This window comes from Psychrobacter sp. NPDC078409 (assembly GCF_050268505.1).
Classification (GTDB): Bacteria; Pseudomonadota; Gammaproteobacteria; order Pseudomonadales; family Moraxellaceae; genus Psychrobacter.
Genome location: NZ_JBNNGW010000005.1, coordinates 57,672 through 115,342 on the forward strand (window position 1 = coordinate 57,672; position 57,671 = coordinate 115,342).

Below are 57,671 nucleotides of genomic sequence, written 5' to 3' on the forward strand. Positions count from 1 at the left end.
CTATTTTTTTTGTTCTTATATGACACTATTGATCGTTACTAATTGAGCAAATGCTACTGACTGATAAACGTCATTGATTTCGATATGCCGCTTTTATTAGGCTGAGTGAGTGTGACTTTACTACTCAGAACATCGCCTTTGGCATTGATTTTATAGCATTCTGAGGACGTACCTGCAGTATCAGAAGTCAAAAGCAGATTGCCTGAAGTTTTTATACAGAGCCACGCCGTGTTATTTGTATCTTGTGTGAGCGACCAGTCCTGCTTATAAGTGGCAGTTTTCTGACGCTTACTACTGTCAGCATATACGTTTTCAGTGATGAGCTGATTTGAGTCGCCTACAGTAGCCATTTTAGGGATACTAGTCGTTTGTTTAGCGATTGAATACTCACCCGTACTATCCGTAAAACCATGGAACACCAATGGATTTAGCGTAAAGTAATTGATAGCGACGGACTGATCCGTAATCTGCTGATTCACTGTGTTGATTGTGCTGACTTCTGCGCCTTGTACCATTTTATTATTAAAGCGCATGCTGCCTTTAGGAGTGATTTGAATATCTGCGGCTACGCTTTGTCCGCCGACAGTAGCTACTAGTTTTTCACTACGTTGTTTGGTATAGATATTGAGTAAGGCAGTCTCAACTGGGTATTGAGTGACGACTTTATCAGAGCTGTTATTTTGATTGGTATTACCTGTTGCCATGCCGCCCATGCCAGTAGCACAAGCACTCAATCCGAGTCCTGCTACGATACACATTCCTAGTGTTTTCATTATTGTATCCTTTAGTTTATTTAAATAAATATTCCCAATATCTACTATAATCCAATTTTTGGATAATGGCATCTGCCGAGTATCAGAGACCCTATTGTGATTACATTTTTGTACGGTATAGCAATGATGGTAAATATAGATATAAAGCTAGATTGAGCGCCACAGAAAATCTCAAAGCCTTTTCGTATAAGGATTTAGGAATAAAACAAAGCTGATAATAAAACGAATCGTAATAGAATATCGACTCATTTTATGAATCACTCTCAGCCCATGGTACGAAATTTTTAGCTTGGTCAATTAATGTGTTATTTGACTAGGTATATAGTTATTAGACTCATACAACACCCAGAATTAAGGCTAAACAGAAGTGTTTCAGACAGCAGTAGAGAATGAGTATAGACTGAAAGTCTTACTGCTAAAAAGTATAAAAAATATGTAGAAAAGGGTAAAACAGGATAGAAAAACTGAGGCTTTGCTTACGCAGAATAAGATTGGCGGTGAAGGAGGGATTCGAACCCTCGATACGCTATGAACGTATACACACTTTCCAGGCGTGCGGTTTCAGCCACTCACCCACTTCACCGTTTTTTGAACGCCTAAGTATAGCGGATACCATTTAAAATGTCACGACTTGCGCGCTATCTTTCTTTATTGGCAAGCGCCTGCTAGGATAGCAAGTATGTAACGGCAAGTATAAATGGTTGAAAGTTGAATGATAAGTTTTAGTAGGCTTAAGTACGGATGTAAGAATAGTGCGCTGATGGCAGTCTTGCTTATCGCGACGGGTATTACCCAAGCGCACGCTGATGATCTGACCCAGTGTAGCCAGTCTTTTTATGGTGGTGTTTATCCTGAATTTACCAATACCAAGCTAAAAAAAGACACACAAGCACTATGCATGGATGGCTTTGCGGTGATGTACTCAGGGGTATCGCGTACACCGCTATGGTCAGCAGAATATCTCGATCGCACACGTCTGCAACAAGCTAAACAGATCGATCGTGAAGATAGCTTTCACGAAGAGAGTAAACTGCCAAAGTCAGCACGAGCCTCATTATCTGATTATTCAGGCTCTGGCTATGATCGAGGGCATTTGGCACCCAATGCCAATATGGCCAATCGCAGCCAGCAGTATGATAGCTTTAGTTTAGCCAATATTGCCCCGCAGTCACCACGTAATAATCGCTATATTTGGCGTAATATTGAATCTGCTACTCGGTATTTAACGCAGCAATACGGTGAGGTGTATACCATCACAGGTGTGGCATTTACTGATAAAAAAACCAAGCAGCTCGCTAACCGTGTCCTTGTGCCTAGCCATTTCTTCAAAGCGGTATATATCCCAGCAACCAATCAAGCAGGCGTGTATTACGCCCCAAATGATGAGTCAGAACGCATCGATGTGATTAGTATCGATGAGCTGAACACTGAGATTGGCATCGATGTATTACCCATGCTAGATAGTCAGTCCAAATCTCAAGCATTTGATTTACCATTGAAGGCGGGTGAGAGCTCAGATACCCCCGAGGCACCAGTGGAGGAGCCGGAGTGGATGCTGTTTGTCTGGGCTATTTTAGAATGGTTGATTGCACAATTAAAGGCTTAAACTGAAAGTAAGACCCAAAAATAGCCTCAGTTCGAAAAATATAAAATGTTACTGATAATAAGGATAATCAAATGATTGAGCCATTCGCCAACGACCATCAAAGCATGCAGATTGGTGATCTTGTCATTGAAAATCAAAAAGACAAGATTATTATATATGGTGATATTGATCTCACTTTTGATGAGTTAGGATACGCGCAAGCCCAACAGCTGCATGAGCTGTCGGAGAAAATCGTACAAGCATTTGCAGATAAAAATCTATATAGTAAGAATGATGCTAAGTCAAAGGAAAATGATGACCAATTAGATAAAGATATCGACAATCCTTTCCTATAAGTCTTTGATATGGTTTTATTTTTATAGAAATAAGAAACTGTAAAAAAATTACTAGGCAAAACCTAAAAATTGCTTATAATGAGTTAAGACATCGCTTGTGTCGCTCGAATCTTTAACCAAAAGCTTATAAGTTGTAATGGTAACTATCATTTAAAAAGGTCGAAACCGTAAAGCTCGTAATGAAAGGTTCTAGCAAAGGATAAGCATAGGACAACAGAAACATAACGTTTCGAGTAATCATTGTATGAAGGGAGTCAATCTATGAAATTATTTACAAAGACCACTTTAGCAGTTGCTGGTATTGGTATTGCTAGCATGGCATTCGCCGCTGACCCATTAGCCAACACTACTTGGCAGACATATGATGATGGTGAACCAAAAGGTACGGTAAAAATCACTGAGTCAAATGGTGTTCTGACCGGTACTCTTATTGCTGCCAATACTGCGAAAGGCAAGAAGCACGTTGGTACGACCATTATTAGAGGTCTAAAAGCTGACGGTGGTGGTAAATATAGTGGTGGTACGATTACTGATCCAGCAAAAGGTAAAGACTATCGTATGACTGCAAGCTTAAGCGGCAACACATTAAAGCTAAAAGGCTATATCGGTCCATTCTCTCGTAGCCAAGAGTGGAAAAAGAAATAAACTAAAAAATTAGTTTTAGCGTAATACATAAAAATCCCGCGTTACCGAAAGGTCTCGCGGGATTTTTACGTTTTAGATTTAAGCTTATATTTCATATATTCAATAGGGGAGAACTTTAAACACTAAAATTATAAACGCCGATACTACAGTAGGTAGTATCAGCGTATTTAACAGCAATCTTTAGCTTACTTCAAAGGAACTTATCTTATAAATTCTGGGTAAGCTTCCATACCACATTCTGCAATATCAGCACCTTCGTATTCATCTTCTTCAGAGATACGTAGACCGATAACCAGCTTGATAATAGACCAAACCACTAGGCTGGCAATGAATACCCAAGCAAAGATGGTTGCAGCGCCCACAATCTGACCGATAAAGGTAGATGCTGGGTTAGTGATAGGTACAATTAGCAAACCAAATAGGCCGACCACACCATGAACTGAGATTGCACCAACTGGATCATCAATCTTGATTTTGTCTAAGGCTAAGATTGATAACACTACAATGATACCGGCAATAACACCAAAGATAGTAGCTTGTAATGCAGAAGGCGTTGAAGGCTCAGCAGTAATGGCTACTAGACCAGCTAGTGCACCGTTTAGGAGCATGGTTAGATCCGCTTTACCAAAAATGATACGGGCTAAGATTAAGGCACCGACAGCACCACCAGCAGCAGCAGCATTAGTGTTCAAGAATACCATTGCAACAGCATTAGCACTAGCGATGTCGCCTAATTTAAGCACTGAACCACCGTTGAAGCCGAACCAACCCATCCACAAGATTAGTGTACCGAGTGCTGCCAACGGTAGGTTAGCACCAGGAATAGCGCGTATCTCGCCGTTAGGGCCATATTTACCTTTACGTGAGCCTAATAGTAGTACACCTGCTAGAGCTGCTGCTGCACCTGCCATATGTACAATACCAGAGCCTGCAAAGTCAGAGAAGCCCATGTCGCCTAGGTTAAATAGGCCAAAGACATCGTTGCCGCCCCATGTCCAGCTACCTTCTAGTGGGTAGATAACACCAGTCATGACCACAGCGAATAATAAGAATGACCACAGTTTCATGCGCTCAGCAACAGCACCTGATACGATTGACATACAGGTCGCTACAAAGACCACTTGGAAGAAAAAGTCTGATGCGGCAGAGTAGACAGAGTCGCCACCGAAGCCGTTTTCAGCAGAGGCTGCTAGGGCGTCTTCTACTAATGTATCACCGCCTGCAATTCCGCTTAAGAATAGATCGCCACCATACATAATCGCATAGCCGCATACCATATACATGATGCTAGCCGTTGCAAATAGTGCGACGTTTTTGGTTAAGATTTCGACTGTATTTTTTGATCGGACCAGTCCGGCCTCTAACATAGTGAAGCCTGCTGCCATCCACATGACCAACGCACCACATATCAAAAAGTAAAACGTATCGAGCGCATATTGGAGCTCAAAGATTTGACTTTCCATTTAAATTCCCCCTTGAATTTATAATATAGATATCGGCATTACCGATAGATAAAAATGCTGTAAGAGTCTGTACCTATAAGTTTATGCCCGTAGGTAGGTCTTCAAATTTAGATAGCGTCAGGTCCCGTTTCACCCGTACGGATGCGGATAACTTGCTCAAGTGCAGTGACAAAAATCTTACCATCACCAATCTTACCAGTGCTAGCGATACGAGTGATTGCCTCGATAGCAGGCTCAACCATCTCGTCGATCACAGCGACTTCGACTTTTACTTTAGGTAAAAAGTCCACCACGTATTCTGCGCCGCGATAGAGCTCTGTATGACCTTTTTGACGACCGAAACCTTTGACTTCAGTGACAGTGACACCTTTAACACCGATGTCGGAAAGCGCTTCACGCACGTCGTCGAGCTTAAACGGTTTTAAGATCGCAGTGATTAGCTTCATAAAAAATTCCTTATTTGTGTGATGCCGCAGATTGATAGAAGTACTATGGTGCATCATCATATCTCTGCCTTGCTTACTGTAAGTTATTCAAGAACCGTGCCAACCTACTCAAGGGGGGAGGTAGAATTGGCGTTGTTCATTAAAAAGTAATGACAGTAGTAACATAGAATATGGGCTACGATGCAACGATTAGAGCCATCGCTACAAGCATAATAAAGGTGAATCAATCTTTAGCGTTTGGTTAACGAAAACTTTATTATAACCAACTTTTTGAGTGCTTGGGGAGGCTATCCCTTTATTTCATGTGACGATTTGCTAACTTGAGTTTGGTCGTTAGCTTGGCCTTTTCATGCAAGCGTATCAAAGATGAATGGCGAGAAGGTAGAGATAAGCGGTAGAGCCTAACATAGTAGTTAGACCCTTGCGCTTAGGTAGATAAAGGGTTTGGGCGTGTTTATATATACGTCGTTAGGCTTTAGGAAATAATAGATAAGGGGTTTTTGTACTGACCAATAGTTTTTTTGTATCGCTACCTTGTAGTAATTCGCGGAGACGAGATTGGCCAAAAGCCCCAGTCATAAGTAAACCGATATCATGCTGATTTTGATAGTAGTTCAAAGCCGCTGCAACATCACGGCAGTCAAGCAATGTCTTTTTGGATTTGATACCCGCCTGTTTGAGCTTGGCATAGGCTTCACGCAACGCATCACAGTTATCAGAAGTTTCCTTGCCGACCATCACAATATGAACCGTTAGTGCACGCACCAGTGGCGTTTTACACAGCCAATTTAGTAGTTTATGGCACGTTGGACTGTTATCAAACGCAAATAAAGCGGTAGTAGGGGGCAAAAATGGTGCATGTGTCACCAAAATGGGGCAGTGACTGACTCGAATGAGTTGGCTCAGTGTTGATTTGCAGGTGACATGGTGACCTATAACGATCAATTGTGCTTGGTCATCGACGTAATCAATGCTTTGATTTAGGTTCTCATGACGATGCAGTGTATATGTCTTTAGCTTATGGCGTTGCTGCTCACAATACGAGGTCGCTTGAGATAATAGCAATCGGCCCTGTGCTTTTAGCTCACAGTTGCTCAAATGTTCTTTGGATGTGAATTGTTCGAGCAAAGCATTTTCGTCATCAATATTGAGGCAACCAGAATAATTAATAGCGGCTTTTTGCTGCAAACTTGGCATCGAGTGCAATAAGCCAACAGGCGCACGCAGGCGAATAGAAGCCCACATACTGGCCTCTAGTACCGCTTGAACATGATCAGGACAGTCCAAGCAAGCAATCACACTATCTGGTTTTAAATTACTCATAAAACGACCACATCATTTTAATAATAAAAATCTGCTATCTCAGTTTAGGGTTGGCGTATGAAAAATACATCCAACCCTTTTACCAATATAACTGTCTATTAATATCCGATACATTATCCATAGACTAATAATATAGTCACATGGCAACCGCGTAGATTCGCTTAGCAGTGTCGCTTAGTCCAACAAGCCAATGTCTCGGCGGTCATGAACAGAGAAGCGATCAATCAGTGTTCGACTCGCATTGTTGAGTCCTACCACTTTGACATCAATACCTTCACGTTGCAAGCGCATCACTAGTTTGTCTAATGTATCAACAGCGCTGACATCCCAGAAATGTGCTTGGCTTACATCAATCTGAATACTATCTACAGCTTCTTTGGTATCGAAACTATGCAAGAACTGGGTGGTAGAGGCAAAGAATACCTGCCCTTGAACATAATAGTAACGGGTGTTGCTGCTGTCATCATATTCACTAAAGATAGTTAAGAACTGACCAATTTTATTAGCAAATGCTAAAGCAGATAGCAAGACACCTACGCCGACACCGTAAGCCAAGTTGTGAGTAAAGACGGTAGTCAATACAGTCGCTAGCATAACGATATTGAACGACATTGGATGCGTCTTAAACTCGCGAATAGACTGCCAGTTAAACGTGCCAATCGATACCATAATCATCACTGCAACCAAGGCTGCCATTGGAATTTGACTGACCCATTCACTTAAGAACACGACCATGATCAGAAGAACAACACCAGCCATCAAAGTAGATAGACGTGTACGACCACCCGATTTGACGTTGATCATTGATTGGCCAATCATCGCGCAGCCTGCCATACCACCAAAGAAACCTGATACAACGTTGGCCATACCTTGACCACGACACTCTTTGTTTTTATCACTTGGTGTATCGGTCAATTCATCGACGATCGTCGCTGTCATCATAGACTCTAAAAGACCAACGATGGCAAGCGCGATAGAGTATGGCGCAATAATCAGTAAGGTATTTAGGTTTAATGGAATGTCAGGTAACAAGAATACTGGCAATGAATCTGGCAAATCACCCATGCTGCCAACGTTGCGAATATCGAGATTCATATACATTGCAACAGCGGTCAAACCTACAATACAAATAAGCGGTGAAGGAACGATGCGACCGATTTTAGGGATAAGTGGAAACAGATAAATAATCGCCAAACCAGCTGCCGTCATGATATAAACAGTCATGCCGACACGCTCAGTCATTGGGTTCAGTTCTGGTAATTGCGCAGCAAAAATCAATATTGCTAAAGCGTTGACGAAACCGATAACCACTGAGCGAGAGACAAAGCGCATCAGATTACCAAGCTTTAAAATGCCCATCACGACCTGAATGGCACCACAAAGCAAAGTTGCGGCAAGCAAGTATTGCAGACCATGGTCAGCAACCAAGTCGACCATGACCAGTGCCATCGCGCCAGTCGCTGCCGAAATCATACCTGGACGACCACCGACAAAACTGATCACTACCGCGATACAAAATGAGGCGTATAAGCCAACCTTTGGATCGACACCAGCGATAATAGAAAAGGCAATGGCTTCTGGAATAAGGGCTAGGGCTACAACCAAACCCGATAAAACGTCACCGCGAACATTGGAAAACCACTCGTCACGCAAGTTATCAATAAAAGATGTCATAAGTAAACTACATAGGGTTAGAGGCAAAAAAAGTAATCATTACTCATTTATAAAATGATCGCGTTGCTAATAATAGCTATTCATTTTTCTTTTACTTCAACATGCACTAGGTCATGTTGCTGTGTTGGATTGTGAGAAACTAATAACCAAGATATCTAACTAATAACCGAGGTATCTACTGATTTTTTTGGTATCAAAAATACGCTCATCAATAATCAATACGATGATAGGGGCAGTAAATTACCTAAAAATATTTTTTAAAAGATTGCTTAAAATAGGCAACTAGATAGATGTACCTACAATAATATATAGAGTCAGCAATCACTTGCTGTAGTAGAAGGTGATATATCACTCGTCAAATTATCAAAATTGTCTGATATACCCTTATCACAACAAGAATCGTTGATGAAGAGGCGTGACAATAGCGCGATAAATGTGACAACATGCTAAACTAAAATGCTTGAGCAATGTGCTCAGCAAAATACTGATAAATATTAATCAAGCTAACTATTATAGCATTAGCCACTTAATATAAAAACAGGCGAATAATAGCATAAACTCATAAAAAATCAGTACCGAAATCTGAACGATGGCGTTAAGATGCTGCACATCTTAGCAGCGCCGATTAGAGTCGCTATACAACAAATTTATTTGATACAATTTTTCTCGTTTAATAGAAGGAATAGATATGACCACTAATACAGCAACAGAAGCCTTACTTCATAAGGGTAGTGGTCTACAAGTCGTGGTGGGTTTGGGGCAGTCTGGATTGTCAGTCGCGCATTATCTGGCCAAGCAAGGCTATCAAGTCGCAGTCACTGATGCTCAAGTTACCCCTAAGTTGGCCGATCATTTGCCAGCCGAGATAGAGATTCGTCAGTTTGGTGGGATAGATGCCGATTTATTGCAGCAAGCCGCACGTATTATTATTAGTCCAGGTATTTCTCTTGAGACTGCCGCTGTGGCTGCTGCTCGCCAAGCCAATATTCCAGTAGTTAGCGATATTCAACTATTCTGTGAAGCGTGTACAGCACCCATTGTAGCGATTACAGGCTCCAACGCTAAAAGTACGGTCACTACGTTAGTTGGCCAAATGGCAGCTGATGCTGGCGTTAACGTGGGCGTCGGTGGCAATATCGGTGTACCAGCTTTAACATTGTTAGACAATCCTGATATGGAACTTGCGGTACTTGAGCTGTCTAGCTTTCAGTTAGAAACCGTCACTAACTTGGGCGCAAAAGTAGCGACTGTGCTCAATATGTCGCCTGATCATTTAGATCGTCATGGAGATATGCTTGGCTACCATCAAGCTAAACACCGTATCTTCCAAGGTGCCAAGTCGGTAATGATTAACCGCGAAGATGCACTTACTCGTCCATTGGTCGCAGACAACCTACCGAGAATTAGTACGGGTATTCATGCCCCTGATAAAGGTCAGTATGGTCTGATTACCGATACAGAAGGCCAAACTTATCTTGCTCGTGGTACAGAACGATTACTGTCGGCAGATAAACTGTTGATTAAAGGCCGTCATAATCTACTAAATGCGCAAGCGGCTCTGGCCCTTGGCGAGCTGGCAGGATTACCGTTGGAGAGCATGCTAACCACTTTACAGCAGTTCACAGGTCTTGAACACCGCTGCCAATATGTGGCTAATGCTGCTGGTATTGATTATTTCAATGATTCTAAAGGCACCAATATTGGTTCGACCATGGCCGCTATCGAAGGCTTGGGTGCAGTCTATGCGCCAAAAGACGGTAAGCTATTATTGATCTTAGGTGGGCAAGGCAAAGGGCAACAGTTTGGTGAATTAACGCCTTTTATCAATCAATATGTGAGCCAAGTTTTGTTTATTGGTGAAGATGGTCCGCAGATTGAACAACACCTAAAAGCTGCGAAATTGAGTGATGATGTTGCGCTACATCAGTGTCAGACATTAGAGAATGCCTTTGCGACTATCCAACAAGTCACTACCAGTAGTTTATCGCAAGTACAGGCTGTATTGTTGTCACCTGCCTGTGCTAGTTTTGACCAATATAGTGGTTATGCGGCTCGCGGTGACCACTTTAGCCAACTGGTCAATCAATTGGATACCGCACAATCAGAAGCTTGATAGGTAGTCGAATATATTAAGCAGATATATAGATTGGCATAGCGCATATCGCGTCTTTAGCAGCAGCCAGTATTTTCTGGATAAATGATTGTTTTGCTTACAGATTGCTGCTACTGTCAAGCATATAATCCTGATTGTTGAAATAGGTGCTAGCTAAGGCGTTTGCCGATAGTTACAGGTTTTCTATCACCATCTATTTAGTACGATTTATTTTATGATTTTTTAAACGGTGGCGTTTCATAGACGCCGTGTTTTTCGTTTGTTAGTGTATATAAAATTATGGCGCTCTCTTCTTTTTTTCGTTCCTCGCCCCAAACCAAGCAAACCTCTGGCTCAGACGGTGTTCTGTCTATGCCGTCAGCGCGCGCAATTTTATTATCAAGCGTCGGCTGTATGATGGTGCTTAGTCTGCTGATGGTTGCTTCTGCTTCTATCCCTTTTGCGCTTAGCCGCGGTATGACCGAGCTGTATTTTTTCAAAAACCAGCTGTTGTATATGACGATTGGTTTAATCGTTGCGGTCATTCCTTATTATGGCGTGTCTTTGCGCACACTTTATAAAACTGAGACCCAGTTTGCTTTGTTAGGCATCACAGGGCTACTGCTTGTTGCCACGTTGTTTAGCACACCAATCAATGGTTCCAAACGCTGGCTCACAGTAGGCGGCTTTAACTTTCAGGTAGCCGAGCTAGCCAAATTGGTCATGATTGTGTTTGTATCTGACTTTGTGGTGCGGCGATCTTTTGAAGTTCGTAATGGCCTAGATGGTTTTTTGCGAATTATGCTGGTAGTGGCGCTGATAACGATACTGCTATTGTCGCAGCCAGATTTTGGTTCTTTCGTCGTCATTATTGGTACGCTGTTCGCGATTTTTTATATCGCTGGGGCGCCTTACAAGCATTTCTTAGCATTGGGTGCTGCTGCTGTTGGCGGTGCAGTGTTAATGGTGACTACGGCAGAGTACCGACTAGTGCGTGTGATGTCGTTTATGGATCCATTTGACGATGTACAAGATACTGATTATCAGTTGGCACGTAGTTTGATCGCCTTTGGCCGTGGCCAGTTCACAGGTGTTGGCTATGGCGAAAGTGTACAGAAACTGTCGCATTTGCCTGAGGCGCATACGGATTTCTTATTAGCCATTACGGGTGAAGAATTAGGGTTCGTCGGTGTCAGCATGGTACTGATACTTGAAGCGTTGATCATCGGTAGTGCGATGCGGATCAGTTACAACGCGCTAAAACGCCGTCAAATGCGCATGAGCTATACTGCTTTCGGAATCGGTGTGGTATTTATTGCCCAGACGATTATTAACGCTGCGATGAATATGGGTGCTATTCCAACCAAAGGTCTCACTATGCCGTTCTTTAGTTATGGTGGATCGTCTATGTTGATTAGCTTGGTTATGGTCGCGCTATTATTGAAGATATATAAAGAAAGCCCTGAAATAGAAAAAAGCCAATGCCGTTATTACTAATAGGCTCTATATATAATAGTCGTTGCATAGATTCAGAGTTTCGGTAAATAGTTTTTAGCATTATTGAAATGAAAGTGTCACTCATAGTGGCGCTTTTTTATTGTCTATTTATAGCTTTTGAACTCTCATTAATAAGACAAATTTAATTGCTGCTTACCTTGTAGCGGGGTGTTATCCCATTGCGCAATGGCTTGTTTAAGCATGTTTTCTGGGGTATCGATATCGACCTTTGCTTGCTGTAGTAGCGATAGGGCTTCAGCAATTAGCTGACTCGGATCTGATGTGTCGATTGGTTGAGCAAGATTTTGCTTAGAGAGCTTTTGGCCATCAGCATTATTAATCAATGGCAAATGATACCATCGGTCAATAGTGGGTAGGCGAGCAGCTTGCATGATGCCGATTTGCGCGGTCGTCATAGGTAGAATATCAAGACCACGCATGATATGAGTAACCTGCTGTAGACCATCATCGAGGCTGGCTGCCAGTATATAGTTAATCATGCCATCTTGACGACGAGCGACCATATCGCCTAACGTCTGCTGCGGATTATCCCATTGTAGTCCCTGAATACCATCATTGAACCCAATCCGATAGTCTGGTAGTTGAATACGTAGCTTATGCTGCTGTCTATCAAGGTCAGCTGCCACACAGCGACGCGGATACCGCTGTCTATTTGGTTGTACTTGGTCAATTGATGGAACTTGTTCGTTTAATGATTGGTCGGTCAGCGCAGCTAAGCTAGCACGACTATGGTTTCTACTTATCTCTTCTTGCGCCCAGTACTGTTCTAAGTCCTTACGGGAGCATTGGCAGCCATAGGTCAACGGCCCTAGGTATGATGATAGATAATCGTTGTAGATATCAATGCGCTCAGACTGATAAATGACATCACCATCCCAATGTAGCCCAAGTGCCTCAAGATCCATCAAAATTTGCTCAGTGAACTGTCTATCGCAGCGTTCAGTATCAGTATCTTCCATACGCAGCAGCCACTTACCACCGATTGATTTGATATGGCAGAAGCTGGCAAGCGCAGTCGTTAAAGAGCCGAGATGTAACTCACCCGTTGGTGAAGGCGCAAAGCGGCCAATGGGCTGTGATGGTGGCGTTTGATTTGGCATGGTGGTAGGCATTGTTTTCAAAATAAATGGCTGTCTATAAGAGGTAATAAAGATAGAATAATAAATATAAGTATCAAAAGATATTCATTAAATGAGATTGTTTTGTTAGTCATGTCATTATTCAAGCGATTGTGTTTTTCAGAGCAAAATTAGTAATGCAGCAAAATAGTGACAGTCTAAAATACAAAAAGCGACCCATTATAAGGTCGCTTCTGTTTACATTCATATCTGTAATATCTGATCTAAGCGCCTTGGTTTTGACGTTCTTTGATTTCAGATAAGGTTTTGCAGTCGATACATTGGGTAGCGGTTGGACGTGCTTCAAGGCGACGTAATCCAATCTCTACACCACAAGTCTCACAAAATCCATAGTCATCATTTTCGATTTCTAACATAGATTTGTCGATTTTGCGGATAAGTTTGCGCTCACGGTCGCGAGTACGTAATGCCAATGCAAACTCTTCTTCTTGAGTGGCACGGTCATTGATATCTGGCATGGCGCTTGACTCATCTTGGATGTAGTTTTTGGTACGATCCGCTTCGCCAATCAGTTGGTTTTTCCAATCCAATAAAATAGCCTTAAAGTGCTCTAACTGCGCATCAGACATATACTCTTCGTCTTTGGCCGGCACATAAGGAGTAAATTTAACTTCACTCGGATTCGTGGTCAGGGTGCTCATATGGGTATCCTACTTTTTCAAATTAATTCAATAAAACGACGTATCAAAAGACAAGACGTTATTAATGCTACAAACGCTACAATTTGTCCTTTTATCAAACGTTTCACCACTTGGTAATACAAGTAACACAGCTGATCAAATAATATCGTAGACTTTATATCTTGACAGTTATATACCGATTGTTAGATAGGTTGTTATATAAACTTCGGTTTTAATAATACTGTCTAAAGCATGCCGTAGGTCATTGATTGTGAAAACTGAGCTTGTGGTTAATGGGCCATCCTAGCTATCTTGCAGTGGCTTCATATCAGATATTGGGCCACCCTTGCTTTATTTCATAAGTTGTATCATTGTTTGTAATAATAATGAAGTGATTTTTTATATTGAATGCATATTTTATTTGTTTATCATTGCATTTTTTATTAGGAATTATTGACGAAAGCTATAAGTATAAAGGGCTAAGAGTTATACTATTCCCAATAATTCTGGGCATCAAGTATCCAGTCTTTCAACCCAGCTTGCAACTGTTCCATTGTTGGCTAATTGCAACCAGCGATATCCTGGTAATGCATGCTCATCATAAGAGAAATCATCTTCATAGGGTTTGAACTGATAGCAGGTAGATGGCGTGCTATACACCGTGACGCCTTGGCGCAGTCGAACTTGCTCTTGGTGAGTATGTCCACTGATCACCACTTGTAGCTGTTCAAATGGCGCCATATGCTGCCAAAAACTCTCAGTGTTTTCTGCCATATGGGTATCAATCCAGTCGGAATCAACTGGAACAATATGGTGGTGTAGGGCGATTAATGCGGGCTTATCACAGGTGCTGAGTCTCTCACATAACCAGTTGATATCAGTGGGCGTGATCTCGCCTGCGACCTTACCGGAAATGGATGAGTCTAATAACAACAGCTGCCAGTATTCAGTCTCAATGACATGACGACTTAACAAACGTGAGTCAGCAGGTTGAGCGACAAGCTCTCGCTGAAAAAATGGCAAGTCTTTACCATTTTCATCCGTTACATCATGATTACCAGCAATACAAGCAAACGGAATCTGAGTCGCTTGTAATACAGTAAAAATATGATCGTAAATTGAGGACTTCACTCGATTGACCAAGTCACCGGTCACAATAATCAAATCACAGCGAATATCTTCACTAAGCGCCTGTTGGAGAACTGCTTCAAAGCTACGCTGACAAGCCATGTCATCACTATAGGTGTTACTTTCATCAACAAGGACAGGCGTCGATAAATGCAAATCAGTAATCTGTAAAACATTTATTGTTTGGTCAGAGGTGCTTAACTTATTGGCAGGATAGTTTGGCATTGGTTCAGTCCCTTATCGAATCACAACAATAAGTATTGTTAGCGCGAGTATGGATAAATGAGCTACTATTTTTCACTGGGTATTCATAATTATTATCAATCTACTATAAAAGAGAACGGCGTTTGCCTAGAGCTTACTTTGACTCTAATCAACTATATTTATACTATCAACTAGTAATATCGAAGTTAGAGCCTACTTATAGTATTATCGAGCTAAAGTATTCATTATATTAATAAAATAAAGTCGAACAAAAAGATAGCGAAAAACAGTCATGTTTTATTTATTATAACGTATTTACAGCGACGCTAACTAAAGTTTTATCTTTATTAGCTTTGAAAAAATGAGTGCAGCAAAAAATAAAGCAGCTAATATCAAGACGATAGAAAGACCTGTTTGAATATCTAGCCAAATACTCCCCCACACACCGAGTGTCACACCCAGTTGAGCGATTATCAACGCTATAATCACCATTTGTTTTGGCGATGCTGACCATAGACGTGCGGTCAGTGCAGGTAGCACTAATAATCCGCTGATTAATAGACTGCCAACCGCCTGTAGAGCAATCGCACAAAACCCTGCCAGTACACCCATAAAAAACAGCCGTTGCCGTGTTGGATTGATACCTTGAATACGTGCCAATGCTTCATGCGTTGCCAGCTTGATTTGCGCGGGCCAAATATAAGTAAGCAGTCCCAAGCCAACTAATACGCTACCAGCAAGCAAAGGCAAATCTGCCCAATCAAGATCCAACAAGTTACCGAATAAAAACCCGAGCACATTGGCCTGTTGGTCAGTCAATTGGGTCAAAGCCAGTAAGCCTAGGCACAAGAGCGACACTGACACGACTGCCAATACAGCATCCACTGGCAGACGCTCATCATCAATCAAGACCAGTCCCAGTACGACCATGACACTGACTAATGCAATGCCGATACCCATTGGTAATTGCCACCACACAGCCAAAGCCACACCTAGCAACGTGCCATGAGCTAAGGCATCGGCGAAAAACGCCATACGCCGCCACAATACCAAGCAACCTAACGGCGCTGATAATAACGCTAATATACTGCCAGCGATCCAAGCAGGCGCAATGATGGCTAACCAAGCAGTCATAATGAATGTCCGTAAAATTTTTTATAAAAGAGTAAAGCCGTATTATTTATATGTTTAATAGTTTTGGCTTTAATGAGCTGGATTTTGGCGATTTTGAGCCTTGATTACTAACGCTATAACTCGCTTGGCGCATGGTGTTCACAGGCATGGGGCTGATGTACGTATGGCTGCTCATAATGATGACCAAATAGCTTTTGAAACTCAGTACTAATGGCCAGCTCGCTTGGTTGTCCTTCACAGCAAATATGCTTATTCAAACAAATGACGCGGCGGCTGCCTTTCATGACCCAGTGCAAATCATGAGACACCACTAGCATGGCGCAACGTAAGAAATCAGGCAGCTCATCAATAAACTGATATAGCCAAACTTCTGTATCGGGATCGAGACCCTGCATCGGCTCGTCTAAAATAAGCAAATTGGGTTTGTCTAGTAGCGCTCTTGCTAATAGGACGCGCTGCGTCTCACCACCTGATAAATGCAACATCTGCCGTGACAGTAAATGCGTTAATGATAAGTTATCAAAGATAAACTGCCGCTGCTCAGAGGTTAAACGTTTCTTATCTGCTTGCCCCAACAAATCGCAAACGCGCAATGGCAATATCGGTGGCACAGCAAATCGCTGCGGTACGTAACCAAGCTGTAGCGGCTGATGTGCTGTCATAGAGCCATCAGTTGACTCAATCAAACCTAAGATAAGTTTGACTAGCGTTGACTTACCAGCACCATTAGGACCGATAAGGCTGACCGTCTCATTAACAGCAATGTCAATATCGATGTGAGAGAGCAGACGTTGAGGCCCGATATGATAACTGATATTGTTTAAGCTCAATAATTTTTCAGTATCACTCACAGTACTGCCATTCGTAACGGCAGTATTTGACTGATTAAAAGGTAGGGTAGAGGTATTCATAATATGACAACGCATAGGTAAATAGACAATCGACGAATCATGCTTAAAACGTTCACAAAAACCACAGTAGCATTACTGGCAAGCTTGACAACGACCGCTAAGCTCAATGACACTACGCTCAACCACAAACCCCACATCTTGCTCGGCGAAGCTCATCATTTCCTGAACTGGGAGACTGCTGCATTCTTGTACTCGTTGACACTGATCGCAGATTAAAAAGGCGGCTGTATGCTGGGCGCGAGGATGACAGCAAGGAACATAAGCATTGATAGACGTTAATTGATGAATCAACCCTTCACTTAGTAAGAATTCTAAACTGCGATAAACCGTTGGTGGCGCGACATTTTTCGGTGCGCGTTTTTTGGTTGTCTTAGTGTCTACTGACAGTGTTGGTGAGCTCGCTACTTTTTGAATATCGCTGTTATCAGGTATAGACAATCGCATTTGCTGTAACTGAGTGATTAGGTCATAAGCGCCGACCGGCTGATCCGCCTCTAAGACCAATTGATATATCTGCTGACGCAAAGGCGTAAATCGCGCGCCATTTAGACGGCAATGCTCTTTAGCTGCTGCTAAGCGTTCATGAACATCATGCGGAGTCAGATCTTGCACATCATGTAAATGTTCGTAGATCGATGAAGTAATAGACATGGTACAAGCTCCTAAAAATAGCATGGTAATCGCATGACATTTTTTATGATAGCGTTTTTTATTGTTATAGTATAACATACTAAAATAAGAACTGAGTGAATTGTCTTATAGTAGTCTTGTATATCTACCCTTTTTACAGGAGTGGGGCAGGACACTATTACTCATACGTTCGTTATCCAACAATGCTATCTAACAATAAAAGAGCTTACTATGAACGCTGTTTTTACTTACTCCGTACGTTCGCTTATCACATTACAGCGCTTGTTAATGACAGGACTGATAGTTCTAGGGTCTTTCACACTGAATGCACAAGCTGCAACGGTCAGTGTTAGTAATTATCCGCTATTCTTGTTAAGTGAAGCAGTAACAGAAGGTGCGCCATCAGCCAATCGACTATTGCAAGCGGGGGAGGTGGGTCATCATGGTAGTATCAGCCCTGGTGATATCAAGGCAATCAAAGACAGCAAGTTCGTGGTATGGTTCGGTGAGCCGCTAGAAAACAATCTAGCAGCAAGTCTAAAAACAGCCCCAAATGCTATTGCTTTATTTGAGTTCGATGCATTCAATCGACATCCATTACGTGATGTAAAGGGCGACGCTATCGCGGGTACACTAGATCCACATATTTGGTTAGACCCTGAAAATGCTAAAGCCATTACCCGTGCATTAGCTGTGATTCATAGTCATGCCAATCCACAATATAAAGATCTATACCAAGCCAACGCGAAAAAATTTGCACAGCAACTAGATAAAGAAGTTACTGCATTTGAGCAAAGCTCTATTCAGAGTGAGTCAAAAACACGACCTTATTGGGCTTATCATGATGCTTATCAATATATCGAAGATAGCCTAAATTTAACGCTCGTTGGTAGCCTTAGCGTGGATCATCACCTATCACCCAAAGCAAGCCAACTACGTTGGTTAAATGAGCAACGCCCAGCTAAGCAAATGTGTTTGGTCAGTCCAAGTGAGCCAGCAAAGGGCTTACTTGCGAAATTGCAACCAGTGAAGAGTACGGTACAACCTGAAGATATGAGTAGTAGCGATGACTTTATCAGCGGTTGGCAGAATATGACCAAACAGATATATCAATGTATCTCATAATGTAGCTAAAAACAGCAATTTGCTAGGATTGTTTAAGTTGGTTGTATAGCTTGTCTTCAAGCATTTATTACAGACTAAATAGTATAATCATCTTATCGAAATGCGTTAGGTGACTGATAAAAGTCATATTTTACTTGCTTAATAGTTACGCTCTACCTATAATAAGTAGCGTTTTATTTTGGCCGAAAGGTAATGCCTGTAGAGTAAGTCATTCACGGATAAAATTATCATAAGTATGATATATTGTCCCAATGCTATAAGGGCTATAGGAATACCGATGACCAAGCCTGCCAAACGCACGCAAAAAGACAAGATTGGCATCTATATTAAACGACAAGCATGGATACTATTTATCCTTATTATCATTGCTTGGATAGTAGATACTATTTGGCTACATAGTGAGCTTACGATAGCAAAAAGTGCTGCAATTGGTGCGCTACTAAGTTTTATCACTCAAGCAGTATTTGCGTTTTTTATTTTTTGGTATACCGGATATCGCGCGCGCCAACACATCGTTAGCCAGCTATATCGGGGTCAAATGTCAAAATGGTTATTGACCGTGTTTGGTTTTGCACTAATTTTTATTACCGTACAACCCCTATCTGCGCCAGCGCTGTTTATCGGTTTTATGGTAATGCAAATTAGTCACAGTTGGATGTTGTGGCATATACGCTAGCGCTAATAAATGATCGCTAAACAGATGGTTTATTAATAGTACTGGCAAGTCACCCTGCCGTCCAGCTTCTCTATGACTAGTTCGAAAAGTCGAAGCACAACGCTGTCTTAGGATAGCACCAGTGATTATAAAGACCGCACTATGAGTCTCAACGTTAGACGTAGTATGCAGTGAGAGAGTAGGGATTACTAAACTATCTGTATTGCTGATAATTAGAGTACTGATATCTAATTATGGTTAGTGGCTATATTAGCAAGTAAAACTGGTGGCTAACTTATTCATACAGTGGATAAAAAAATCACAATTGACTTTACACGAATACAACGCTGCATTAATATAGGCGGCTAAATATTTTGCTTATAAGCGCTACATTAAGCGCCGATCGTAAAAAACGGTCAGTGGGCAAGCACATATATAATAATTTTGCGTATAAAAATGCAAGGGCTATTACTGAGTTATCATAAGCCCTTTTTTGATAGCTAAAATTTATCTCACGCTATCAAATATTGCATATTAGTAATAGAACTATGGGTTGGATGTTGTTGGTTACATGAGTGATTTAGTACGGTTTATTTGTCTGCTTAATAGCAAGATAGATATAAATACTACACCTCATCAGATGACAACCATATTTTTGGTAGTTGATTAAATCGTTGATTAATAAGAAGCTTACATTATGGCATCCGAGCAAACATCATCAGAATATATCTCTCACCACTTAACGAATTGGACGTATGGCTATCTGCCGGGCGAAGGTTGGAAAGTTGCTCATACTGCTGAAGAAGCAGGGGCGATGGGCTTTAACGCTATCCATCTTGATTCTATGCTATGGTCGATTGGTCTAGGTATCTTATTTTGCGCCGTCTTTTGGATGGTTGCCAAAAAAGTCACTTCAGGCGTGCCAGGAAAAACTCAGGCAGCAGTTGAGATGATCGTTGAGTTTGTTGATAACAACGTTCGTGATTCATACAGTGGTACATCAAAACTGATTGCGCCATTGGCGTTGACCATTTTTGTCTGGATTTTTTTGATGAACTTGATGGATTTGATACCTGTTGATTTCATTCCAGGTATTGCTGGGCAAATCGGTGCTGCTATGGGCCATGATCCACATCATGTTTTCTTTAAGATTGTTCCAACGACTGATCCTAACATCACGCTTGGCATGTCGTTCTCTGTCTTTGCACTGATTATCTTTTATAGCATTAAAGAAAAAGGTTTGGGCGGCTTTATCGGTGAGTTAACACTGCATCCGTTTGGCGCCAAAAACCCAATCGTACAAGCGATTTTGATTCCCATCAACTTCATCCTAGAAGCAGTTACTCTAATAGCCAAACCTGTATCACTTGGTTTGCGTCTATTCGGCAACATGTATGCTGGGGAATTGATTTTCATACTGATTGCTCTAATGCCGTTTTGGATTCAATGGGCGTTATCGGTACCGTGGGCTATCTTCCACATCTTAGTTATTACACTTCAAGCGTTCGTATTCATGATGCTGACGATAGTTTACATGTCGCTTGCATCATCAACTGAACATTAATTAGACATTCAATAGGTAAATGAGGATACATCAATGGATCCAGTATTAGGTGGTTACACAGTTATCGCAGTAGCACTACTTATCGGTCTTGGCGCACTTGGCACAGGTATTGGTTTTGCTATTCTAGGTGGAAAATTCTTAGAAGGCGTTGCGCGTCAACCAGAGCTTGGCTCACAATTGCAAACTCGTATGTTCATCGTAGCAGGTCTTCTTGATGCTATTCCGATGATCGGTGTTGGTATTGCTATGCTATTGTTGTTCGCTAACCCTCTAGCAGGTTAATCCGAAAGCTCAGTTGTAAATGTTTGGTATTCGGAGACTTTCTATCAAATATAGTCAAGATTTGACTACCAAACATGATCAATGAAACTGATTTTTCATTAACAAAGAGGTGATCACGTGAATATCAATTTTACCCTCGTCGGTCAAGCCATTGCTTTTGCAATATTTGTGATTTTTTGCATGAAATTCGTGTGGCCACCACTTATCGGTGCCATCAATGAGCGTCAGCGTAAAATTGCTGAAGGTCTGAATGCCGCAGAAAAAGCAAAAGCAGATTTGGCGACCGCGGAGCAAAATGTCCAGCAGGAACTTGATCTTGCAAAGACCAAGGCTGCCGCTCTAATCGAGCAAGCGAACAAGAGTGCCAATCAGCTCGTCGAAGATGCAAAATCGCAAGCCCAAGCGGAAGGCGAGCGCATTCGTCAACAAGCGCAAGCATCTATCGATCAAGAAATCAATCAAGCGCGTGAATCATTACGTGCCCAAGTTGCTGAACTGGCTGTACTTGGTGCAGAGAAGATTTTGCAAGACAAAGTCGATGTGCAAAAACATGCCAGTATGTTAGACCAACTGGCGGCGAAGCTGTAATTGTGAGGATATAATGGCTGACTTATCAACCTTAGCACGACCGTACGCTAAAGCCGCGTTTGACTATGCCAACGAAAACGGCGCAGTCAACGAGTGGGAAAACTTCTTACTTGTTGCTAGCACTGTTGTCAATGACAAGTCGTTCAGTACTTGGCTAGACAATCCAGCTGTTTCTGCTGAGCATAAGTCAGCTGCTTTGGTCGATCTTTATGATACGCAAGTAGCTAGCGCTAATGATTCTGCTTTTAAGCAGTTATTAAGCGAAGCTCAAGGGACTAGCCTTGACAGTAACGTAAGCTATCCAAAAGTATCAGTAGCACTTAGTAACTTCGTTAAACAGTTATCAGAACAAGAGCGTCTGGCGCTGCTTCCTGAAGTTTATGAGCATTATCGCCGTCACAAGGCAATAAGCTTAAAGCAGCTTGACGCATATGTGACCTCTGCCTACCCATTGACTGATGAACAGCGTCAAACGCTACAAACGCGTCTTGCTGCCTCGCTAAATGCTAGTGTAGTGATTCACGAATCAGTTGATCCAAGTCTATTGGCAGGCGCTACAATCAAAGTCGGTGACAAAGTCATTGATGATTCGATGCGCGGCAAGTTACAACAGTTAAAAACACAGCTAACTGCCTAATGCCAATCATCAATACAGTCAAATATTGGCTGTATGATTATAAGAGCAATTAAGTCAGTGGGCGGGTTATCATAAATTAAAGGAAACAAGGCAATGCAACAATTGAATCCAGCGGAAATCAGTAACCTGATTAAGCAGCGTATTCAAGACCTTGATGCGGGTGCAACTGCAAAGAATGAAGGCACGATTGTCAAAGTATCTGACGGTATCGTGCAGATTCATGGTCTTGAAGATGCCATGTACGGCGAAATGATTGAGTTTGAAGGCGAAATCTACGGAATGGCTCTAAACTTAGAGCGTGATTCTGTTGGCGCGGTAGTACTTGGTGATTACCTAAAGCTGCAAGAAGGTCAAAAAGCCTATTGTACTGGTCGTATTCTTGAAGTACCAGTAGGTCCTGAGCTGTTAGGCCGTGTTGTTGATGCTTTGGGTAATCCTATTGATGGCAAAGGTCCTATCGATGCCAAGATGACTGATAAAGTCGAAAAGATCGCTCCAGGCGTTATCGACCGTCAATCAGTAGATCAACCAGTAATGACTGGTTATAAAGCCGTTGATACCATGATTCCAATCGGTCGTGGTCAGCGTGAGCTTATCATTGGTGACCGTCAGACTGGTAAAACAGCGATGGCTATCGATGCGATCATCGCACAGAAAGCGTCAGGCATTAAATGTGTATACGTAGCTATCGGACAGAAACGTTCGACTATCGCTAACGTAGTACGTAAGCTTGAGCAAACTGGCGCACTAGAATATACCACTGTTGTGGTTGCTTCAGCATCAGAGCCTGCAGCACTTCAGTATATCGCACCGTACTCAGGTTGTACGATGGGCGAATACTTCCGTGACCGTGGCGAAGATGCATTGATTGTATTTGATGATTTATCAAAGCAAGCAGTTGCTTATCGTCAGATTTCACTACTATTGCGTCGTCCGCCAGGTCGTGAAGCTTATCCTGGTGACGTATTCTATTTACACTCACGCCTACTTGAGCGTGCATCACGTGTAAATGCTGATTATGTAGAAAAGTTCACTAACGGTGAAGTGAAAGGTAAAACTGGTTCTTTAACCGCACTACCAATCATTGAAACACAAGCTGGTGACGTATCTGCATTCGTACCAACCAACGTGATTTCGATCACTGATGGTCAGATCTTCCTAGAGTCTAGTTTATTCGCCTCAGGTATCCGTCCAGCAGTAAACGCTGGTATCTCGGTATCTCGTGTGGGCGGGGCCGCTCAGACTAAGATCATCAAAAAGCTATCTGGTGGTATTCGTACCGCTCTAGCTCAGTATCGTGAACTAGCAGCATTCGCTCAGTTTGCATCAGATCTTGATGACGCAACTCGCGAGCAGCTTGATCATGGTGAGCGTGTGACTGAATTGATGAAGCAGAAGCAGTATCAGCCGATGTCAATCTCTGAGCAAGCAGCCGTTATCTATGCTTCAAACGAAGGCTTCTTAGCTGACGTACCTGTCGAAAAGATTGGTTCTTTCGAAGAAGCGTACCTACGTTATATGCATGATGAGCAAAGTGAATTGATGCGTGAGATTGATGACACTGCGAACTACAATGATGATATCGCAGGTCGTTTAAAGTCATCTCTAGAGACCTTTAAACAAAATCACAGTTATTAATTTAACGGGTTAAGCCGAATTGGTTATAACTGTAGCTTAGAGCTGATAAAGTGGCGCGTTGTCTGACCAGATATTTGCGCCACTGTTTTAACCATTACCGGTATTAGATCGCGTAATGCCACAAGATATAAAATGTTATTCTGTAGGATTGATGTTGTATATCAAACGATTGTCGCATGCGCCAATGCTTCTTAACCCTCTTATATTGGAATCATTATGGCAAGCTTAAAAGAGATACGTGCCAAAGTCACCAGTATTAAAAGCACCCAGAAAATTACTCGTGCTATGCAAATGGTAGCGGCAAGTAAAATGCGCCGTGCGCAAGAGCGCATGGAAGTGGGTCGCCCGTATGCTGATAGTATGCGCCGGGTTATTTCACATTTGGTGCATGCCTCATCAGACTACAAACATCCGTATATGGTATCGCGTCCAGTCAATAAGGTTGGCTATATTGTCATTACCTCTGACCGTGGCCTAGCGGGTGGTTTGAATATTAACTTATTCAAAGCCCTAACTAAAAGTATCCAAGATTATCAAGATCAGTCTGTACAAGCTGAGTTTGCAGTCATCGGTGCCAAAGGTGTGAGTTTCTTTAAAAACTTTGGTGGTAAAGTTACATCGGCTGTGACCGATTATGGCGATAAACCAACGTTTGAACAATTGAATGCACCGGTTCAAGCAATGCTTGAAGACTATAGTAACGGTAATATTGACCGTATCTATGTGGTCTATAACCGATTCATCAATGCGATGACTCAGAAACCAACAGTCAATCAGTTGGTTCCTCTACCAGAGCAGTCATTTGATGATGAAGACAGTGGTCTACAGACAGAACTTAGCTGGGATTATATCTACGAGCCTGACATCAAGACGTTAATTGATGAATTGCTTGGTCGCTATATTGAGTCGATTGTTTATCAAGCGGTAATGGAAAACATTGCCTCTGAGCAGTCTTCACGTATGGTTGCGATGAAAGCGGCAACAGATAATGCTGGTGACCTTATTAACGATTTACAGTTGGTTTATAACAAGCTGCGTCAAGCGGCGATTACCCGAGAAATCTCGGAAATCGTTGGCGGTGCTGCTGCTGTTTCATAATTGACTACACCTATATATAGAAGTTCAAGGAGAACGCAATGAGTAGCGGTCGTATTGTACAGATTATTGGCGCGGTTCTTGACGTTGAGTTCAACCGTAATGAAGTTCCTCAAATTTTTGATGCCTTGCAAGTAGACGGTACCGAAACTACCCTAGAAGTACAGCAACAGCTAGGTGACGGTATTGTACGTACTATTGCAATGGGTTCAACCGAAGGTTTAAAGCGTAACCTACCTGTTACTAATACTGGCGCACCTATCTCTGTGCCTGTAGGTACTGGTACGCTAGGTCGCATCATGGATGTTCTTGGTCGTCCTATCGATGAAGAAGGTCCTGTTGTTGCTGACGAAAAATGGTCTATCCATCGTGAAGCGCCAAGCTACGCGGATCAGTCAAACAGCACTGAGCTACTAGAGACTGGTATTAAAGTTATTGATCTACTTTGCCCGTTCGCTAAAGGTGGTAAAGTTGGTCTGTTTGGTGGTGCTGGTGTTGGTAAAACCGTTAACATGATGGAGCTGATCAACAACATCGCTCTAAAACATGAAGGTTTGTCAGTATTTGCTGGTGTTGGTGAGCGTACTCGTGAAGGTAACGATTTCTATCACGAAATGCAGGAAGCTGGCGTTGTAAACACTGAAGACTTCAGTAAGTCTAAAGTAGCAATGGTATATGGCCAGATGAATGAGCCACCGGGTAACCGTTTACGTGTTGCACTGTCTGGTTTGACCATGGCTGAGTACTTCCGTGATACCAAAGATCCTGTGACTGGCAAAGGTCGTGACGTACTATTGTTTGTTGATAACATCTACCGTTATACACTAGCGGGTACAGAAGTATCAGCACTACTTGGTCGTATGCCATCAGCGGTTGGTTATCAGCCAACACTAGCTGAAGAGATGGGCTTACTACAAGAACGTATTACGTCAACTCAGTCAGGCTCTATTACTTCAGTTCAGGCGGTATACGTACCTGCGGATGATTTGACCGATCCATCACCTGCTACAACGTTTGCTCACTTGGATGCAACAGTTGTACTAAGCCGTGATATCGCATCACAAGGTATCTATCCTGCGGTTGATCCATTGGATTCAACATCACGTCAGCTAGATCCACAAGTAATCGGTGAAGATCATTACAATGTTGCTCGTGGTGTTCAGGAAGTTCTACAGCGTTATAAAGAGCTTAAAGACATCATCGCTATCTTGGGTATGGATGAGTTATCAGAAGAAGATAAACTGGTTGTTTATCGTGCTCGTAAGATTCAGCGCTTCTTGTCTCAGCCATTCCACGTAGCTGAAGTCTTCACTGGTGCACCTGGTAAATACGTACCACTACGCGATACCATTGCTAGCTTTAAAGCAATCATTGCTGGTGAATACGATGACCTACCAGAGCAAGCATTCTACATGGCTGGTAGCATCGATGAAGTAGTCGCTAAAGCTGAAAAAATGAAGTCTAAGTCAGCGTAAGTTGTATGAGCATAAGCTAACGAGTAGATATAATATAAACCTTGTATCTACTCTTCAGTAACGCATCGCAGTTTTACTGTTTTTTGATCGCGCTTTGATGGTAAGGAATTAAGTATGGCAACGTTACAATGTCGCGTCGTAAGTGCTCGTGAAGAGTTGTATTCAGGCGAAATTAGCATGTTAATAGCTACTGGTACCGAAGGCGAGATTGGTGTATTGCCAGGTCACACACCGCTTATTACTTTGCTAAAGCCAGGTGCAATGCGAGTGCAAACACCAAACGGTGAAGAAGAAGTAATTTACGTCTCAGGTGGTGTATTAGAAGTACAGCCTAAGATGGTTACAGTATTGGCTGATACGGCCATGCGTGCACACAATCTTGACGAAAGCAAAATCGTCGAAGCACGTAAAAAAGCTGAGCAAATGCTAGTTAACCAGTCTGATACGCTACAAACCAATGCGGCTTTGGCCTCACTTGCAGAGTCAGTAGGACAATTACAGACTATTCGTAAGTACAAAAACCGCGCGTAATTTATTACTGATAGCTCTAGCTAATCATTTAGAGTTATCGCTAAAAGTAATAATAAAAAGACAGTCCATTATATGGGCTGTTTTTTTATGTCTATTCATTATGAAATTAAATGTTCTGCGTTAAATACACACGGTTATTACTTGGATAGTATTTGTGGTAGTTCAATCTATTCTCAGGAAAAATCTTTTATTATCAATGAATCATCACCTATTGGAATTTTCTTAAAAAGACACTGGCGACAACGTTAATATATGGTTATATTAGACATAACGTATTATAAGCAACGAGCAGTAACTGTACGCGATAACGTTGGCTCGATGGTTTGGGTAATTAGCAAACGATAGATAATATAAATTGCGATGTACTAACGAAGTAATTGGCGTAATTTCTGGACGCAAACTAAAGTTTTGATAGGGGTAGTTTATAGGTTTTGTTACCGACTATAAGCTATAGTATAGGAAGCTGATAATTTAATAGTATACTGTGCTACCAAGTTTGTAACAGCTATACGAACATCAATTGTGCCACTATATGGTGCTATTAATTTTACCGCTCTTACTTTTACTGCTTTTAAATTAGATGTATTAGAGGATATAACAATGACAACGAATGAAGAAGACAACACCCCCCGAATCTTGATTGTTGAAGATGATGAGCGTCTGGCCATGTTGACTCAAGATTACTTGGTCAAAAATGGTTTAGAAGTGGCAATTGAAACTGATGGTAATCGTGCTATTCGCCGTATCGTCAATGAGCAACCAGATATGGTTGTACTTGATGTTATGCTACCTGGTAGCGATGGTTTGACCGTATGCCGTGAAGTACGCCCGCATTATCAAAATCCAATTTTGATGTTGACTGCACGTACTGAAGACATGGATCAGGTATTGGGTCTTGAAATGGGTGCTGACGACTATGTTGCCAAGCCTGCTCAGCCACGTGTATTGCTTGCACGTATTCGTGCGCTACTGCGCCGCTCAGAAAATGCACCATCAGAAGATGTGCCACAACGTCTAGAGTTTGGTGAATTGGTTATTGATAATGGTGGCCGTTCAGTTAACCTAGGTGATGAGTTGGTCGATTTCACCAGTGCTGAATATGATTTACTATGGTTGCTTGCTTCTAATGCAGGTCGTATCCTATCTCGTGAAGATATCTTTGAGCGTCTACGCGGTATTGAGTATGATGGTCAAGATCGTTCAATTGACGTACGTATCTCACGTATTCGTCCAAAAATCGGTGATGATCCAGAAAATCCAAAACGTATTAAGACCGTACGTAGTAAAGGCTATCTATTCGTAAAAGAAGGCAACTAATATTGTTGCTTCTATAGGTTGATTAATTATTAATCACTATTCAAAAAAACCAGCAACGATGCTGGTTTTTTTGTGGCTAAATTCTAATTTTTAAACTTAAATGCAGTGTTATGTGGTTTAATTAACTCATTATTGTAGACGATGACTAAATATATGTCATACATATAAGTCTTTGGATGATCGCTGCATATGGATTAAAATGCGGTAATTAAAAGTCAAAGTTAAAGTCTATCCCTATTCGATCATGTTCGATATCGTCAAACACATAGCACTATCTATATGTTTGATGAGATTGGCAATCTCTATTTATTAAGTTGGTCACGGCACGTATGTCATTAGTCTCTTCTTTAAAACACAGTATTTTTGTTCGTATCTATGCTGGGCTACTTATAGTCTGCTTGTGTGTGGCACTGTTTGCGCAGTTATTGATGGATACCATTAATAAGGAGCGTGTGCAGTCCTATCGTGAAAATATGGCAATGGGGGCGTTCCATTTGGTGAGTGAAGGAATCTCTCACCAAAATAGCGAGGAAGAGCGTGAATATTGGTTATCAGATGCGAGTAGTTTGTTTGGTACTACTTTTAAAGTCTTGCCTATTGACGAAGTAGACTTTAGTGCCAGTGAGCTACGCCGTTTTAAAAATGATAATACCGTTGTACGTTATTTCAACCAGCCTGTATATGCAGATGTTTATTATCGCTTGCCGGATAATAAGAGTGTTTTAACAGCGAAAATCTCTCAAGTTACCGAGCAGCAAGTACGGGCAATCGCGGTCTTTTTATTAGATGACTTGTCTTATCACATGACATTATCGGATAAGCGCGCACGTTTGGCTGAATTGGAGAAAAAGTTTTCTTTTCCTTTAGCGTTCAAAGCAGTCAATACACTTGAGTTAGATTCAGATCAGATGTCTCGTCTGCGTCGTGACGAAGTCGTCATATCGTTGCAAGATACTAACAGTAGTACGAGTAACTCTGCGATTAGGGTAATAGTACCTTCTGAAATTAATGATATGGCAATTTTGATTGGGCCTATACCATTATTTAACTGGTTTCCGCTTAACTTAATTATTAGTATGATTCTTATCAGCATGTTCCTAATTAGCTTAGGTGTATATGCGCTCATCTTCCCGCTTGAACGTAAGCTACAATTGATTCAGGTAGGTGTGAATGAGGTCAGTCAAGGTAACCTTGATATTCAAGTACAGGTTATTGGTCAAGATGAAATAGCGCGTTTGTCAGCGACTTTTAACGCTATGACCTCGCATATTAAGCGTTTGATTGAATCACAGCGAGAGCTTACCCGAGCAGTCTCACATGAGCTTCGTACGCCAGTGGCTCGTATTCGATTTGCAGTAGATATGCTTGCTGATACGGATGACGAAGACTCACGTTTTATGCAGCGTGATTATATTGATGAAGATATTGAGTCGCTTAATGGTTTGATTGATGAGATTTTGACCTATGCTAAGCTTGAGGAAGGGTCACCAAAGTTAGATTTAGAACCAGTGAACTTAAGAGAACTGTTAGAGCAGATCGAGCGCGAAACCAATGCACTCGGTAAACCGATTAAAATAGTAACCAGTTTGCCAAATGCAAAAGTAACAGCAGTGGCAGATAGACGCTACTTGCACCGTGTGATTCAGAACCTTGCAGGTAATGCGTTACGCTATGCAGAAACAACCATTATCATTAGTGCTGGTGTCAAAAAAGGCAATGCCTTCGTTAGTGTCGAAGATGATGGTCATGGTATTCCTGAAGCAGATCGCGAAAAAGTATTTATTCCATTCTCACGCTTAGATGATAGTCGTACACGCGCGTCAGGTGGCTATGGTCTAGGCTTGTCTATTGTATCGCGCATTGCCTTTTGGTTTAATGGTAGTATGAAAGTAGATGAGAGTCGTGAGTTAGGCGGTGCAAGGTTTGTGATGACATGGCCTATCAAACCATTGACGCAGATTCTTGCTGCTGATGAATTGACCCAAGAGAAAAGCGAGCGCGACTTCGATACTAAGTTGTCAGATTAGGTCAAGTTATAGAGCTAAGCTATAAGAGCGAGCTATCAGGCTAAATTATCAGGCTAAGTTATCAGACTACGCCATAATTATTAGTCATGATACTAAAGACAATCAGCGGCATCTTAATGGTATAGCGCCATAGCGCTTTGTAGCTAGATGACGCGCTCGTCGCTATTTTTAAGACAGTTGGACAATGTCATAGGAGGGCATAGGATGCCATATTTATTTGGTGGCTTGGTAGTGTTGAATGCGATTACGCTAGGCTATTATTTATTCTTAAAACAGCCGTCAACGACCCAAACACTACAAACAGCTCAGGCTGAAATTACCCAACCATTAGCTTTCACGAACAGTGCTGAGTATATTCCGCCGGCTATTGGTAGCAAAGACTAGCTTTGATATCTTTGCTTATTCAGATTGAAGTCTTATCACTATTTTGAATCTGGCGCTGTACTGTCTACCTCAGTTACTTCGTCTATGTCAGCCGCTAGCGTAGTATCTCCAGCGACTTTAGAGAGTAGGGGAATACGTACGCATACTTGTAACCCACCTTCAGGGTGGTTGATGGCTTCAACGGTACCATGATGTAATCGTGCAATACGATCAACAATCGCAAGACCTAGTCCGCTACCTTGAGTAGTCCGTGCCGTCTCTCCACGTTCAAACGGTTGCATAATTCGCTCTAATTGATCGTCAGCGACACCATCACCGCAATCTCGTACACAAATCACTAGCTGTTCTTGAGCTTCTTTGTTCACCACATTTTCGCTGACCACATCCGTATCTTCGTCTTCGACAGTTTCTATGAATGTCGGTACAACCGTTGCCGATAAATAAATTGGTGGTTTTCCATAACGATTGGCATTATTAACCAAGTTGATAATCAGGCGCTTGATGGATAATGGACGTACGGGAACGACCTTTTCGCATTCTGACTCATATATAAACTTCATTGGCGCAAACTGCACCATAATTTCGTTAAATATAGTGTCTAGATTGGTCAAACTGACTGGCTCATCAGAACCATCTTTCATAAATGAGATGAATTGCTCCAAAATAGCATCCATATCCTCAATATCGTAAATCAGCCCTTCACGGAAAAAATCATCTGGTAGCATCTCTGCGGTCAAGCGCATACGTGTCAATGGTGTCCGCAAATCATGTGAGATGCCGGCAAGCATAATTGTCCGCTCTTTCTGCGCTTGATTCAATGTCGTAAACAGTCGGTTAAAGGCCATATTAACTTGACGTATTTCTGTGGGGCCTTTTTGCGTTGGCAGTGTGGTTGCATGACCAAGCCTAATATAGTTAGTAGCCGCCCGCTGTAGGTAGCGTAGCGGGCGATTTAATTGACGGGCTAATAGAATAATCGTTAATAGCGATAAGATAGGCAGTCCGATCAAAAATAGCACCAGTAACGTAGGGCTATATTGTGAATAGTAAACCACAGGCTCGCGCACCCAAAAACTGTCATCACGGCTATCTTGTACCCATAGCTGCGGCGTTGGCTTAAATTTAAAATAAACCTCTACAGGGCGACCAAGCTGTGCGCCGATTTCACGTTGTAGTACGTCCGTAAAAAAGCTCACGAACGGCTTGTCAGCGACTTCTGGAAAGTCACTCGGATTGTTTACCACGACGACATGAGAGTGCTGGTAAATCCATTGGCGTACTTCGGGACGACCTTGCCAGTCTTTATTGACGCTATTGATCAGCTGTAATTCACTCGTCAAATAGCGCGCATGGTTTTTTAACTCTGGCAGATACAGACTGCGCCAAAAAAACAAAATTGATAAGCTCACACTGATAAGCACGATAAAGGCAACCATTAAGGTCGTTAGCCAAGTGTTGGAATAAGAGCGTGGCAGCCAACCTTTACGACGCGGCTTTGGGTTCGGAGAGATCATATGTGTCCAACAGAGTAAAAGAAAAGTTAGTGTGATATAGCGTGTAGCTCTTTAAATACGATTGCCTTAAGGCTAGTCCGTACAACAATCTATAGCGGTATATCATAGAATAACATAATCAATAAATAGTACTGATACAGTATGCAATCGATGAACAAGCCAGATAATCATAGGAATAGATATAAAGTTAAGCTTGAGAGTGAGACCATTTGATAACTGTAAAACCTTTATAAATAACCATAGTAGTCTACAGAACCTAAAGAAAAACTTTAAAAATAAGCCATTATCATCAGTTATATTTTACTTAGGTCGTCATTTAAGCTATTGTTAATAAATAATTAAATATGCACAGTTTATGTTTTCAACAAATAAAGACTGTGATATAATTATGCCCTTTTTGGTATACCTGCGAAAGAGAGAATTCACATGGTTGTTATTCGTTTAGCACGGGGCGGTGCCAAGAAACGCCCATTTTATCAAGTAGTTGTTGCTGATCAACGCCGCGCGCGTGACGGTCGCTATATTGAAAACATCGGCTTTTTTAACCCACTCGCTAAAGAGTCTGAAGAAGCAGTACGCCTAAACATGGAAGCGTACAATGCGTGGATCGCAAAAGGTGCACAACCTTCAGATCGCGTTGCTTCATTAGCAAAAGCTTACAACAAGTCTGCAGCTCAAACTGAAGCAACTGCTTAAGTTTTGGTTGTTACTGAGACGTTCGTAGCAAAACTATGATATGACTCAGTAGACTTTAGAATACATAGCGTAACTGGTCTGACCAGGGTGCGCCATTAACTGTTTATCGCTTTTGACGCAATTGTTTTTGCAATTGCTGTTTTAATCATTGTTAGGTTAGCTGCTATGTCATCTGTTCCAAACGCTAGTGCCCTTATGAAAATTGGTCAGCTTAAGAAGCCTTACGGCATTAAAGGCTGGCTTTGGGTATTTAGTGATACGGATGACCGTACAGCGATATTCGACATGAAGCCGTGGTGGATGAAAACTGCTACTGGCATGAAACCTTTAACTGTGAAGGCTTGGCGTGAGCAAGGAACAGGAATTGTGGCTCAATTTGAGCAGATTCCTGATCGTAATGTTGCTGAGACTATGAACGGTGTTACCGTTTGGGTCGAACAAAACGTCCTACCTGAAACAGCTGAAGACGAATATTATTGGTCGGATTTGGTCAGTCTGCGCGTGATGAACGAGCAGGATGAGTATCTAGGTAATATCACTGAAATGTTTGAAACTGGTGCCCATGACATCATGCGTGTAACGGCAAATTCAGACAGTTTAGACAATGAAGAACGCCTGATTCCATGGCATAAGCAAACTGTGATAGAAGTCAATATGACTGAAAAAACAGTGCTTGTGGCATGGCCAAGTGATTACTAATAGTGTTTCTGACTTTTTAGTCAGACGTTGTTAGTACTTACACCGATTGTTTTAGCCTTAACGCAAGTAGACATCAGATGTATTTTGCCGTAATTAGTATTTTTCCTGAGATGTTTGCCACGATTCGTGAATTTGGAATCACGGGCCGAGCAGTGACTCAAGAGCAAGTTACGATTGAATGCATTAATCCACGTGATTATACCACCGATAACTATCGCCGTATTGATGAGCGCCCTTATGGGGGTGGTCCTGGGATGGTGATGATGGCTGAGCCATTGTCGAAAGCCATTGAGGATGCACGATTGCGTGCCAGTCAGCATGGTTGCCGTGTCGATAGTGAGCACTGTCCGGTGATTTATATGTCGCCGCAAGGACAGACGCTTAGTGAGAGTAGCGTAGTCAATATGACTGATTACGATGGCATGATTTTATTATGCGGTCGTTATGAAGGTATTGATGAGCGTTTACTATCACAATATGTCGATATGGAAGTATCGTTAGGTGATTACGTGTTGACTGGTGGTGAGTTGCCAGCAATGGTGCTGATGGATAGTGTGATACGTCGTCTACCCGATATCATGGGTGATGACAAGTCAGCGGAGCAAGACTCTTTTGTCGATGGCTTGCTTGACTGTCCACACTATACTAAGCCGCATGAGTTTGCGGGTATGGCGGTTCCTGAGGTATTACTTTCAGGTCACCATGCCAATATCGCTAAGTGGCGTTTTAGTCAGCAAGTCAATCGTACGCAAACGCGTCGTCCAGACTTATGGCAAGCGTTTACTCCAACGGTAGAGCAAGCGAAGTGGTTGAAAGCATTAGCCAAAGCAGATAAAAAGTAGATTTTTAGAATCTGACTTTATCGTTACTAGGTTTGATAAACAGTTAAGAAACAGAATTTTGAGCAATAATAAAACGAGTCATAGCATAGTGGCCGTTGGTTATAACCCATTTACGTTGTGTCTCACTATAAAGAGATGCGATTAATTATTACAAACAGGTGATATGCGTCAAGCCTCTATTATCTAATGTGAGGAGATAACTCTCATGAGCAACAAGCATCCATTGGTTCAGGTCATCGAAAACGCTCAATTGCTTGAGCGCCCAAGCTTTGCACCCGGCGATACCGTTGTGGTACAAGTAAAAGTACGTGAAGGTGAGCGTGAGCGTTTACAGGCTTTTGAAGGCGTTGTAATTGCTAAGCGTAACCGCGGTTTAAACTCAGCGTTTACCGTACGTAAAATCTCAAGCGGCGTTGGCGTTGAGCGTGCATTCCAATTGCATTCACCAATCATCGAGAGCATCGAAGTGAAACGTCGCGGTGCTGTTCGCCGTGCGAAACTATACTACTTACGTGAGCGCTCTGGTAAATCAGCACGTATCCGCGAAAAACTTGGTGCTCGTCCAGTTGCTAAGAAAAAAACTGACGCTGGCGTACCTGATGCAGTTGATACTGCACCTGGTATCTAAGCACAAGTTTGCCGTTTTGAGTTAATCCTATGATTTAGGATTGGCTCAAGACAAGGTAATAGTAGATACAAGCCCTTATTCATAGGTTTATTTATAAATAAGCGGGCCATACCAAAAAAGACGAAACCCCAATCTCTGCGAAAGCTAGATTGGGGTTTTTGTATATATAGCATTAATAATTTGAGTTTTATCAGCTCTACTACTATCAGCTCCAATGGTGCCAGTTATAAGCTAAAGCTTATTGAGCATCAAATGTATCGATGCGGATGACTTGCTCTTTGGACTTACTGTATTTGCGCAGTCTAATGTATAAAGTCTTGGTGACGGTCGCGATTAGCTTTTGCTGCTCGTCAACGATGTCGACTTTATATTCACGGAATACCGCTTCGCCTTCTTTTGCCAGCTCTTGAATAGTAATAATTTCAGAGCTAGGTATTTTCATGCGTGCAGTGACTTTGCTATTGCCCGGTGCAACAAAATCGATGTGTGAGCTTTTGTCCCACACCACGTAATTGCTACCCAATTGATGCATCAGCATGAGCATATAAAAAGGGTCAACCATCGAATATAGGCTACCACCGAACTGAGTACCGACGATATTTTTGTTTAGAGTGTTTAGTCCCATGCTTACTACGCACAAACCCTGATCAAGACTGATATGATCGATTTTGATACCTGCGCCAATGTATGGTGCATAAGTACTAAGGCGCAGCTTTAATAAATGCGGTGTCAGCAATGGCATGATGCTTTGCTTTGCCCGACGTTTCAAAGTCTCAAGGTTGGTAGGTAATACGCTCATAAACTTGTCCTGTTGCCTTTTCTCAATTTTTTGATTGTATCAATAATGCGGTTTTACACAGTATCACTGAGAAATAAATTGATAAAAAGTATTTATCATAATTAAAAAGTACTCAACCCGCTAGCTCTAAAGCGTAACCAAAATGACATATTTATGCCCACTTACAGGTAACGATCGTTATTTATTATAACTATCTTTGCTATTCATCTATGTGATAAAAAATCATCTAGATGTAAATCATTATCAATAAAAAGTTCGTTTGTTCTAATTCAAAGTCTATAATAGAAAGATTTTTTCCTCATGGTTTTCTATTAAGAGCAGTTTTCTATTAAATAGAAACTTTAGTTTATATATTATAATGAGATACATAGTATCTTTAAATGGTTTTAGGTTCGCATTTCATCAAGTCTTGGCATACAATAGTTCGCAGTTTGTAATAGGCGCTTTGGTCTATGACATTAGAGCAGAGCGTGTGTAGTCAATCAAAGACGTAATCGACACAAGGAAATGTGATGAGTAACCCTCAGACCCCCTCTTCAGGGTCTAATACGCCGACCTCGAACGTAAACCACGACAGTCAAGCACAAGGCAGTTATGTAGATTTGCATAAGCCCAGTTCTAGTTTCGACAGTCGTGATGCTTATTTAAACCATGAATTACAAATCATGCAGCCGAAACGCTGGCGTCCTAATTTACCATTCCGTGATTACCGTTTTGAATACGAAGATACTATTCCAGCAATGGCAGCGACCATCGGTAAAGTTGTTATGGTGGGCGCCATTGCAGCAACCTTTGCAGGTCCACTCGGCTTAGGTGATGCGTTTGTTTTAGAAAACGTGCGCTATGAGCTATTGATCGTCTCCTTCTTTATTATCTTATTTTCGGGCTTTCTACTGCCAACGGCCAACCTCGCTGGTACTCACGGCCCACTTATTCCTCTGATTCCTATTGTGGTAGCAGCTGGTGGGCACCCGATGGCCTTTGGTTTGCTTATCGGTGCTTTTGGTCTGCTCCTCGCGATTAGTAAAGGGGGGAGTTTGCTGGCTAATTTGACCAGTAAGGGTGTGTGCGGTGGCCTCTTGATTTACTTGGGCTTTATCGGAACCACGTCACAGGTCAAAAATCTATTTGCTTGGGCCGAAGGGATTGGCATGTCGCATATCGCTTTCTTTATTATTTTGGCGACTATCCTGCTGTATGCATTGCTTGAGCATTGGCAAAAACGCTGGCTCGCGGTTCCCCTAAGCTGTGTGTTAGGTGGTGGTCTTGCATTTGCATTGGGCGCACCTTTTGCGTTCAAAACAGCACCAGGCTTACCAAACATGAATCCAATGTATTGGTGGGGCGAAAACACAGGTTGGATGTTAGGTCTGCCGACGATTGAAAGCTTCATTGTAGTATTGCCGTTTGCTATTTTGGCCGTGGCAATGTGGTCGCCAGATTTCTTGGGCCATCAGGTATTCCAAAAAATTAGCTATCCTAAGCGTACTGAAAAAGTGCTTATGGATATCGATGATACGATGACTAGTGCTTCATTTCGTCAGGTAGTTGGCTCTGTATTGGGCGGTGCCAACTTTGCGTCATCTTGGGGAACGTATATTGTTCCTGCGGCGATTGCTAAACGTCCAATTCCTGCTGGCGCTTTATTGACGGCTCTATTCTGTATTATCGCAGGAGTTTGGGGCTATCCGATGGATTTGGCCATTTGGCAGCCAGTGATGTGTGTGGCCTTGATCGTTGGGGTATTTATTCCATTACTAGAAGCTGGTATGGAGATGACGCGTGAAGGTAAAACCACGCAATCTGCTGCTATCGTGGTATTCGCATCGGCATTGGTCAACCCAGCCTTCGGTTGGTCGCTCACATTGTTGCTTGATAACTTAGGTCTGATCGGCTCTAAAGAACGTAGTGCCAATTTGACTAAGATGAGCCGCTGGATCATACCGGGTATTATGTTCGTGGTACTGACAGGCGTCATGGCTATCGTCGGTATGCTACCGGGTATCCCAGCATTGATGGCAAACTTCCGTCATTAGCAGTAGGTTATTGCATAAACGATAATAGAACAAACTAAGCCGGCGAAAGCTGGCTTTTTTATGGGTAGCACTGCGATAATAATTAGCTTGTAAAACAATGACTCCCGCCCCATAACTAGCAGTATTACTAAGGTTTTTAAGAGCAATAAATTCTATGGTTAATGTCTCAGAATCGAGTCCTGTCGATGATAAAAAAGCCCGTCTTAAGCATTTGATTAAACGCCTGCCTAACTTGCCAGGGGTATATAAGATGCTGGGTAAGAACGGCGATATATTATACGTTGGTAAAGCTAAGTCGCTAAAAAACAGGGTAAATAGCTATTTTGCCAAAACGATAGATCATCCAAAGACACGGGCGCTAGTGGCTCGGATTCATAATATTGAGACTATCATTACGCGTAGTGAGACCGAAGCGCTATTGCTCGAGCAGAATCTAATTAAGGAGCATCGCCCACCTTATAATGTGCTGCTGCGTGATGATAAATCCTATCTTTATGTGTTTATCTCAGCCGATAAGCCTTATCCACGTTTGGCCTATGGCCGCGGCAAAGGCAACCACCAAAAAGGTCGATTCTTTGGTCCGTTTCCCTCTGCACATGCGGCAAAAGAAACGCTGGTCTTGATGCAGAAGATGTTTCAAATGCGTCAATGTACCAATACCTTTTTTAAGCAGCGTCAGCGTCCTTGTCTGGAGTATCAGATCAAACGTTGCCGTGCGCCTTGTGTCGGTTTGGTAACGCCAGAAGAGTATGCAGAGGATGTGAATAATACCATCCGTTTTTTAAAAGGCGACTCTAGTGATATTCATACGACTCTGATTGAAAAGATGGAAGCATCAGCTGAAGCACTAGATTTTGAGAAAGCAGTATTTTATCGCGATCAACTTTCCATGTTACGTGAAGTACAAGCAAGGCAAGCGGTCTATACCGTACAAGGTGAGGCAGATGTGATTGCGATTGCCAGTCAGGCTGGCATGACCTGTGTGAACGTACTGACGGTACGTGGCGGCCGTGTATTGGGCGGGAAAAACTATTTCCCAGATGTGGATAGTAGTGAGTCGCTAGCAGACAATTTATCGGCTTTTATTACGTCATTTTATTTCCAAGTGACCGATGATTTGCCTGCCGAAATCATATTGAGCCATCAGATACCAGATCAAGTGGCAGTGAGTGAAGCATTGGCAACGCATTTCGGTAATAAAGTAGTCATCAAGACTAATGTGCGCGAGCACCGTTCAGAGTGGCTAGACTTAGCAACACTAAATACCAGTAATGCATTAAAAACCAAGCTTGGCGATTATTTAGAGCTGCATGCACGCTTTGGCGCACTAAAAGACGTATTGGCGACTGTCACAGATCGGACGATTGATCGCATTGAGTGCTTCGATATCTCACATACGATGGGTGAGGCGACCATTGGTAGCTGCGTGGTGTTTGACCAAGGTGGCTCGCGCCGTCGCGATTACCGTCAGTATGCTATTCATGACATCCAAGGCGGCGATGACTATGCAGCGATGAAACAAGTGCTGACCCGACGTTATAAAAAGCAGCCATTGCCGGACTTGCTATTGATTGATGGCGGTAAAGGTCAGCTTGGTATTGCTAAAGAAGTATTAACTGAGTTGGGTATTCTTGGCGATACCTTGCTCATTAGTGTGGCAAAAGGGGAAGGGCGCAAGGCTGGGCTTGAGGTATTGCACTTTATCGATCATGAGCCGTTAGATCTACCGATGGATAGCAAAGCATTGCACTTGCTGATGCATATTCGTGATGAGGCGCATCGTTTTGCGATTACCGCTCACCGTAAAAAACGCGATAAGCGTCGCTCGTCATCAGTGCTAGAGGTAATACCGGGACTGGGTGAGAAACGTCGTCGTGACTTGCTCAATCACTTTGGTGGTATGCAGCAGCTGCTTGGTGCTTCACAGCAAGAGTTGGCAGGCGTACAAGGTATCGGACCAGTACTCGCAAAAACGGTTTATAAAGTACTGCATGAGTAAAGAGTTAGATATTATCAAGCATCAGTTTTTATCTTATTAATTGACTATAAATAAGACTTTGTGAAGAGTAAACGAAGAAGGGGCAGTCTTAGATAATTTTACTTATCCAAGACTGCCCCCTTTTTAATAAGCTTTTACTATTTATCAGTTTCTACTTTATAAGTGGTAAATTTAAAGCTTAAGTCGCTTTTTTCATCGTGCATCTGCTCAGACTCGTCTGCTACTTTAAAGCGTTCTGGCAACTCAGGGTAAAATGCATCGCCGTTAGCAATGTCAGTATCTACATGAGTCAGCTCAATACGGTCGGTATACATCAGAGCATCACTAAATACTCGCTCGCCGCCAATCACCCAAATCGTATCAAGATGCGCGCCATGAGCAAGGCTAGCTGCTTGTGTCAGGGCATCATCTAAGTTGTGTACCACATAAGCATTGCTGCTATCTGCAAGACCTTTTGTCTCAGCATAATCCATCTGTGTCGTAACAATGAAGCTCACACGCTTTGGTAATGGTTTACTACCCATCGACTCAAATGTCTTACGACCCATGATTACGATACCTTGAATCTTGCTATCGTTTTCTTTGGTCGTCATGCTTTTGAAATGTTGCAAATCTGCTGAGATATGCCACGGTAGCTCATTGTTTTTGCCGATACAGCGATTGCTACTAATAGCAGCGATTTGGGCAACTTCGGTATGGGCATAGCTCATAATATATCCTTTTTATTGTATTTTTAAATCTTGCTTTTATTTAGCGTAGTTAACCAGACTAACTTTATACGGCAACTTTGGCTTTGATAGCAGGGTGCGACTCATAGTCATTGACGCTAATGTCTTCGTACTCAAACGCAAATATGTCTTTTACTTCAGGATTCAAAGACAATGTCGGCAATTTATATAGTGAGCGTGTCAACTGTAGCTCAGCCTGCTCACGGTGGTTTTGATAGATATGGCAATCACCACCTGTCCAAACAAACTCTCCAACTTCTAAACCACACACCTGCGCGACCATATGAGTCAATAGCGCATAGCTCGCAATGTTAAAAGGCACGCCTAAAAATAAGTCAGCCGAACGTTGATAGAGCTGGCATGACAGCTTATTGTCTGCGACAAAGAACTGAAATAACGTATGACATGGTGGTAGGGCTACTTGCTCTGCCTCACCTGGATTCCAGCCTGACACAATCAAACGGCGCGAATTCGGATTGGTCTTTATCTGTTCAACGACTTGTGCGATTTGATCGACACCATCAGCGTTATAACTGGCATCTTCATTTTTGGTTGCGCCGTAGTTACGCCATTGATGACCATAGATAGGACCCAAATCGCCAGCAGGTCTGTTAAAGCGTGCGGTCTGTTCTGCTGTCGCCCACTCATTCCAGATACGAACATTATTCTGTTGTAGATAATCGACATGAGTGCTGCCACTTAAAAACCATAATAGCTCATAAGCGATAGATTTAAAGTGAACCTTTTTGGTCGTTAGCAGCGGAAAGCCTTCTGCTAAGTCAAAGCGTAGCTGCGCGCCAAAATGGCTAAGCGTACCCGTGCCAGTACGATCGCCTTTTTCGGTGCCATTGTCGAGAACGTGGCGTAGTAAATCTAAATAGCCTTGCTCGTTATTACTTTGGATGCCATTGATCATAAAATGCTCTTTAGTTACTGCTGACAGCGCATACAGGCTAGATGGGTAGTCGATATATACACTGTCATTATTGAAAGTATTGCTAGGGTAGGTGTTTTGACAGCGTACCCTATTTTAAGTCCTCAACCTTTATCACAAAAGGGTAGGCTTAATAAGCAGCTTGCTTACCCCAGTCATAGATGCCGCGTTTGTAAGCGTAACCGATCAAAAATAGACCGATAATTATCATTGGGGCGCTTAGTATCTGACCTTTGGTCATCCAACCTAGCAAGATGAATCCTTGGTCAATGTCTGGCTGGCGGAAGAACTCAATGATGAAACGGCTAAAGCCATAACCAAGCATAAAGACACCGGTCACTGCCATACGAGGACGGGGCTTCGATGAGTACCACCACAAGAATAGAAACAACAGCAGACCTTCTGCAAGGGCTTCATACAGTTGCGATGGGTGACGAGGCAACAGGTACTGACCATTGACTTCAGTCATAAGGTCTTGTAGCGCAGGATTGGCTTGTAGCTGCTGCATATCAACACTAGCGGCCTGCGGGAAGTAGGTCAACCAGTTATAACCACCGTCAGAGACGCGGCCCCATAGCTCGGCATTGATATAGTTACCAATACGTCCGAACAATAAACCAGTTGGTACACAAGGAACGACAAAATCGAGCACTTGGAAAGGTGTCTTTTTATATTTGCGGGCAAAATACAGCATACCCAACATGACACCAATCAGGCCGCCATGGAATGACATACCGCCTTCCCAGACTTTGAACAGATAAGCAGGGTTTTGGAGTAGCTCGCTGAACTGATAAAACAATACATAGCCGACACGGCCACCTAATATCACACCAAGTGCGCCAAAGAACACTAGGTCAGAGACCATATCTGTCGTCCAGCCTTCACGCTTGGTACTGCGATACCATGCCAGTCCGTAGGCAGCGGCAAATGCCAACAAATACATCAGCCCATACCAATGGACTTCGACAGGTCCAACTGCTAATGCTACAGGATCGTACTGAGGATGAATCATCATAAGGGCATCGTAATATTGATAATAAAATGCTGACTATAATAGCAAATTTCGTTCGCTGGGCATACATAATTGCTCTGGTGCTAATCAGAGTGTATGAGTAACTTGAGTTTTTGAGATGGTACAGAATGTATAGGCTAAGCGTCAAAAAAATAAGAAGTGAGGTGAAAAAAGTGACTTTAATTAAGGAGTGTTGTCGTGATGATATGTAATCTTGGTAGCTAGCAGCTTGAGATAAAAGTGCTATTTTTAGCATTATCGAGCGTTCACTACCAATTTGTATTATTACATTTATTATTAAAAGAGATCAGATGGCGACTAAATCTTGTACTTTGTTTTCGACCATCGTATCGCCTGCGCCTTGCGATACTACCTTACCACGTGATAGTACGGTGTAATTGTCAGCAAGCTCTTCGGCAAATTCATAGAATTGCTCAACCAGCACAATGGCCATATCACCTTTGTCAGCCAAGTCACGTAGGACTCGGCCAATGTCTTTAATGATAGAGGGCTGAATACCTTCAGTTGGCTCGTCTAAAATTAACACAGTCGGCTCGGAGGCTAGGGCACGGGCGATAGCAAGTTGCTGCTGCTGACCACCAGACAAATCACCACCACGTCGATGTTTCATCTCATCGAGTACGGGAAAAATATCATATAAATATTTAGGTACATGTTTGGCCTTACTGCGTGAAAACTTGGCCATACCAATTAATATGTTCTCTTCTACGGTCAGTGTCGAAAAAATATCGCGTCCTTGTGGTACATAAGCCAGACCTGCTCGGACACGTTGCTCTGGAGACATCTTGCTGATGTCTTTATCATTGAGCAGAATCTCTCCTGATTTAATCGGTAGTATTCCCATCAGGCATTTAAGTAGCGTAGTTTTGCCCACGCCATTACGACCAAGTACCACGCTACACGCGCCTACAGGCGCTGTAAACGAGACGTCTCGTAAAATATGACTGCCGCCGTAATACTGGTTGATATCGTTCACTTGTAACATGGCTGTCTCCTAAACTCTAAAACTTTTCTAATATTTTAAAGGTTATATTCGTTTGGCTCGTCTAGATGATTCATTCGGCTATCGACCTAAGTAGGACTCAATCACTGCTTCATTGGCTTGCACTTCAGCTAACGTACCTTCGGCCAAAATCGCCCCTTGTGCCAATACTGTGACTTTTTCACTGATGGCATCGATAAAGGTCATGTCATGTTCGACTACTACTAATGTATGGTTCTTTTTAAGGCGTAGACACAGCTCGGCGGTATGTTCTGTTTCAGCATCGGTCATACCGGCCACAGGCTCATCAAGCAGAATTAGCTTGGGGCTTTGCATTAACAGCATGCCAATCTCTAACCATTGTTTTTGCCCATGTGAGAGCAAACCAGCTGGCTTGTTGATTTTGTCGGTCAGGCGAATTTGTTGTAGGGTCGAGTCGAGGGTATCGCGAGTATCGGCATTGAGTTTATTAAACAAGCTTTTGACCACACGTTTGTCTTTCGGTGCAGCAAGTAACAGATTATCCATCACCGTAAAATTTTCAAAGACAGTAGGTTTTTGAAACTTACGGCCGATACCTGCTTCAGCGATTTGTTCAGTAGATAAGCTGGCAAGGTTGTGAGTCTGACCAAAAAACACGCTGCCTTCGGTAGGGCGGGTTTTACCCGTAATGACATCCATTAGCGTGGTTTTACCAGCGCCATTTGGGCCGATGATACAGCGTAGCTCGCCTTCTTCGATATATAGAGACAGATTATTAAGTGCGCGAAACGAATCAAACCAAACGCTCACATCTTCTAAGTACAGAGCGATACCATGGCTAAAATCGACGCCTGATTTTTTGGGGTGACTGAGACCGTCACGTCCATCAGTATGATCATATTCGGATAGCGCTTTGGTCGATTGTTCAGTCGATGAGGACTTATCGTTTAGCATTATTGTTTCTCCTTTTTGAATCGATCGAACAAGCCCATAATGCCATTGGGTAAAAACAACGTCACGACGACGAACAGTCCGCCTAATATCAACAGCCAAAATTCAGGGTAGGCGACCGTAAAGTAGGTTTTTACAGCGTTCACCACACCAGTTCCTAAGATCGCGCCAATTAAGCTTCCTCTACCACCAGTCGCTACCCAGACGGCTATCTCAATTGAGTTCACTGGGTTCATCTCACTCGGATTGATAATTCCGACCTGCGGTACGTATAGCGCCCCTGCGATACCAGCGATGACAGCGGATAATACCCAAGCGGATAGCTTGTACCACAACGTACGGTAGCCTAAATACTGCAAGCGGTTTTCGCTGTCACGAATCGCACCAAGTACTCGCCCATAAGGTTGGTTCATTAAATGACGCAAACCCATATAAGAGACTAATAAGGCTACGGACGTGACAAAGCACAGCATAGAGCGGGTAGAGGCAGCGGTAATGTCATAGCCGAGAAGGGTGGTAAAACCAGTAAAGCCATTATTACCACCAAAGCCTGTCTCATTACGGAAGAACAGCAAGGCTGCTGCATAGACCATGGCTTGAGTGATGATAGAAAAATAAACACCTTTGATTTTTGAGCGAAAGGCAAAGAAACCAAAGATAAAAGCAACCAAGCCAGGCACTAATACGACCAGTGCGACTGCCCACCAAAAATGCTGTGTGCCAGCCCAGTACCATGGCATCTCAGTCCAGCTCAAAAAGCGCATAAAATCAGGAAGCGCGTCGCCCGCTGTCTCACGTGTTAAGTACATGCCAAACGCATAACCACCTAAGGCAAAATACAAGCCATGTCCCAAGCTCAAAATACCAGCATAGCCCCAGACAAGATCTAGTGCCAAAGCCACCATGGCCAGTGCCATAATTTTGCCAATCAGGGTAATCCAGTAGGCTGAAAGGTGAAAGGCTGAGGTCTCCGGCATAAGATGTAGCCAAGGCAATATCAGTAGTACGGCAAAACATAAGCCAATTAAAACAGCACTACGCGGCGTATCAGACAGTAATTTGGTCAGTATCATAGAAGTCTCCTTATTCGACAAAGCGGCCTTTGAGTGCAAATAAACCTTGTGGCCGTTTCTGAATAAACAGAATCACAAGAACCAACAACACAATCTTTGCCAATACCGCACCAATACCAATCTCAAGTACCGTACCGCTGACTCCAAGTCCTAAGGCGGCTAGTACAGCTCCCCATACTTGGCCGACCCCGCCGACGACGACGACTAAAAACGTATCAATAATATAGGTTTGACCCAAATCAGGACCAACGTTGCCGACTTGAGCAAGGGCACAGCCAGCCATACCAGCTAGCCCAGAGCCCAACCCAAATGCCATCATATCGATACGTGCAGAAGGAATACCAACAGAACGCGCCATTTGGCGATTTTGAGTGACGGCTCGTATAAACAAACCAAAGCGGGTTTTGTTAAGTAAGTAAACCAGTAGCGCTACGACGATGACGGTAAAACCAATAATGGCGATACGGTTATAAGGCAGTACTAAACTTGATGACACCTGATATGCGCCGCTGAGCCACGCCACGTTACTGACTTCAACGTTTTGTGCACCAAAAATCATCCGAACTAATTGCATCAAAATCAGACTGACGCCAAAGGTCGCCAGTAAGGTTTCTAGCTCACGACCATATAGTGGACGAATGACAATGCGTTCGATAATCATGCCGATGACAGCGCTGACCAAAAAAGCAGCTGGAATAGCAGCAAGCAAATACCAACCTGCCATATCTGGCATATAAGCTTGAAAGAAGTTTTGCACCATATAAGTGGTATAAGCCCCAATCATGATTAGCTCACCGTGCGCCATATTAATCACGCCAAGTAGGCCAAAGGTAATGGCGAGACCAAGCGCCGCTAGCAGTAAAATACTGGCGGTACTCATACCGGTGAAGATATGACCCGTCCATGTACTGATTTCGATACGGCGTGACACGCTAGATTCAGCATCGATAAGCGCAGTTTTAAGCGAAGCATCTAAGTTATCCGCAGCGAGGGCAGACTCGATATCGACCAATACTTGTGGGTTATCACTATCAGCAAGTAGATTGACCGCTGCAATCTGAGTGGGTAGGTCGCCGTTTTTGAAATCAATACGAGCTTGTAGTGCCGTTAGTGCCTTTTTGACTTTAGCATTGTCCTCATTTGCTGTTGCGATGGTGATAATAGATGGGTCTACTTGGTCAATATTGTCGGCCAAAATTTTTACAGCTTGTAGGCGCTGTGCTGGCTTGTCAGATGCTAGCTTGACCTTAGCTTGTCCAAAAATGAGCGCTGAGCGAAGGGCATTGGTCAGGGTGATTTGTGATAAATCACTAGGCCAGTCAGCTGTCTCTTTTTTATCAGGATAAGTAAATAGCTGATCATCTGCATTGAGCAGATACGTTTGTCCACCATTGCCTTGATATAGCTCATCATTGGCAATAAATTCAACCAAACTATCTAAACTCTCAACGGATCCTGGCCAATCACTTAGCATGGCTTGACGCTTACTAAAATCGCCGGCTACAAATTGTTGAATGGCATCACCTGAGTTTGTAGTTGCTGTCGAAATATTTGAGGTGCTGGCTTGAGTGGAAGTGGCTACGTTGATAGGTGTGACCAAAGATTGCTCACTATGAGCGGTATCCGTATCGTGGTCATGTACCTGACCATCATGATCCGCATATGCTGTGGTGGTGAAGGTTGTTATGCATAATGCCATCAATGCAAGTAATCGCAGAGGCACATAAATTGAAAAACGAGCCGCATACTGCATGACTTCACTGGCTGATGCTTGTGGGTTATTACCATTTTTGGACGATGTGTGCCCTACAAACGGGCGTAAAGTATGGTGCTGCATGTGCGGCTCCCTGTTTTTCACAGACAACAAACCCTTAGCCACTACTACTTAACGTATTAAGCGATAGAAGAGTTGATAAGGTTTGGTGTTATTTAAAGGTTAAGAATAAGTGTTGAAAATAAATGTGAAAAGTAGGCGTTAGGACGGTTATCAGTGTCGTTTATCTATCCGCCTACTATTCAGTTACTATCCATGTGATTTTCAGTATCATTTTATTTTTAGGGCAGGTTATTTAGGAATGTACTCGCTCCATGGCTGGGCTTGGATGACTTCTGGTGTTTTGAAAATCGTATCAAACTGTCCATCGGCACGAATTTGACCAATCATGACAGGCTTCCATAGGTGATGATTTTCTTCATCCATTTTTAATGTATAACCTGAAGGTGCGTCGAACGTTTGTCCCGCCATGCTAATACGTACTTTATCGACATCAGTCGTACCTGCTTTTTCGACAGCTTGCTTCCACATGTTGATACCGACATAAGTAGCTTCCATTGGATCATTGGTCACGACTTTTTCAGCATTCGGTAGTTTTTGGTCCAATGCATACTGCTTATAGCGTTTGGTGAAGGCACTGTTGGTTGGGTTTTTGATCGACATAAAGTAGTTCCACGCCGCCAAATGCCCTTGTAGCAGACTGGTATCGATACCGCGTAGCTCTTCTTCACCGACTGAGAAAGCCATGACTGGAATATCTGACGCTTTGATACCTTGGTTGGCAAGCTCACGATAGAACGGAACGTTTGAGTCGCCATTGATGGTCGAGATAACCGCGGTCTTTTTGCCCGTTGAGAACTTTTTAACGTTAGATACGATGGTTTGATAATTGCTGAAACCAAATGGTGTGTACTCTTCCATGATGTCTGCATCAGCCACACCTTTAGATTTCAAAAACGCCTTTAAAATCTGGTTGGTGGTGCGTGGATAGACGTAATCGGTACCTAACAACACAAAGCGCTCTGCACCGCCGCCTTCTTCACTCATTAAATACTCTACTGCTGGAATGGCTTGCTGATTTGGTGCCGCACCAGTGTAAAAGATATTTTCTGACTGCTCTTGTCCTTCGTACTGTACTGGATAGAACATCAATCCGTTTAACTCTTCAACCACAGGTAATACGGATTTGCGTGATACTGACGTCCAACCGCCAAAGATAACATCTACTTTGTCTTGAGTGAGTAGCTGGCGGGCTTTTTCAGCGAATAATGGCCAATCAGAAGCAGGGTCGACGACGACTGGTTCGAGTTGCTTGCCGAGCACGCCGCCATTGGCATTAATTTCATCAATCGTCATCAACGCGATATCTTTGAGAGAGGTTTCAGAGATGGCCATGGTGCCAGACAGCGAATGTAAGATGCCGACTTTGATAGTGTCGCCATCAGCAGCAGGCTCGGTGGTTGTTTCTGTGCTGGTTTCAGTTGTAGTCTCAGTTGATGCTGCAGTTTCGGCAGGTTTTTGACAACCGATAAGACTCAAACTGCCAACGACGGCGACCGCTAGTAACGAAAAACGCGATTTGATTTTTCCGTGTGATTGAGGGTCTGCTACTTGAGTATTGGCTAAAATTGGTAACGAAAACATGGACATCTCCTAATAAATACAAAAGGTAAAATAATGTTCCTGAACACCCATTAAGAGTTCAAGTTCCGTGCCAAGTTAAAAAAGCCAATAATCGAGTAATAATTGAGCAATAATTAAGTTCTGATTAATATATTCATTAATTTAGTGCAGGGTGGTTAATAAATTGCACCATAAAGGGGAGATGAACAAAAAAATGGTGCAATACAGAAAACCAAATTTTTAAAATTGAAGAGCTACCATATGAAGAGATTTATCGCTAAAGGCGCTGTTTACTAAAAATGCTGTCTGCCAAAAGCATTTATTGCCAAAGATGTGTAAAACGGCTACGGTAATATCTTTAAGATAGTTACTATTTTGCGCGTTGAGCCAATGCATGGCTGCCATGATGGAATTTTACTGCTAAGGAATGATGTATGAACGCACAATTAACGGATTCGTCTGTCTTAACAGGGCATGGCAACGTATTGCCGCCGCTCAATCAAATGACTAGATTTGCTATCCTGCCATTTGTACTTAGTAGTAGTGCCATTTTGGGATTGTCTTCGGCACAAGCGGCCACCAGTAGCGTCGAGCAAGTGACCATTTATCAGGGGCTGGCAAGCGTGACGCGCGCATTGCCTATCACAGGTAGCGGTGAGCAAACGGTGGTGTTTTCCTGCCTGTCACCTTATATGGATAAAGAAAGTCTAAGTGTACAAGCGACAGGTAGTGTCAACGTTGGGGAGGTCAGTATCGAAGAGCTGACAGGTGAGCAGGCAGCCCAGTGCCAATATCAAGGTGACGCCAAGGTACAGACGCAACAAAATACCCTAGCCAGTATAAATGCTGAGTTAGAAGCGGCACGATTAGCGAAGGCTTACTTGCAGAATTTGACCAAAGCCACGCAAGTCAATACAGATAGTACGATTGCCAATAATGCTCGCGATATAGAAACTCAAGCGACCAGTATTAACCAAAGAATTTTAGAGATTCAACAGCGACAAGCGCGTGCCCAAGACGCACTGAATCAACTGATGGCAGGCAGCGCGACATCGACCTTTAACAAGGTGACACAGGTGAGTGTACGTACGGCCAGCCGCTCGCCGAGTAGCGTTAAGTTGCATTATCAAGTGCAAGGTGCAGGTTGGGAACCTGCGTATCAAGCTCGACTAAACACAAATAGTGAGCAGTTAAGTATCACAGCTTCTGCGATTATTGCTCAGCAAACTGGCGAGAACTGGACAAACGTACCACTGACACTCAGTACCGTGAACCCTAATCAAAGTACGACAGGGCAACTGCCGTATGTACAGCGTCTGTCATTATATGAAGAGAGCGAAGATGCTCGAGTAAGACGTGAGCTGCCTATGATGGATGCGTCCCCTGTTATGATGGAAGAGCCTGCTTATAACAAAGGAGCAGGGGCAGCTATGGCACCGCTACCGAATTTTACCGTTAGTAGCCAAAACAAGAATGGCATCATCGAGTATCGTTTACCGCAGCTGGTCAGTATTCCGAGTGACGGGAGACGGGTACGAACAGTGATTGGCGAGCAGACAGGTAATAGTAAGCTCTGGATTCGTAGTACGCCAAGTGTTGAGACTGCTGCCTACTGGTATGCGTCAGCGCCGTTTTTGACGCCGGACTGGGTCGATGGTTCGCTACAGTTGTACCGTGATGACAACTATGTAGGTCAGTCGCGTTATAATTATCAAGTGCTAAAAGAGCAGGGGATTGGATTTGGTCGTGACTCAAGTATGCTCGTAAAAGAGCTGACCAACGAAGATAAGCAAGGTGAAAAAGGTGTGCTAAACCGTACGCAAACACTGACGACCACCAAGGCCTATCAGTTTACCAATCAGCACAATCGTAGCGTACGATTGCAAGTACTGGGCAGTGAGCCTATCAGTCGTGACGATAGTTTAAAGGTTGCGGTAACGCATACGCCGCCTGTCACTGAGCGAGATTGGAATGACAATCAAGGCATGATAGCGTGGGAGTTTGACTTACCAAGTAAGCAATCACAAGTAATACGTTCAACCTCTCAAATTAGTTATCCTGCCAATAAATTACTGACTGGCAATTAATAAGTACTGCCTGTAAGTGCTACCTTATTAATAGGTAAAGTCTGAAATAATATCTTTGCCTCTATTAAGAATTACCCGCATAACGAAAATTATTATAAAAGGAAAGCTATGTGTATTGTCGCTATTGCTTGGCAATTATTTGATGAGTTACCGCTAGTACTACTGTCTAACCGTGATGAGTTTTTGCAGCGCCCAACTGAGCAGCTCCACCAGTGGTCTGACCAACCTATTTATGCTGGACGTGATAAGCAAAGCGGTGGCACGTGGTTAGGCATTCATCAGCAAGCGTCACCAGCGCAGAGTTCAGAGTATTATGAACAAAATGGTCGTTGGGCTGCGGTATTGAACTTTCGTGATGGGGTGCAAGCAAGCAGTGATGAGCGCTCACGTGGTGCACTGGTCACTGAATTCTTGACAGGGGCTTTAAGTCCAATGGATTTTGCACGGCAGATTGATTTGCAGGATTATGCGGGTTTTAATCTGATCATTGGTGACGCTGCGCAAGCTGTAATCGTCAATAATCGTGGCCATGCACCCACGCCATTATATTCAGGTCTGTATGTTATCTCTAATGGACAACCAGAGGACAGCTGGTTTAAGACCGAGCGGTTGCGCGGGCGACTACGTCAAGAAGTGCTGCCATTGATTGCGGAGGATAGCTCACCTGCGTACTGGCAAGCGGCGGCTTTTAGTGTCTTGTCAGATAGTACCAAAGCACCAGAAGACAAACTGCCTGTTACTGGCGTGGCATTTGAAGTAGAGCAGATGTTATCGTCTGTTTATATTGAACCCGTCGCTTTTGGCGATACTGAAACTAGCAAACCTACGTATGGTACCCGCACTCAAAGCATCTTAACGTTGCGCAAAGAGAGAGATACGGGAGCAAACTACACGGCGAATATTATTAGCCGAGAGTTTGATAGTCATTCAAAATGACCGTTAAGAGATAATAAAAAAACACCCACGGTAATTGCTAACATTCTAGCTACTATCGTGGGTGTTTTGCATTGTACTATTGAGTGACTCATTACATAAGCAAATGATTATTTTGCTCAGGAATGATCAGCTCTTGCTTTAGCGGAAGTTCGCGTACCAATTCTTGTAAGGCACGACGATAAACGCCTCGTTTAAAGTGAATCACTTGTCCGAGTGGATACCAGTAGCTGACCCATTGCCAATGGTCAAATTCAGGTTTCCCTTCATCAAAGCGGATATGTTGAGTATTTGGCTCATCTAAGCGTAGCAAAAACCATTTTTGTTTTTGCCCAATACATAAGGGATGCTGACCATGACGTACATAACGTTTTGGCAAACGATAGCGCAACCAGTCTTGCGTGACTGCCAATAAGTCTACATGACGCGGATGTAAGCCGACCTCTTCCCAGAGCTCGCGATACATTGCATCCATCGGCGTCTCCCCGCGGTCGATACCACCCTGCGGAAATTGCCAAGCGTTGTGACCAATACGTTTTGCCCACAGAACCTGCCCTTGTGTATTTGCCAAGATGATGCCGACGTTGGCGCGAAAGCCGTCTGCATCTATCATGACTAAACCTTTTAATTTGTTTAAAAATAGCTTGTTTTGACTTGAAACCGTGACAGCAATCGTAATTATTATAAGGTGATTGTTATCGATATCCGCTCAAAACAAGATTCATTACCGTTATTAAACCAAGAAACAAGCAAAATGTGTAACAGTATTTTGCTATAAAATGTTTCACGAGTTTTACCTTTTAAAATCAACTATTTATAAGCGAACTTTTGTAGGTTTTTATATGCCATTTTTAGGCAAGTGTTGAAGAGTAGTAATAGGCGTATGGACATACGATTATTTAGTAAACTATCGAACTCCACTATTTCGATATGTATAAAGTGATAAAAGTACAGATTTCACTGGTGAGTTAGTAGCAAAACAATGAGCCTATAAAATCTTGCTTTGGCTTATGCTACACTAGCTGGGCAATATATCATTCACACAATAATAATAGGCAATACGCCATTTAAAATAAGGAACATCTACAATGTCAGAATCAAAAGCAAGCGTCATATGGCAAGAAAACAAAGCCTTTATGGGCGTGTCACCATCAGGACATAATGTACAAATCGATGCTGATAAAGAGAAAGGCTCAAGCCCAATGGAGCTGATTTTGCTAGGACTAGGTGGTTGCGCTAGTTATGATGTCGTAGAGATTTTACAGAAATCACGCCAAGCAGTGACGGATGTACGTTGTGAGCTAACCGCCCAGCGCGCTGAAACTGTACCAGCGGTCTATACTGATATTCATATGCATTTCGTTGTCACTGGTCAAGAGGTTAAAGAAAAACAAGTCGAAAAAGCCATCCAGTTATCAGCAGAAAAATACTGTTCTGCTAGCCGTATGTTAGTAGCAGGTGGGGTCAATATCACCCATGATTTCGAAGTGGTTGCAGGCTAGGGACTTATATAATGATAAGTGCATTTTTTGAGTTGGTAACTGACAAAGTGGCGTCTGCCATTTTAGCCATGGTGGTAGCAAGTCTACTGCCATGGGCGGTGTCAATCGTTGCAAAAGTATCTGGTGGCTTTAGAATCAGCAATAATGCACATCCTCGCGAATTTTTTCAAAATGCGACAGGCATGGCAGCACGTGCTAATGCAGCACAACAAAACAGTTATGAAACCTTGCCAGTGTTTTTGGCAGCAGTATTGGTAGCTATGCTGTTCTTTGTACCGCAGTCGATTATCAACGTATTGGCTTGGTTGTATGTGATGATACGAATTGGTTTTTGTGTGGCGTATATTACTAATTTGGCAATGTTCCGCTCTATCCTCTGGGTATTATCAATAGCCTGCTGTCTAATGCTATTTTATTTAGCGATACGAGTCAGCGTCTAGGGCATGTCCTCAATTCAAACGACAGTTATCTAAACGGATTAAAAATGGCTAAATTTTGCCAAACAGCGTCAAATCGCTTGCTAGTATCTCGATATTATCTACGCTATTTTTCTCGTTTGACGGCAATTTATCTCATTTTTATCTCCATTTTTGAAATGAGGACACACCCTAGTAAAAATACCCGTAACCGCCAAAACGCTCAAATACAAGCAGGTGATTAATCTCGTACGCTTGCTTGTAGGGCACTAATAATCACCGCTTTATTTTTTTCTCGTTTAATACCTTCCCATACTGTTTGCGCCTCAACATAGCCTTTGGTGAGCATACCTAGCCATTGTTTATAGCGACCGACCAATACCACATCGTTCTTTGCCTCACCTTCCAAAAACTTAATCTGATGGGCAATTAAGTCTTGCCATGACAATGTAGCCGTATTCTCTACGCTGTCAGTACTGTTGTCAGTATCATTATCAACCTGTGCCACTAAATCAGGACGCGTTACTGCGCCGCGACCTAGCATTAAATGCTGTGTACCTGCTTGCGTCATACAATTTTGCGCATGCTCAAAGTTCCAAATTTCTCCATTGGCAATGACTGGAATATCGAGCGCATTAAAACTCTGAATTTTATCCCAGTAGGCGGGCGGCTTATAGCCTTGGGTCTTAGTGCGTGCATGAATGGTTAGCCAATCAGCACCGCTAGAAGCAATCGCGCCGCGAATATCATCCATTCGGCTAGTGTCGGTATAGCCCAGACGAATCTTAGCTGATACCGGTATATGAGTGGGAACGGCTTGGCGTACGGCACTGATAATCTGATACATGGTTTCAGGTTCATCCAGCAGTACCGAACCACCGCGATGACTATTGACCGTTTTTGCAGGACAGCCAAAGTTTATATCAATAGCAGGCGCACCAAGCTCGGCAGCATAAGCAGCGTTTTCTGCCATAAGCTGTGCTTCGCTACCCAAAATCTGTACATGAATGGGTGTACCAGAAGCCGTTTTGGCATCATGATGTAGCTCAGGCACATATTTATAAAACACATGCGCAGGTAAGACGTGCTGAGTGATGCGAATAAACTCACTGACCGACCAATCATAAGGACGACCCAAGTCAGACGCAATTTGGGTTAATATTTGGCGCATTAATGGATCGGTTAAGCCCTCCATGGGTGCGAGGAGTCGGACTGGATTGACGAAGAATTTATTTGAAAAGGACATTAATTTCATAGGATGTGATATAAAAATGTATGATAACTTATTCGCATTGGTTTTAAATCTTTAATTTCGAGGATAAAAAAATGTTACCAAGAAAAATCTTAGTGAGAAGAGAGGAAGATTATCATACTCATTACGTAGGAAAATATGGGAATGATCTCACTTTTATCGGTTTTAATTTTTTTGGCGGATCATCTCAAACAAGACCTCTAGCCGTTTTACATCTACTTGATAGCAGTGGTTCTTTAACAAGTTCAGAGATATGGGAAAAAGAAAAAATAGGGGATGCTGAGTTAGAGTTAAAAAAGGCAATTAAGCATTTAGATAATGCAAGATATTGTGATGTTGAAACAACAACATTTAATGTGGTACTAAATGGCTTGACCTTTGGTTTTATCGCTAGAGAAGACTCAGCATGCATTGAGTATCAACCGTATGGCTTAGCATTTTTTCCTCCTTGGGAAGGCTACTACGATACTTAAGTCATAGCTGAAAGGCTGGGTTTTTCATCCAGCCTTTCTATTCTGAAAAGTCTTGAAATTGGATGAAAAACACGAGCTTACGGAACTAAGTTTAAACGTCGTAAAATACGATACAACCTTAAGACCCAAAAATCACCTTTTTCCCTGTCTGTAATCCTGATATCAGGTCTTTAATATTATGAATATCCAAATTGCTTTGCGCACGCGTGCAAGCAACGTAGAGCAAACGCAGCTCTTCTGGACTGATCTTGACTGCATTGGTGGTTACATCATAATAAAAGTCATCATCTAACTGTACTTTTCCCCATTCGAGCCCTTTAGCTTTATGAGCGGTAGAGATGACATAGTCAGCATTTTCGATACTGGTGAGACTATTGACTGCTTGGCTCAAGACATGGGTACCGTGGTCATCGACCAGTTTAACCAGTGTTTTGAGATCGCTACCCTCATTGGTTTCGGCATACTCTTGCACATCACCCCAGTTATAAAAATACGCCAGCTCGGGTACGCCATAAGCCGATTTGCCATTTTTTAAGTTTTCAGCGGCTTGACAGAATTTGAGCATACGGTCGGTATCGGCTTGTAGCGCTACGCGATGCCCGTGCTTTAAACCTGTCAACAGTTGCGACATAGCAGCAGCATTGGTACGGCACAAAATAGCATCTTTTTTGCTATGTACCATGCCCTTATCGGTAGAGGACTGTTTATTCGGATTGCCTTTTAGCGGTACGTCCTCTTGTAATGCTTTTAATAAGGTATTGGCCACTTCTGCAATCGGCTCACCGAATCTGAAAGACTGTGTCAATAACGTCTGCGGCAATGGCAGTTTTTTCATCGCATTGACCGCGCCGCGCCATTCATAAATCTGCTGATGCGCGTCGCCCACATAGATGACTTGTCTCGACTGCTGGGTCAAGATACCCATCATCAAGGGATCGGCATCCTGTGCTTCATCAAATAAGATAAAGTCCGCTGGAATACTAGGCTTAGATAATGCCCATAGCTTGAGATAAATATCATGGCCAATACCAGCAGGGTGACGCGCATCAATCGACTGTAACCAGCGCTGCTCAACAGCAGGGTAGAGCATCTCGCGCAGCTGTTCTGCATCTGAGTCATCGAGCCAACTTGGGAAGAGTATGTGCCTTGGCGCAGGGTAGCTGGCATGCGTACTACAGAAGTTACTGACCGCGTCGCTGACGAACCGAGACAATCGTGCGGGTGTCAGTGTGATGTATTTATTAACCCCATCCATCTGCCGACGCACTTGCACAGGCTGTAGTCCCAAATCATCACCGAGACGCTTGGGTGAAAAGCGCGGCAAAGATAGCTTGGCGGTAATATCACGAGCAACATGACGATAAGCTAATGAGTGAAAAGTACGGCACTCTACATGTGGCGGAAACTTTGACCGAGCATCATTGGCAATCGCTTTGTTAAAAGCCAGATACAGTCCGCGGCCACGTAAGCGCTCACCGATTAGCTTGAGCGTCGTCGTCTTACCGGCGCCCGCATAAGCGACCACTTTAAACGACTTGTGATCCATCGCCATATTCAGCGCGCTCAGCTGCTCATCAGTGGGATCGCTCATATAAGCTGGCATAGATGCGGACATAATAAAGCTACCTAAATACAAAAATTGATTAAAAACAAAAGGGGCAAAAAAAGCCACTGGGTAAACAATGGCTTATAGATGATGGTGATGCTAAAACGTGATAATAAGCAATCAGCTTACTGATGAGGCAAGAATAAAACG

Annotated in this window: 52 protein-coding genes, 1 tRNA gene and 1 pseudogene; 29 read left to right on the forward strand and 25 right to left on the reverse strand. The window is 42.9% G+C overall.

Translation table 11 applies throughout. The features are described from left to right. Nucleotides 1-53: 53 nt before the first annotated feature. Nucleotides 54-773, reverse strand: coding sequence for a hypothetical protein (locus ACQKC9_RS11240; RefSeq protein WP_427621869.1), 720 nt, complete (start codon nucleotides 771-773; stop codon nucleotides 54-56). Nucleotides 774-1,265: 492 nt separating this feature from the next. Further along, nucleotides 1,266-1,356, reverse strand: a tRNA-Ser gene (locus ACQKC9_RS11245). A 177-nt stretch (nucleotides 1,357-1,533) separates the two neighbouring features. Here ACQKC9_RS11245 and ACQKC9_RS11250 point away from each other — a divergent pair. From ACQKC9_RS11250 to ACQKC9_RS11260, 3 genes are all read left to right on the forward strand, one after another. Further along, complete coding sequence (locus ACQKC9_RS11250; protein WP_427621870.1) at nucleotides 1,534-2,379, forward strand: DNA/RNA non-specific endonuclease; 846 nt, start codon at nucleotides 1,534-1,536, stop codon at nucleotides 2,377-2,379. Between the two features lie 71 nt (nucleotides 2,380-2,450). Next, nucleotides 2,451-2,714: a hypothetical protein gene (locus ACQKC9_RS11255; RefSeq protein ID WP_427621872.1), complete on the forward strand. Its 264-nt coding sequence runs from the start codon at nucleotides 2,451-2,453 to the stop codon at nucleotides 2,712-2,714. A gap of 261 nt (nucleotides 2,715-2,975) precedes the next feature. After that, nucleotides 2,976-3,359, forward strand: a complete 384-nt coding sequence (locus tag ACQKC9_RS11260; RefSeq protein ID WP_057762037.1) for a DUF2147 domain-containing protein — start codon at nucleotides 2,976-2,978, stop codon at nucleotides 3,357-3,359. 200 nt (nucleotides 3,360-3,559) lie between these two features. Here the strand turns inward: ACQKC9_RS11260 and ACQKC9_RS11265 are convergent, their stop codons facing one another. The 4 genes from ACQKC9_RS11265 to ACQKC9_RS11280 form a co-directional block, all read right to left on the reverse strand. After that, on the reverse strand, nucleotides 3,560-4,822 hold the full coding sequence (locus ACQKC9_RS11265) for an ammonium transporter (protein WP_057762031.1): 1,263 nt from the start codon (nucleotides 4,820-4,822) through the stop codon (nucleotides 3,560-3,562). Between the two features lie 107 nt (nucleotides 4,823-4,929). Next, on the reverse strand, nucleotides 4,930-5,268 hold the full coding sequence (locus ACQKC9_RS11270) for a P-II family nitrogen regulator (protein ID WP_010197981.1): 339 nt from the start codon (nucleotides 5,266-5,268) through the stop codon (nucleotides 4,930-4,932). 468 nt (nucleotides 5,269-5,736) lie between these two features. Further along, entirely contained in the window at nucleotides 5,737-6,591 is an 855-nt protein-coding gene (locus ACQKC9_RS11275) for a universal stress protein (RefSeq protein ID WP_102092102.1), read from the reverse strand. A gap of 174 nt (nucleotides 6,592-6,765) precedes the next feature. Further along, nucleotides 6,766-8,265, reverse strand: coding sequence for a SulP family inorganic anion transporter (locus ACQKC9_RS11280; protein WP_057762027.1), 1,500 nt, complete (start codon nucleotides 8,263-8,265; stop codon nucleotides 6,766-6,768). A gap of 688 nt (nucleotides 8,266-8,953) precedes the next feature. Here ACQKC9_RS11280 and murD point away from each other — a divergent pair. Then, nucleotides 8,954-10,378 (forward strand): UDP-N-acetylmuramoyl-L-alanine--D-glutamate ligase, encoded by a 1,425-nt coding sequence (gene murD, locus ACQKC9_RS11285; protein WP_427621874.1) that lies wholly within the window; start codon nucleotides 8,954-8,956, stop codon nucleotides 10,376-10,378. A 279-nt stretch (nucleotides 10,379-10,657) separates the two neighbouring features. After that, nucleotides 10,658-11,854, forward strand: a complete 1,197-nt coding sequence (locus ACQKC9_RS11290) for an FtsW/RodA/SpoVE family cell cycle protein (RefSeq protein ID WP_182176715.1) — start codon at nucleotides 10,658-10,660, stop codon at nucleotides 11,852-11,854. Nucleotides 11,855-11,982: 128 nt separating this feature from the next. Here ACQKC9_RS11290 and gluQRS read toward each other — a convergent pair whose 3' ends face one another. From gluQRS to ACQKC9_RS11320, 6 genes are all read right to left on the reverse strand, one after another. After that, on the reverse strand, nucleotides 11,983-12,975 hold the full coding sequence (gluQRS, locus tag ACQKC9_RS11295; protein ID WP_427621875.1) for a tRNA glutamyl-Q(34) synthetase GluQRS: 993 nt from the start codon (nucleotides 12,973-12,975) through the stop codon (nucleotides 11,983-11,985). 242 nt (nucleotides 12,976-13,217) lie between these two features. Further along, nucleotides 13,218-13,655: an RNA polymerase-binding protein DksA gene (gene dksA / locus ACQKC9_RS11300; RefSeq protein ID WP_057762021.1), complete on the reverse strand. Its 438-nt coding sequence runs from the start codon at nucleotides 13,653-13,655 to the stop codon at nucleotides 13,218-13,220. A 492-nt stretch (nucleotides 13,656-14,147) separates the two neighbouring features. Further along, complete coding sequence (locus tag ACQKC9_RS11305) at nucleotides 14,148-14,987, reverse strand: metallophosphoesterase (RefSeq protein ID WP_427621876.1); 840 nt, start codon at nucleotides 14,985-14,987, stop codon at nucleotides 14,148-14,150. 309 nt (nucleotides 14,988-15,296) lie between these two features. Beyond that, a complete protein-coding gene (locus tag ACQKC9_RS11310) occupies nucleotides 15,297-16,100 on the reverse strand; it encodes a metal ABC transporter permease (RefSeq protein ID WP_427621877.1) in 804 nt (267 codons plus the stop codon). Nucleotides 16,101-16,213: 113 nt separating this feature from the next. Next, the gene (locus tag ACQKC9_RS11315; RefSeq protein WP_427621941.1) at nucleotides 16,214-16,951 is read right to left on the reverse strand and encodes a metal ABC transporter ATP-binding protein; all 738 of its coding nucleotides are present in this window, start codon (nucleotides 16,949-16,951) and stop codon (nucleotides 16,214-16,216) included. 132 nt (nucleotides 16,952-17,083) lie between these two features. Then, nucleotides 17,084-17,662, reverse strand: a complete 579-nt coding sequence (locus ACQKC9_RS11320; protein ID WP_427621878.1) for a Fur family transcriptional regulator — start codon at nucleotides 17,660-17,662, stop codon at nucleotides 17,084-17,086. Nucleotides 17,663-17,872: 210 nt separating this feature from the next. Here ACQKC9_RS11320 and ACQKC9_RS11325 point away from each other — a divergent pair, with 210 nt between their 5' ends. The 13 genes from ACQKC9_RS11325 (at nucleotide 17,873) to ACQKC9_RS11385 (ending at nucleotide 30,959) form a co-directional block, all read left to right on the forward strand. Beyond that, entirely contained in the window at nucleotides 17,873-18,766 is an 894-nt protein-coding gene (locus tag ACQKC9_RS11325; RefSeq protein WP_427621879.1) for a metal ABC transporter solute-binding protein, Zn/Mn family, read from the forward strand. A gap of 277 nt (nucleotides 18,767-19,043) precedes the next feature. Then, complete coding sequence (locus tag ACQKC9_RS11330; protein WP_102093133.1) at nucleotides 19,044-19,442, forward strand: ATP synthase subunit I; 399 nt, start codon at nucleotides 19,044-19,046, stop codon at nucleotides 19,440-19,442. 676 nt (nucleotides 19,443-20,118) lie between these two features. Further along, nucleotides 20,119-20,985, forward strand: coding sequence for a F0F1 ATP synthase subunit A (gene atpB, locus ACQKC9_RS11335; protein ID WP_101205957.1), 867 nt, complete (start codon nucleotides 20,119-20,121; stop codon nucleotides 20,983-20,985). A 33-nt stretch (nucleotides 20,986-21,018) separates the two neighbouring features. Next, the gene (atpE, locus tag ACQKC9_RS11340; protein ID WP_010197960.1) at nucleotides 21,019-21,267 is read left to right on the forward strand and encodes a F0F1 ATP synthase subunit C; all 249 of its coding nucleotides are present in this window, start codon (nucleotides 21,019-21,021) and stop codon (nucleotides 21,265-21,267) included. Between the two features lie 117 nt (nucleotides 21,268-21,384). Next, nucleotides 21,385-21,855, forward strand: a complete 471-nt coding sequence (locus ACQKC9_RS11345; protein WP_101205956.1) for a F0F1 ATP synthase subunit B — start codon at nucleotides 21,385-21,387, stop codon at nucleotides 21,853-21,855. Nucleotides 21,856-21,868: 13 nt separating this feature from the next. Continuing rightward, on the forward strand, nucleotides 21,869-22,492 hold the full coding sequence (locus ACQKC9_RS11350; RefSeq protein WP_057762004.1) for a F0F1 ATP synthase subunit delta: 624 nt from the start codon (nucleotides 21,869-21,871) through the stop codon (nucleotides 22,490-22,492). 93 nt (nucleotides 22,493-22,585) lie between these two features. Next, nucleotides 22,586-24,130, forward strand: a complete 1,545-nt coding sequence (gene atpA / locus ACQKC9_RS11355; protein WP_057762002.1) for a F0F1 ATP synthase subunit alpha — start codon at nucleotides 22,586-22,588, stop codon at nucleotides 24,128-24,130. A 216-nt stretch (nucleotides 24,131-24,346) separates the two neighbouring features. Beyond that, complete coding sequence (gene atpG, locus ACQKC9_RS11360; protein WP_057762000.1) at nucleotides 24,347-25,228, forward strand: F0F1 ATP synthase subunit gamma; 882 nt, start codon at nucleotides 24,347-24,349, stop codon at nucleotides 25,226-25,228. 38 nt (nucleotides 25,229-25,266) lie between these two features. Further along, nucleotides 25,267-26,700 carry a F0F1 ATP synthase subunit beta gene (gene atpD / locus ACQKC9_RS11365; RefSeq protein WP_057761998.1) on the forward strand — a complete coding sequence of 478 codons (1,434 nt, stop codon included), beginning with the start codon at nucleotides 25,267-25,269 and terminating at the stop codon, nucleotides 26,698-26,700. A gap of 114 nt (nucleotides 26,701-26,814) precedes the next feature. Continuing rightward, on the forward strand, nucleotides 26,815-27,231 hold the full coding sequence (locus tag ACQKC9_RS11370; RefSeq protein WP_057761996.1) for a F0F1 ATP synthase subunit epsilon: 417 nt from the start codon (nucleotides 26,815-26,817) through the stop codon (nucleotides 27,229-27,231). Between the two features lie 600 nt (nucleotides 27,232-27,831). Beyond that, entirely contained in the window at nucleotides 27,832-28,548 is a 717-nt protein-coding gene (locus tag ACQKC9_RS11375; RefSeq protein ID WP_057761994.1) for a response regulator, read from the forward strand. 329 nt (nucleotides 28,549-28,877) lie between these two features. Next, nucleotides 28,878-30,575 carry an ATP-binding protein gene (locus tag ACQKC9_RS11380; protein ID WP_427621881.1) on the forward strand — a complete coding sequence of 566 codons (1,698 nt, stop codon included), beginning with the start codon at nucleotides 28,878-28,880 and terminating at the stop codon, nucleotides 30,573-30,575. Nucleotides 30,576-30,779: 204 nt separating this feature from the next. Next, nucleotides 30,780-30,959 carry a hypothetical protein gene (locus tag ACQKC9_RS11385; RefSeq protein ID WP_057761990.1) on the forward strand — a complete coding sequence of 60 codons (180 nt, stop codon included), beginning with the start codon at nucleotides 30,780-30,782 and terminating at the stop codon, nucleotides 30,957-30,959. Nucleotides 30,960-30,997: 38 nt separating this feature from the next. Here the strand turns inward: ACQKC9_RS11385 and ACQKC9_RS11390 are convergent, their stop codons facing one another. After that, nucleotides 30,998-32,473, reverse strand: a complete 1,476-nt coding sequence (locus ACQKC9_RS11390; protein WP_427621883.1) for an ATP-binding protein — start codon at nucleotides 32,471-32,473, stop codon at nucleotides 30,998-31,000. Nucleotides 32,474-32,899: 426 nt separating this feature from the next. Here ACQKC9_RS11390 and rpsP point away from each other — a divergent pair, with 426 nt between their 5' ends. The 4 genes from rpsP (at nucleotide 32,900) to rplS (ending at nucleotide 35,338) form a co-directional block, all read left to right on the forward strand. Continuing rightward, the gene (gene rpsP / locus ACQKC9_RS11395) at nucleotides 32,900-33,169 is read left to right on the forward strand and encodes a 30S ribosomal protein S16 (protein ID WP_021812802.1); all 270 of its coding nucleotides are present in this window, start codon (nucleotides 32,900-32,902) and stop codon (nucleotides 33,167-33,169) included. A gap of 165 nt (nucleotides 33,170-33,334) precedes the next feature. Further along, on the forward strand, nucleotides 33,335-33,868 hold the full coding sequence (rimM, locus tag ACQKC9_RS11400) for a ribosome maturation factor RimM (RefSeq protein ID WP_101205950.1): 534 nt from the start codon (nucleotides 33,335-33,337) through the stop codon (nucleotides 33,866-33,868). Between the two features lie 77 nt (nucleotides 33,869-33,945). Continuing rightward, nucleotides 33,946-34,710 carry a tRNA (guanosine(37)-N1)-methyltransferase TrmD gene (gene trmD, locus ACQKC9_RS11405; protein ID WP_191114366.1) on the forward strand — a complete coding sequence of 255 codons (765 nt, stop codon included), beginning with the start codon at nucleotides 33,946-33,948 and terminating at the stop codon, nucleotides 34,708-34,710. Between the two features lie 205 nt (nucleotides 34,711-34,915). Then, nucleotides 34,916-35,338 (forward strand): 50S ribosomal protein L19, encoded by a 423-nt coding sequence (gene rplS / locus ACQKC9_RS11410; RefSeq protein ID WP_057761981.1) that lies wholly within the window; start codon nucleotides 34,916-34,918, stop codon nucleotides 35,336-35,338. Between the two features lie 238 nt (nucleotides 35,339-35,576). Here rplS and ACQKC9_RS11415 read toward each other — a convergent pair whose 3' ends face one another. Then, entirely contained in the window at nucleotides 35,577-36,137 is a 561-nt protein-coding gene (locus tag ACQKC9_RS11415) for a DUF4442 domain-containing protein (RefSeq protein ID WP_427621885.1), read from the reverse strand. A gap of 512 nt (nucleotides 36,138-36,649) precedes the next feature. Between ACQKC9_RS11415 and ACQKC9_RS11420 the strand changes: the two genes are divergently transcribed. Together ACQKC9_RS11420 and uvrC are read left to right on the forward strand one after the other, a co-directional pair. Beyond that, complete coding sequence (locus tag ACQKC9_RS11420; protein ID WP_427621886.1) at nucleotides 36,650-38,173, forward strand: DUF3360 family protein; 1,524 nt, start codon at nucleotides 36,650-36,652, stop codon at nucleotides 38,171-38,173. 154 nt (nucleotides 38,174-38,327) lie between these two features. Continuing rightward, nucleotides 38,328-40,172 (forward strand): excinuclease ABC subunit UvrC, encoded by a 1,845-nt coding sequence (gene uvrC / locus ACQKC9_RS11425; protein WP_427621887.1) that lies wholly within the window; start codon nucleotides 38,328-38,330, stop codon nucleotides 40,170-40,172. Between the two features lie 137 nt (nucleotides 40,173-40,309). Here uvrC and ACQKC9_RS11430 read toward each other — a convergent pair whose 3' ends face one another. From ACQKC9_RS11430 to urtA, 8 genes and pseudogenes are all read right to left on the reverse strand, one after another. After that, on the reverse strand, nucleotides 40,310-40,882 hold the full coding sequence (locus ACQKC9_RS11430) for a dihydrofolate reductase (protein ID WP_427621889.1): 573 nt from the start codon (nucleotides 40,880-40,882) through the stop codon (nucleotides 40,310-40,312). Between the two features lie 64 nt (nucleotides 40,883-40,946). Continuing rightward, a complete protein-coding gene (locus ACQKC9_RS11435; protein ID WP_427621891.1) occupies nucleotides 40,947-41,816 on the reverse strand; it encodes a thymidylate synthase in 870 nt (289 codons plus the stop codon). Nucleotides 41,817-41,964: 148 nt separating this feature from the next. Next, nucleotides 41,965-42,849, reverse strand: a complete 885-nt coding sequence (gene lgt, locus ACQKC9_RS11440; protein ID WP_114701786.1) for a prolipoprotein diacylglyceryl transferase — start codon at nucleotides 42,847-42,849, stop codon at nucleotides 41,965-41,967. 304 nt (nucleotides 42,850-43,153) lie between these two features. Beyond that, nucleotides 43,154-43,852 carry an urea ABC transporter ATP-binding subunit UrtE gene (gene urtE / locus ACQKC9_RS11445; protein WP_191114361.1) on the reverse strand — a complete coding sequence of 233 codons (699 nt, stop codon included), beginning with the start codon at nucleotides 43,850-43,852 and terminating at the stop codon, nucleotides 43,154-43,156. Between the two features lie 78 nt (nucleotides 43,853-43,930). After that, nucleotides 43,931-44,686: pseudogene (gene urtD / locus ACQKC9_RS11450) on the reverse strand (urea ABC transporter ATP-binding protein UrtD); the annotation flags it as partial. Nucleotides 44,687-44,784: 98 nt separating this feature from the next. Then, a complete protein-coding gene (urtC, locus tag ACQKC9_RS11455) occupies nucleotides 44,785-45,855 on the reverse strand; it encodes an urea ABC transporter permease subunit UrtC (RefSeq protein ID WP_427621893.1) in 1,071 nt (356 codons plus the stop codon). Between the two features lie 10 nt (nucleotides 45,856-45,865). Next, nucleotides 45,866-47,692, reverse strand: a complete 1,827-nt coding sequence (gene urtB / locus ACQKC9_RS11460) for an urea ABC transporter permease subunit UrtB (protein WP_427621895.1) — start codon at nucleotides 47,690-47,692, stop codon at nucleotides 45,866-45,868. Between the two features lie 228 nt (nucleotides 47,693-47,920). Then, complete coding sequence (urtA, locus tag ACQKC9_RS11465; RefSeq protein ID WP_427621897.1) at nucleotides 47,921-49,273, reverse strand: urea ABC transporter substrate-binding protein; 1,353 nt, start codon at nucleotides 49,271-49,273, stop codon at nucleotides 47,921-47,923. 413 nt (nucleotides 49,274-49,686) lie between these two features. Between urtA and ACQKC9_RS11470 the strand changes: the two genes are divergently transcribed. Beyond that, nucleotides 49,687-51,339, forward strand: coding sequence for a DUF4139 domain-containing protein (locus ACQKC9_RS11470; protein WP_427621898.1), 1,653 nt, complete (start codon nucleotides 49,687-49,689; stop codon nucleotides 51,337-51,339). Between the two features lie 108 nt (nucleotides 51,340-51,447). Continuing rightward, nucleotides 51,448-52,275: an NRDE family protein gene (locus ACQKC9_RS11475; protein ID WP_427621900.1), complete on the forward strand. Its 828-nt coding sequence runs from the start codon at nucleotides 51,448-51,450 to the stop codon at nucleotides 52,273-52,275. 91 nt (nucleotides 52,276-52,366) lie between these two features. Here the strand turns inward: ACQKC9_RS11475 and ACQKC9_RS11480 are convergent, their stop codons facing one another. Beyond that, nucleotides 52,367-52,885, reverse strand: coding sequence for an RNA pyrophosphohydrolase (locus ACQKC9_RS11480; RefSeq protein WP_057761956.1), 519 nt, complete (start codon nucleotides 52,883-52,885; stop codon nucleotides 52,367-52,369). A 475-nt stretch (nucleotides 52,886-53,360) separates the two neighbouring features. Between ACQKC9_RS11480 and ACQKC9_RS11485 the strand changes: the two genes are divergently transcribed. Next, nucleotides 53,361-53,774 (forward strand): OsmC family protein, encoded by a 414-nt coding sequence (locus ACQKC9_RS11485; protein ID WP_341610314.1) that lies wholly within the window; start codon nucleotides 53,361-53,363, stop codon nucleotides 53,772-53,774. Between the two features lie 11 nt (nucleotides 53,775-53,785). After that, entirely contained in the window at nucleotides 53,786-54,214 is a 429-nt protein-coding gene (locus ACQKC9_RS11490) for an MAPEG family protein (protein ID WP_427621902.1), read from the forward strand. Nucleotides 54,215-54,431: 217 nt separating this feature from the next. On the opposite strand, the gene ACQKC9_RS11495 is transcribed toward ACQKC9_RS11490, so the two are convergent. Beyond that, a complete protein-coding gene (locus ACQKC9_RS11495) occupies nucleotides 54,432-55,436 on the reverse strand; it encodes a tRNA dihydrouridine synthase (protein WP_427621903.1) in 1,005 nt (334 codons plus the stop codon). Nucleotides 55,437-55,516: 80 nt separating this feature from the next. Between ACQKC9_RS11495 and ACQKC9_RS11500 the strand changes: the two genes are divergently transcribed. Continuing rightward, complete coding sequence (locus ACQKC9_RS11500) at nucleotides 55,517-55,915, forward strand: hypothetical protein (RefSeq protein WP_427621904.1); 399 nt, start codon at nucleotides 55,517-55,519, stop codon at nucleotides 55,913-55,915. A gap of 118 nt (nucleotides 55,916-56,033) precedes the next feature. Here the strand turns inward: ACQKC9_RS11500 and ACQKC9_RS11505 are convergent, their stop codons facing one another. Next, nucleotides 56,034-57,530: a UvrD-helicase domain-containing protein gene (locus ACQKC9_RS11505; protein ID WP_427621905.1), complete on the reverse strand. Its 1,497-nt coding sequence runs from the start codon at nucleotides 57,528-57,530 to the stop codon at nucleotides 56,034-56,036. Between the last annotated feature and the right edge of the window lie 141 nt (nucleotides 57,531-57,671).

What these genes read in the sequence shown, in the direction of transcription:
- urtE (WP_191114361.1), bottom strand. Translation starts at nt 43,852, where the DNA reads ATGTTACAAGTGAACGATATCAACCAGTATTACGGCGGCAGTCATATT.
- lgt (WP_114701786.1), bottom strand. Translation starts at nt 42,849, where the DNA reads ATGATGATTCATCCTCAGTACGATCCTGTAGCATTAGCAGTTGGACCT.
- rplS (WP_057761981.1), top strand. Translation starts at nt 34,916, where the DNA reads ATGAGCAACAAGCATCCATTGGTTCAGGTCATCGAAAACGCTCAATTG.
- ACQKC9_RS11490 (WP_427621902.1), top strand. Translation starts at nt 53,786, where the DNA reads ATGATAAGTGCATTTTTTGAGTTGGTAACTGACAAAGTGGCGTCTGCC.
- murD (WP_427621874.1), top strand. Translation starts at nt 8,954, where the DNA reads ATGACCACTAATACAGCAACAGAAGCCTTACTTCATAAGGGTAGTGGT.
- ACQKC9_RS11415 (WP_427621885.1), bottom strand. Translation starts at nt 36,137, where the DNA reads ATGAGCGTATTACCTACCAACCTTGAGACTTTGAAACGTCGGGCAAAG.
- gluQRS (WP_427621875.1), bottom strand. Translation starts at nt 12,975, where the DNA reads ATGCCAAATCAAACGCCACCATCACAGCCCATTGGCCGCTTTGCGCCT.
- ACQKC9_RS11260 (WP_057762037.1), top strand. Translation starts at nt 2,976, where the DNA reads ATGAAATTATTTACAAAGACCACTTTAGCAGTTGCTGGTATTGGTATT.
- ACQKC9_RS11320 (WP_427621878.1), bottom strand. Translation starts at nt 17,662, where the DNA reads ATGTCTATTACTTCATCGATCTACGAACATTTACATGATGTGCAAGAT.
- trmD (WP_191114366.1), top strand. Translation starts at nt 33,946, where the DNA reads ATGTATTTTGCCGTAATTAGTATTTTTCCTGAGATGTTTGCCACGATT.
- ACQKC9_RS11480 (WP_057761956.1), bottom strand. Translation starts at nt 52,885, where the DNA reads ATGATAGATGCAGACGGCTTTCGCGCCAACGTCGGCATCATCTTGGCA.
- ACQKC9_RS11420 (WP_427621886.1), top strand. Translation starts at nt 36,650, where the DNA reads ATGAGTAACCCTCAGACCCCCTCTTCAGGGTCTAATACGCCGACCTCG.
- ACQKC9_RS11270 (WP_010197981.1), bottom strand. Translation starts at nt 5,268, where the DNA reads ATGAAGCTAATCACTGCGATCTTAAAACCGTTTAAGCTCGACGACGTG.
- ACQKC9_RS11325 (WP_427621879.1), top strand. Translation starts at nt 17,873, where the DNA reads ATGAACGCTGTTTTTACTTACTCCGTACGTTCGCTTATCACATTACAG.
- ACQKC9_RS11470 (WP_427621898.1), top strand. Translation starts at nt 49,687, where the DNA reads ATGAACGCACAATTAACGGATTCGTCTGTCTTAACAGGGCATGGCAAC.
- ACQKC9_RS11375 (WP_057761994.1), top strand. Translation starts at nt 27,832, where the DNA reads ATGACAACGAATGAAGAAGACAACACCCCCCGAATCTTGATTGTTGAA.
- ACQKC9_RS11265 (WP_057762031.1), bottom strand. Translation starts at nt 4,822, where the DNA reads ATGGAAAGTCAAATCTTTGAGCTCCAATATGCGCTCGATACGTTTTAC.
- urtB (WP_427621895.1), bottom strand. Translation starts at nt 47,692, where the DNA reads ATGCAGCACCATACTTTACGCCCGTTTGTAGGGCACACATCGTCCAAA.
- uvrC (WP_427621887.1), top strand. Translation starts at nt 38,328, where the DNA reads ATGGTTAATGTCTCAGAATCGAGTCCTGTCGATGATAAAAAAGCCCGT.
- ACQKC9_RS11290 (WP_182176715.1), top strand. Translation starts at nt 10,658, where the DNA reads ATGGCGCTCTCTTCTTTTTTTCGTTCCTCGCCCCAAACCAAGCAAACC.
- ACQKC9_RS11390 (WP_427621883.1), bottom strand. Translation starts at nt 32,473, where the DNA reads ATGATCTCTCCGAACCCAAAGCCGCGTCGTAAAGGTTGGCTGCCACGC.
- ACQKC9_RS11310 (WP_427621877.1), bottom strand. Translation starts at nt 16,100, where the DNA reads ATGACTGCTTGGTTAGCCATCATTGCGCCTGCTTGGATCGCTGGCAGT.
- ACQKC9_RS11485 (WP_341610314.1), top strand. Translation starts at nt 53,361, where the DNA reads ATGTCAGAATCAAAAGCAAGCGTCATATGGCAAGAAAACAAAGCCTTT.
- urtC (WP_427621893.1), bottom strand. Translation starts at nt 45,855, where the DNA reads ATGATACTGACCAAATTACTGTCTGATACGCCGCGTAGTGCTGTTTTA.
- urtA (WP_427621897.1), bottom strand. Translation starts at nt 49,273, where the DNA reads ATGTTTTCGTTACCAATTTTAGCCAATACTCAAGTAGCAGACCCTCAA.
- ACQKC9_RS11385 (WP_057761990.1), top strand. Translation starts at nt 30,780, where the DNA reads ATGCCATATTTATTTGGTGGCTTGGTAGTGTTGAATGCGATTACGCTA.
- ACQKC9_RS11380 (WP_427621881.1), top strand. Translation starts at nt 28,878, where the DNA reads ATGTCATTAGTCTCTTCTTTAAAACACAGTATTTTTGTTCGTATCTAT.
- ACQKC9_RS11255 (WP_427621872.1), top strand. Translation starts at nt 2,451, where the DNA reads ATGATTGAGCCATTCGCCAACGACCATCAAAGCATGCAGATTGGTGAT.
- atpG (WP_057762000.1), top strand. Translation starts at nt 24,347, where the DNA reads ATGGCAAGCTTAAAAGAGATACGTGCCAAAGTCACCAGTATTAAAAGC.
- ACQKC9_RS11495 (WP_427621903.1), bottom strand. Translation starts at nt 55,436, where the DNA reads ATGTCCTTTTCAAATAAATTCTTCGTCAATCCAGTCCGACTCCTCGCA.
- ACQKC9_RS11280 (WP_057762027.1), bottom strand. Translation starts at nt 8,265, where the DNA reads ATGACATCTTTTATTGATAACTTGCGTGACGAGTGGTTTTCCAATGTT.
- ACQKC9_RS11275 (WP_102092102.1), bottom strand. Translation starts at nt 6,591, where the DNA reads ATGAGTAATTTAAAACCAGATAGTGTGATTGCTTGCTTGGACTGTCCT.
- ACQKC9_RS11350 (WP_057762004.1), top strand. Translation starts at nt 21,869, where the DNA reads ATGGCTGACTTATCAACCTTAGCACGACCGTACGCTAAAGCCGCGTTT.
- ACQKC9_RS11305 (WP_427621876.1), bottom strand. Translation starts at nt 14,987, where the DNA reads ATGCCAAACTATCCTGCCAATAAGTTAAGCACCTCTGACCAAACAATA.
- ACQKC9_RS11475 (WP_427621900.1), top strand. Translation starts at nt 51,448, where the DNA reads ATGTGTATTGTCGCTATTGCTTGGCAATTATTTGATGAGTTACCGCTA.
- ACQKC9_RS11505 (WP_427621905.1), bottom strand. Translation starts at nt 57,530, where the DNA reads ATGTCCGCATCTATGCCAGCTTATATGAGCGATCCCACTGATGAGCAG.
- rpsP (WP_021812802.1), top strand. Translation starts at nt 32,900, where the DNA reads ATGGTTGTTATTCGTTTAGCACGGGGCGGTGCCAAGAAACGCCCATTT.
- atpB (WP_101205957.1), top strand. Translation starts at nt 20,119, where the DNA reads ATGGCATCCGAGCAAACATCATCAGAATATATCTCTCACCACTTAACG.
- ACQKC9_RS11250 (WP_427621870.1), top strand. Translation starts at nt 1,534, where the DNA reads ATGGCAGTCTTGCTTATCGCGACGGGTATTACCCAAGCGCACGCTGAT.
- ACQKC9_RS11430 (WP_427621889.1), bottom strand. Translation starts at nt 40,882, where the DNA reads ATGAGCTATGCCCATACCGAAGTTGCCCAAATCGCTGCTATTAGTAGC.
- rimM (WP_101205950.1), top strand. Translation starts at nt 33,335, where the DNA reads ATGTCATCTGTTCCAAACGCTAGTGCCCTTATGAAAATTGGTCAGCTT.
- atpD (WP_057761998.1), top strand. Translation starts at nt 25,267, where the DNA reads ATGAGTAGCGGTCGTATTGTACAGATTATTGGCGCGGTTCTTGACGTT.
- dksA (WP_057762021.1), bottom strand. Translation starts at nt 13,655, where the DNA reads ATGAGCACCCTGACCACGAATCCGAGTGAAGTTAAATTTACTCCTTAT.
- ACQKC9_RS11370 (WP_057761996.1), top strand. Translation starts at nt 26,815, where the DNA reads ATGGCAACGTTACAATGTCGCGTCGTAAGTGCTCGTGAAGAGTTGTAT.
- ACQKC9_RS11500 (WP_427621904.1), top strand. Translation starts at nt 55,517, where the DNA reads ATGTTACCAAGAAAAATCTTAGTGAGAAGAGAGGAAGATTATCATACT.
- atpE (WP_010197960.1), top strand. Translation starts at nt 21,019, where the DNA reads ATGGATCCAGTATTAGGTGGTTACACAGTTATCGCAGTAGCACTACTT.
- ACQKC9_RS11240 (WP_427621869.1), bottom strand. Translation starts at nt 773, where the DNA reads ATGAAAACACTAGGAATGTGTATCGTAGCAGGACTCGGATTGAGTGCT.
- atpA (WP_057762002.1), top strand. Translation starts at nt 22,586, where the DNA reads ATGCAACAATTGAATCCAGCGGAAATCAGTAACCTGATTAAGCAGCGT.
- ACQKC9_RS11330 (WP_102093133.1), top strand. Translation starts at nt 19,044, where the DNA reads ATGACCAAGCCTGCCAAACGCACGCAAAAAGACAAGATTGGCATCTAT.
- ACQKC9_RS11435 (WP_427621891.1), bottom strand. Translation starts at nt 41,816, where the DNA reads ATGATCAATGGCATCCAAAGTAATAACGAGCAAGGCTATTTAGATTTA.